Annotated in this window: 44 protein-coding genes and 1 other RNA gene (2 of these 45 running past the window's edge); 34 read left to right on the top strand and 11 right to left on the bottom strand. The window is 58.4% G+C overall.

Annotated elements, in window-relative coordinates:
• From AC1AWD_RS05205 to AC1AWD_RS05185, 5 genes are all read left to right on the top strand, one after another.
• Nucleotides 1-224 carry the end of an MFS transporter gene (locus AC1AWD_RS05205; RefSeq protein ID WP_476564266.1) on the top strand. Its footprint begins 1,147 nt before the window's first position, so 224 of the gene's 1,371 nt are visible here — the last part of the coding sequence; its start codon lies beyond the left edge, outside the window; it ends in the stop codon at nucleotides 222-224.
• Between the two features lie 175 nt (nucleotides 225-399).
• Entirely contained in the window at nucleotides 400-2,328 is a 1,929-nt protein-coding gene (typA, locus tag AC1AWD_RS05200; protein WP_476564264.1) for a translational GTPase TypA, read from the top strand.
• Between the two features lie 393 nt (nucleotides 2,329-2,721).
• Nucleotides 2,722-3,429, top strand: a complete 708-nt coding sequence (locus AC1AWD_RS05195; RefSeq protein ID WP_476564262.1) for a hypothetical protein — start codon at nucleotides 2,722-2,724, stop codon at nucleotides 3,427-3,429.
• Nucleotides 3,426-4,496 carry a prephenate dehydratase gene (locus tag AC1AWD_RS05190; protein WP_476564260.1) on the top strand — a complete coding sequence of 357 codons (1,071 nt, stop codon included), beginning with the start codon at nucleotides 3,426-3,428 and terminating at the stop codon, nucleotides 4,494-4,496. Before AC1AWD_RS05195 ends, AC1AWD_RS05190 begins: the two co-directional genes overlap by 4 nt.
• Complete coding sequence (locus AC1AWD_RS05185; RefSeq protein ID WP_476564258.1) at nucleotides 4,490-5,575, top strand: prephenate dehydrogenase; 1,086 nt, start codon at nucleotides 4,490-4,492, stop codon at nucleotides 5,573-5,575. The genes AC1AWD_RS05190 and AC1AWD_RS05185 overlap by 7 nt, the downstream gene beginning before the upstream one ends.
• Nucleotides 5,576-5,759: 184 nt before the next feature.
• Here AC1AWD_RS05185 and AC1AWD_RS05180 read toward each other — a convergent pair whose 3' ends face one another.
• The gene (locus AC1AWD_RS05180; RefSeq protein ID WP_476564256.1) at nucleotides 5,760-6,017 is read right to left on the bottom strand and encodes a DUF6725 family protein; all 258 of its coding nucleotides are present in this window, start codon (nucleotides 6,015-6,017) and stop codon (nucleotides 5,760-5,762) included.
• Between the two features lie 262 nt (nucleotides 6,018-6,279).
• Between AC1AWD_RS05180 and AC1AWD_RS05175 the strand changes: the two genes are divergently transcribed.
• The 13 genes from AC1AWD_RS05175 (at nucleotide 6,280) to AC1AWD_RS05115 (ending at nucleotide 25,923) form a co-directional block, all read left to right on the top strand.
• Entirely contained in the window at nucleotides 6,280-7,245 is a 966-nt protein-coding gene (locus tag AC1AWD_RS05175; protein WP_476564254.1) for a tyrosine recombinase XerC, read from the top strand.
• 212 nt (nucleotides 7,246-7,457) lie between these two features.
• Complete coding sequence (locus tag AC1AWD_RS05170; protein WP_476564252.1) at nucleotides 7,458-8,441, top strand: ABC transporter permease; 984 nt, start codon at nucleotides 7,458-7,460, stop codon at nucleotides 8,439-8,441.
• 19 nt (nucleotides 8,442-8,460) lie between these two features.
• A complete protein-coding gene (locus AC1AWD_RS05165) occupies nucleotides 8,461-9,417 on the top strand; it encodes an ABC transporter permease (protein ID WP_476564250.1) in 957 nt (318 codons plus the stop codon).
• 17 nt (nucleotides 9,418-9,434) lie between these two features.
• Nucleotides 9,435-11,645: a dipeptide ABC transporter ATP-binding protein gene (locus tag AC1AWD_RS05160; RefSeq protein WP_476564248.1), complete on the top strand. Its 2,211-nt coding sequence runs from the start codon at nucleotides 9,435-9,437 to the stop codon at nucleotides 11,643-11,645.
• A 296-nt stretch (nucleotides 11,646-11,941) separates the two neighbouring features.
• Nucleotides 11,942-13,723 carry an ABC transporter family substrate-binding protein gene (locus AC1AWD_RS05155; protein ID WP_476564246.1) on the top strand — a complete coding sequence of 594 codons (1,782 nt, stop codon included), beginning with the start codon at nucleotides 11,942-11,944 and terminating at the stop codon, nucleotides 13,721-13,723.
• Nucleotides 13,724-13,903: 180 nt separating this feature from the next.
• Nucleotides 13,904-14,764 carry an exodeoxyribonuclease III gene (locus tag AC1AWD_RS05150; protein ID WP_476564245.1) on the top strand — a complete coding sequence of 287 codons (861 nt, stop codon included), beginning with the start codon at nucleotides 13,904-13,906 and terminating at the stop codon, nucleotides 14,762-14,764.
• A 101-nt stretch (nucleotides 14,765-14,865) separates the two neighbouring features.
• Nucleotides 14,866-15,705: a DUF3710 domain-containing protein gene (locus AC1AWD_RS05145; protein WP_476564243.1), complete on the top strand. Its 840-nt coding sequence runs from the start codon at nucleotides 14,866-14,868 to the stop codon at nucleotides 15,703-15,705.
• Nucleotides 15,706-15,708: 3 nt separating this feature from the next.
• Nucleotides 15,709-16,431: a DUF3159 domain-containing protein gene (locus tag AC1AWD_RS05140; RefSeq protein WP_476564241.1), complete on the top strand. Its 723-nt coding sequence runs from the start codon at nucleotides 15,709-15,711 to the stop codon at nucleotides 16,429-16,431.
• Nucleotides 16,431-17,699 carry a class I SAM-dependent RNA methyltransferase gene (locus AC1AWD_RS05135; protein WP_476564239.1) on the top strand — a complete coding sequence of 423 codons (1,269 nt, stop codon included), beginning with the start codon at nucleotides 16,431-16,433 and terminating at the stop codon, nucleotides 17,697-17,699. The genes AC1AWD_RS05140 and AC1AWD_RS05135 overlap by 1 nt, the downstream gene beginning before the upstream one ends.
• Complete coding sequence (locus AC1AWD_RS05130) at nucleotides 17,696-18,265, top strand: sugar ABC transporter substrate-binding protein (RefSeq protein WP_476564238.1); 570 nt, start codon at nucleotides 17,696-17,698, stop codon at nucleotides 18,263-18,265. Before AC1AWD_RS05135 ends, AC1AWD_RS05130 begins: the two co-directional genes overlap by 4 nt.
• A 74-nt stretch (nucleotides 18,266-18,339) precedes the next feature.
• On the top strand, nucleotides 18,340-20,850 hold the full coding sequence (locus AC1AWD_RS05125) for an HAD-IC family P-type ATPase (RefSeq protein WP_476564614.1): 2,511 nt from the start codon (nucleotides 18,340-18,342) through the stop codon (nucleotides 20,848-20,850).
• Between the two features lie 120 nt (nucleotides 20,851-20,970).
• Nucleotides 20,971-23,673, top strand: a complete 2,703-nt coding sequence (gene acnA / locus AC1AWD_RS05120; RefSeq protein ID WP_476564236.1) for an aconitate hydratase AcnA — start codon at nucleotides 20,971-20,973, stop codon at nucleotides 23,671-23,673.
• Between the two features lie 141 nt (nucleotides 23,674-23,814).
• Nucleotides 23,815-25,923, top strand: coding sequence for a GmrSD restriction endonuclease domain-containing protein (locus tag AC1AWD_RS05115; RefSeq protein WP_476564234.1), 2,109 nt, complete (start codon nucleotides 23,815-23,817; stop codon nucleotides 25,921-25,923).
• Nucleotides 25,924-25,927: 4 nt separating this feature from the next.
• Here AC1AWD_RS05115 and AC1AWD_RS05110 read toward each other — a convergent pair whose 3' ends face one another.
• Nucleotides 25,928-26,611, bottom strand: coding sequence for a response regulator transcription factor (locus AC1AWD_RS05110; RefSeq protein WP_476564232.1), 684 nt, complete (start codon nucleotides 26,609-26,611; stop codon nucleotides 25,928-25,930).
• A gap of 10 nt (nucleotides 26,612-26,621) precedes the next feature.
• Nucleotides 26,622-28,040, bottom strand: coding sequence for a sensor histidine kinase (locus AC1AWD_RS05105; protein WP_476564612.1), 1,419 nt, complete (start codon nucleotides 28,038-28,040; stop codon nucleotides 26,622-26,624).
• 406 nt (nucleotides 28,041-28,446) lie between these two features.
• Here AC1AWD_RS05105 and AC1AWD_RS05100 point away from each other — a divergent pair, with 406 nt between their 5' ends.
• The gene (locus AC1AWD_RS05100) at nucleotides 28,447-29,244 is read left to right on the top strand and encodes a DUF5067 domain-containing protein (protein WP_476564611.1); all 798 of its coding nucleotides are present in this window, start codon (nucleotides 28,447-28,449) and stop codon (nucleotides 29,242-29,244) included.
• A 169-nt stretch (nucleotides 29,245-29,413) separates the two neighbouring features.
• Here the strand turns inward: AC1AWD_RS05100 and AC1AWD_RS05095 are convergent, their stop codons facing one another.
• Together AC1AWD_RS05095 and AC1AWD_RS05090 are read right to left on the bottom strand one after the other, a co-directional pair.
• Complete coding sequence (locus AC1AWD_RS05095) at nucleotides 29,414-30,253, bottom strand: Bax inhibitor-1 family protein (protein ID WP_476564230.1); 840 nt, start codon at nucleotides 30,251-30,253, stop codon at nucleotides 29,414-29,416.
• 135 nt (nucleotides 30,254-30,388) lie between these two features.
• Nucleotides 30,389-31,129, bottom strand: coding sequence for a GTP pyrophosphokinase (locus tag AC1AWD_RS05090; protein WP_476564609.1), 741 nt, complete (start codon nucleotides 31,127-31,129; stop codon nucleotides 30,389-30,391).
• A gap of 132 nt (nucleotides 31,130-31,261) precedes the next feature.
• Here AC1AWD_RS05090 and miaB point away from each other — a divergent pair, with 132 nt between their 5' ends.
• Nucleotides 31,262-32,716, top strand: coding sequence for a tRNA (N6-isopentenyl adenosine(37)-C2)-methylthiotransferase MiaB (gene miaB / locus AC1AWD_RS05085; protein ID WP_476564228.1), 1,455 nt, complete (start codon nucleotides 31,262-31,264; stop codon nucleotides 32,714-32,716).
• A gap of 1 nt (nucleotide 32,717) precedes the next feature.
• Nucleotides 32,718-33,740 carry a tRNA (adenosine(37)-N6)-dimethylallyltransferase MiaA gene (gene miaA, locus AC1AWD_RS05080; RefSeq protein ID WP_476564608.1) on the top strand — a complete coding sequence of 341 codons (1,023 nt, stop codon included), beginning with the start codon at nucleotides 32,718-32,720 and terminating at the stop codon, nucleotides 33,738-33,740.
• A gap of 59 nt (nucleotides 33,741-33,799) precedes the next feature.
• Here miaA and AC1AWD_RS05075 read toward each other — a convergent pair whose 3' ends face one another.
• Complete coding sequence (locus tag AC1AWD_RS05075; protein ID WP_476564227.1) at nucleotides 33,800-34,594, bottom strand: Fic/DOC family protein; 795 nt, start codon at nucleotides 34,592-34,594, stop codon at nucleotides 33,800-33,802.
• Between the two features lie 133 nt (nucleotides 34,595-34,727).
• Between AC1AWD_RS05075 and AC1AWD_RS05070 the strand changes: the two genes are divergently transcribed.
• The 7 genes from AC1AWD_RS05070 to AC1AWD_RS05040 all read left to right on the top strand — a co-directional run bounded on the left by AC1AWD_RS05070 (nucleotide 34,728) and on the right by AC1AWD_RS05040 (nucleotide 41,935).
• Complete coding sequence (locus AC1AWD_RS05070) at nucleotides 34,728-37,577, top strand: FtsK/SpoIIIE family DNA translocase (RefSeq protein ID WP_476564225.1); 2,850 nt, start codon at nucleotides 34,728-34,730, stop codon at nucleotides 37,575-37,577.
• Between the two features lie 116 nt (nucleotides 37,578-37,693).
• Nucleotides 37,694-38,383 (top strand): CDP-diacylglycerol--glycerol-3-phosphate 3-phosphatidyltransferase, encoded by a 690-nt coding sequence (pgsA, locus tag AC1AWD_RS05065; RefSeq protein ID WP_476564223.1) that lies wholly within the window; start codon nucleotides 37,694-37,696, stop codon nucleotides 38,381-38,383.
• Between the two features lie 49 nt (nucleotides 38,384-38,432).
• A complete protein-coding gene (locus AC1AWD_RS05060; protein ID WP_476564607.1) occupies nucleotides 38,433-38,948 on the top strand; it encodes a CinA family protein in 516 nt (171 codons plus the stop codon).
• 96 nt (nucleotides 38,949-39,044) lie between these two features.
• Nucleotides 39,045-39,560: a helix-turn-helix domain-containing protein gene (locus tag AC1AWD_RS05055; protein ID WP_476564221.1), complete on the top strand. Its 516-nt coding sequence runs from the start codon at nucleotides 39,045-39,047 to the stop codon at nucleotides 39,558-39,560.
• 33 nt (nucleotides 39,561-39,593) lie between these two features.
• Entirely contained in the window at nucleotides 39,594-39,827 is a 234-nt protein-coding gene (locus AC1AWD_RS05050; protein WP_476564219.1) for a DUF3046 domain-containing protein, read from the top strand.
• 252 nt (nucleotides 39,828-40,079) lie between these two features.
• The gene (gene recA / locus AC1AWD_RS05045; RefSeq protein ID WP_476564217.1) at nucleotides 40,080-41,249 is read left to right on the top strand and encodes a recombinase RecA; all 1,170 of its coding nucleotides are present in this window, start codon (nucleotides 40,080-40,082) and stop codon (nucleotides 41,247-41,249) included.
• 5 nt (nucleotides 41,250-41,254) lie between these two features.
• Nucleotides 41,255-41,935, top strand: a complete 681-nt coding sequence (locus AC1AWD_RS05040) for a regulatory protein RecX (RefSeq protein ID WP_476564215.1) — start codon at nucleotides 41,255-41,257, stop codon at nucleotides 41,933-41,935.
• On the opposite strand, the gene rnpB is transcribed toward AC1AWD_RS05040, so the two are convergent.
• An RNA gene (gene rnpB / locus AC1AWD_RS05035) (RNase P RNA component class A) lies at nucleotides 41,929-42,298 on the bottom strand. The two genes, AC1AWD_RS05040 and rnpB, sit on opposite strands and share 7 nt — an antisense overlap.
• Nucleotides 42,299-42,333: 35 nt before the next feature.
• Nucleotides 42,334-44,208, bottom strand: coding sequence for a DUF5696 domain-containing protein (locus AC1AWD_RS05030; RefSeq protein WP_476564213.1), 1,875 nt, complete (start codon nucleotides 44,206-44,208; stop codon nucleotides 42,334-42,336).
• A 184-nt stretch (nucleotides 44,209-44,392) separates the two neighbouring features.
• Between AC1AWD_RS05030 and hpf the strand changes: the two genes are divergently transcribed.
• Both hpf and secA read left to right on the top strand, forming a co-directional pair.
• A complete protein-coding gene (gene hpf / locus AC1AWD_RS05025) occupies nucleotides 44,393-45,058 on the top strand; it encodes a ribosome hibernation-promoting factor, HPF/YfiA family (protein WP_476564211.1) in 666 nt (221 codons plus the stop codon).
• Nucleotides 45,059-45,285: 227 nt separating this feature from the next.
• A complete protein-coding gene (gene secA, locus AC1AWD_RS05020; RefSeq protein WP_476564209.1) occupies nucleotides 45,286-48,198 on the top strand; it encodes a preprotein translocase subunit SecA in 2,913 nt (970 codons plus the stop codon).
• 158 nt (nucleotides 48,199-48,356) lie between these two features.
• On the opposite strand, the gene AC1AWD_RS05015 is transcribed toward secA, so the two are convergent.
• Nucleotides 48,357-48,923 (bottom strand): hypothetical protein, encoded by a 567-nt coding sequence (locus tag AC1AWD_RS05015; protein WP_476564207.1) that lies wholly within the window; start codon nucleotides 48,921-48,923, stop codon nucleotides 48,357-48,359.
• Between the two features lie 51 nt (nucleotides 48,924-48,974).
• On the opposite strand from AC1AWD_RS05015, the gene AC1AWD_RS05010 reads away from it, so the two are divergent.
• Nucleotides 48,975-49,676 carry a lysophospholipid acyltransferase family protein gene (locus tag AC1AWD_RS05010; RefSeq protein WP_476564206.1) on the top strand — a complete coding sequence of 234 codons (702 nt, stop codon included), beginning with the start codon at nucleotides 48,975-48,977 and terminating at the stop codon, nucleotides 49,674-49,676.
• Between the two features lie 213 nt (nucleotides 49,677-49,889).
• Here the strand turns inward: AC1AWD_RS05010 and AC1AWD_RS05005 are convergent, their stop codons facing one another.
• Nucleotides 49,890-52,124: a protein kinase domain-containing protein gene (locus AC1AWD_RS05005; protein ID WP_476564204.1), complete on the bottom strand. Its 2,235-nt coding sequence runs from the start codon at nucleotides 52,122-52,124 to the stop codon at nucleotides 49,890-49,892.
• 121 nt (nucleotides 52,125-52,245) lie between these two features.
• Nucleotides 52,246-53,322 (bottom strand): polyprenyl synthetase family protein, encoded by a 1,077-nt coding sequence (locus AC1AWD_RS05000; RefSeq protein WP_476564203.1) that lies wholly within the window; start codon nucleotides 53,320-53,322, stop codon nucleotides 52,246-52,248.
• Nucleotides 53,323-53,517: 195 nt separating this feature from the next.
• On the opposite strand from AC1AWD_RS05000, the gene AC1AWD_RS04995 reads away from it, so the two are divergent.
• From AC1AWD_RS04995 to AC1AWD_RS04985, 3 genes are all read left to right on the top strand, one after another.
• Nucleotides 53,518-54,207, top strand: a complete 690-nt coding sequence (locus AC1AWD_RS04995; RefSeq protein WP_476564201.1) for a DUF4192 family protein — start codon at nucleotides 53,518-53,520, stop codon at nucleotides 54,205-54,207.
• Between the two features lie 177 nt (nucleotides 54,208-54,384).
• Entirely contained in the window at nucleotides 54,385-55,719 is a 1,335-nt protein-coding gene (locus AC1AWD_RS04990) for an RNA polymerase sigma factor (RefSeq protein ID WP_476564605.1), read from the top strand.
• Between the two features lie 5 nt (nucleotides 55,720-55,724).
• Nucleotides 55,725-57,671, top strand: the 5' portion of a protein-coding gene (locus tag AC1AWD_RS04985) for a DNA gyrase/topoisomerase IV subunit B (RefSeq protein WP_476564199.1). The gene runs 339 nt beyond the window's last position; only the first 1,947 of its 2,286 coding nucleotides appear in the window; the start codon lies at nucleotides 55,725-55,727; its stop codon lies beyond the right edge, outside the window.

The following is a 57,671-nucleotide window of genomic DNA, read 5'->3' as shown; positions in this document are numbered from 1 at the left end:
CGCCGGAGATCTATCCGACGCGTCTGCGCGGCGCCGCCTCCGGCGCGGCCGCCGCCGTGGGCCGTGCCGCCGCCATCATCGCGCCGCTGATGATGCCATGGTTCCTGGGAATTTCCGGCGGCGACAAGACCATCGCGTTCGTCGTGTTCGCCGTGGCCTTCATCCTCGCCTGCGTGGCGGCACTGTGCCTGCCCGAGCGCAAGGGCCTGGAATTGGAAGACTGAGCGCTGCCGATACACATTGGCGTCTTGTGTGAATTGACATTGACGGGCGTAGCCGTTGATAGGCGGCGCCCGTCAACACATGTCGCTATGCTTATGTCGGTTTGTGTGTGAGTACAGGTTCAGCAAATCATTCCAGTACGGACAGTTACGCAATAATCGATTAAGAGAGGTTTCGATGGCGGTTCGCGGTGATATCCGAAATGTAGCTATTGTGGCACACGTCGATCACGGCAAGACCACGCTGGTGAACGCAATGCTCCAGCAGTCCCACGTGTTCAACGAGCGTGAAGAGGTCCCGGATCGTGTGATGGATTCCAACGATCTGGAACGCGAGAAGGGCATCACCATCCTCGCCAAGAACACGGCCGTGCAGTACAACGGCCCGCTGGCAGAAAAGTACGGCCACCCGGAAGGCATCACCCTCAACATCATCGATACCCCGGGCCACGCCGACTTCGGCGGTGAAGTCGAACGCGGCATCTCCATGGTCGACGGCGTCGTGCTGCTCGTCGATGCTTCCGAAGGCCCGCTGCCGCAGACCCGTTTCGTGCTGCGCAAGGCCCTCGAAGCCAAGCTGCCGGTCATCCTGTGCGTGAACAAGGTGGACCGTCCGGACGCCCGTATCGAAGAAGTCGTCGGCGAAGCCTCCGACCTGCTGCTGGGCTTGGCCCAGGACGTCATCGAAGAAGGCATCGACCTCGACCTCGACTCCCTGCTCGATCTGCCGGTGATCTACTGCGCCGCCAAGGCCGGTTACGCTTCCGTCAACCAGCCGGCCAACGGTGGGCTGCCGGACAACGACAATCTGGAACCGCTGTTCGACTCCATCATCTCCAATATTCCGGCTCCGGAATACGACGAGGACGCGCCGCTGCAGGCCCACGTCGCCAACATCGACTCCTCCGACTTCCTCGGCCGTCTGGGCCTGGTCCGCATCTACAACGGCACGCTGGAAAAAGGCAAGACCTACGGCCTGTCCCGTGTGGACGGCTCCATTGAAAACTTCCGCGTCTCCGAGCTGCTGCGCACGCAGGGCCTGGAACGCACTCCGGTCGAATCCGCAGGTCCGGGCGACATCGTCGCCGTCGCCGGCGTGAACGACATCATGATCGGCGAAACCATCGTCGATCCGGCCGACCCGCGTCCGCTGCCGCTGATCCACGTGGACGACCCGGCCATCTCCATGACCTTCGGCATCAACGATTCCCCGCTGGCCGGCACCGAAGGCAAGGATCATAAGCTCACCGCCCGCATGATCAAGGACCGTCTCGACCGCGAGCTCATCGGCAACGTGTCCATCAAGGTGCTGCCGACCGAGCGTCCGGACGCCTGGGAAGTGCAGGGCCGTGGAGAACTGGCGCTGGCCGTGCTCGCCGAGCAGATGCGCCGTGAAGGCTACGAGCTGACCGTCGGACGCCCGCAGGTCGTCACCAAGACCATCGACGGTGAAATCTGCGAGCCGATGGAAAACACCACCATCGATGTGCCGGACGAGTACATGGGCACTGTCACCCAGCTAATGGCCGACCGCAAGGGCCGTATGGATGGCATGTCCAACCACGGTTCCGGCTGGGTCCGCCTGCAGTTCACCGTGCCGAGCCGCGGCCTGATCGGCTTCCGCACCGCACTGCTGTCCGCGACCCGCGGCACCGGCATCGCATCCTCCATCTCCGCCGGCTACGCTCCGTGGGCCGGCCAGATCACGATCCGTCAGAACGGCTCCATGGTCTGCGATCGTAAGGGCGTCGCAACCCCGTACGCCATGCAGCGTCTGCAGGCCCGCGGCAACTTCTTCGTCGAACCGCAGTCCCCGGTGTACGAAGGCCAGGTCGTCGGCGTGAACAACAAGCCGGAAGAGCTGGACGTGAACATCACGCTGGCCAAGCACATGACCAACATGCGTTCCTCCACCGCCGACGTGCTGGAAACCCTGACCCCGCCGATCAAGATGAGTCTTGAAGAGTCGCTCGACTTCGCCAACGAAGACGAGTGCGTGGAAGTCACGCCGGAATCCATCCGCGTGCGCAAGATCATCCTCAACCGCGAAGAATGGTACAAGTGGCGCGCCAAGCAGCGTCGCCAGAACGCCCAGAACGGCAAGTGAATTTTACTGTCGCCGCTTCGGTTCAAATCTGGGTTCCAATCCGACTTCGCGCCCTAATCCGGAGCGTAAAGCCTGATGTGGCGTCCTAATCCGAAATAACAGTACGGGGAATTACATTCCCAGGGTCCAAAAGCCCTGCACAATGTAATCCCCGTACTGTTATTCCATTTTCCGGTCCTGCTTGAGGACCTGTTTCGTAAAAACCACGTGGTTTTGACAGTTTTGCCCCTATTAAGCCGGCTGTTTCGTTAAAACCACGTGGTTTTTACGTTTTAGGGCCTGTTTGGAGGGCTTGTTCGTAAGAACCACGTGGTTTTTACGAAATGGGAGGGCAGGATGCGTGGTTTGGACGAGGATGCGAACACAAGTGGGGTGCTGTGGCATACTGGGGCTATGACTTTGCCGCTTTCCGTTGACCAGAACACCAGCCAGAAGAATATCCAGAATTCCGGTACGAATGCCGATCAGGGGAGCGTCAACAAGAAGAGCGCCAGCCAAAATACCGACGCCCAGCATAACGGTGACGTCCGGCAGACCGACCTTTCGCTGTTGCCATGGTCGCATCGGCAGCGCGTCGGCGTCAAAATGCTGATTACGGTGTTAAGCGGCATCGCTGTCGGCATTATCGGCACGGCGGCGCACCGCATGGGCGCCGCGCAGAATATTCCGTATGGTCTTGTGCTGGCCTTCCTGATTGTCGGCCTTTCCGCATGGTGCGCGCGTTCACGCAGCGGTGTGATCGGCATCGGCTTGCATTTGATCGCTTCGTCAGGTGCAGTGTGGATGATGGCGATGCGTGGTCCGGGCGGCGACGCGATGCTGCCGGTCGGATTCACCATTCCACTGCCGTTTTTCAGCGAGTATGCCGCATACATATGGTTGTTTGGCGTCACCATTGTGCAGATGATTATGGTGACGTTGCCGTCCCGCTGGTTTGTGATGCCGCCGCGCGAAGCCGTTGCAATGCAGAAAACGGATACGCCGGATGATGCGGATGATGATGTGTCGCACAATAATGCTGGCGTAACGCAAGATGATGCCACTACAAGCGATGCCGCGCCATGTGGCATCGCCGCAGCAGATGAGGAGACCGTACGATGAGCGCACGCAAATTGTATTATTTGGGGCCTCGAGGCACGTTCACTCATCAGGCCGCCGTGAATGCGGCGGAAATGCTTGCGTCGTCGGTTGCTTCAGACGTTGATGCTGGCGATGCCTCAAGCAGTGACATCGAACCGATTGCTGCTTCTGACGTTCCTTCCATTATGCAAGCCGTTCAGCAGGGTGACGGCTGGGGTGTGGTCGCTTGGGAGAATAATGTCGAAGGCTATGTCGTTCCGAATCTGGACATGCTGATCGACGCGTCCGACGCCGTTGGCTTCGCGCGTGTCGCAGTGAACGTGGATTTCGACGCGTTCATCCTTCCCGGTCAGAAGCTGGAGGAGTGCACGCAGCTCACCGCGCACGCGCATGGTCTGGCGCAATGCCGCCGTTTCGCCGCCGAACATAATCTGCAGTCGGAGCCGGCTTCGTCGAATGCGGCCGCATGCCGCGATATACAGCCCGGCCAGGTGGCGCTCGGCCCTGCAATCTGCGGTGATTTGTACGGTTTGCATCGCGTCGGCTCCGCCGTGCAGGATTATTCCGGCGGCCACACGGAATTCCTGGTATTGGCACGACGCGACGAAGCCGCTGCGATACTGCATAGTATGCGCGGTGCGACACGGTCCGCATCGCAAGCGCAATCCGATGCACAGCCCTGTGCCGGCGATGCTTCCACCGTTAACGAATACGAGTCGGTGATCACGTTCATTCCGTTGGTCACAGGTCCGGGCGTCTTGGCGAATCTGCTGGACGTGTTGCGCGATCGCGGTCTCAATATGACCAGCTTCATTTCGCGTCCGATCAAAGGCCATGACGGCACGTACAGCTTCATCGCCACCGTCGATGCCGCGCCATGGGAATCCCGCTTCCGTGATGCGATCATCGAAATCGTCGAACACGGCGATTGGGTGAAAACATTGGCCGTATATCCGCGTCGCGAACGACCGAATCCGCCGGTTGACGCGTGGATGCTGCCCGAAGGCGGCGTGCGGATGAACGGTTTGCCGCGGAACGAAACATTCTGGGGGAACACGTCGGCAGCGAGAAGGGAATTGCTGTGGTAGAAGTCGCAAACAGCAACAATACAACCACCGTCGGTATTGTTGGCCTTGGCCTGATTGGCGGTTCACTGGCACGTCGTCTCACCGGTCGTGCCTGCCAGGTGTTGGCGTGGAACCATAATCCGCGCCCCTACGAATCCGCCGAGCGGGCTGGCATCACCTGTATGCCGACGCTGGAAGCATTGGCCCGGTCAAATCCCGATATCATCGTCCTGTGCAATCCGCTTAAGGCGATGCCCGATATACTGCAGCGTCTGTCGACGGTAATCAATCGCAATACAACAACGCTTACTGATGTCGGCAGCGTCAAGGGCATGGTGCGCGAGCAGGTCAAGGCGGCGGGATTGTCGGATTGCTATGTCGGCGCGCATCCGATGGCGGGCAATGAGCTTTCCGGCTGGGCTGCGGCCGACCCCGCACTGTATGACGATGCGCTTTGGGCGTTGACGGTCGATAGGCACACCGCGTATCAACGTTTCCTTGCCGTGGCGCGCATGGTCGTGGGTAAAGTCGGCAACCGCATCATCGTGCTCGACGACGGCACACACGACGAGGCCGCAGCATTGATTTCGCATATGCCGCACGCCGTTTCGACGGCGATGATCAACGAGCTCGTCGATGCGCCGCAGCGTAATGTCGCCGCAGCGCTTGCCGCAGGATCCTGGCGTGATATGACGCGCGTCGCACTGACCGACCCCGATCGCACGCGCGCGATGATCGAAGAGGATTCGGCGAATGTGGAAGCGCTATTGCGCAATATGGCCTCGCGCTTGACCGCCGCCGCCGACATGCTGCATGATATGCGCGAAACTGGCGGCGTACCGCCCGAATGGCTGGAATTCTTCTCCCACGGCGATCCCTTCCGCACGTACAAGCAAGCCGCGCACGCACCTGCCTCTCAGCAATCGCGGGCAGCGCGGCAACCGCAGGAATCGTCCAATCGGACGGAAGGCAATCACGTCTTGCATATTCCCGCCGACGATTGGCAACAGGCGTTATTGCAATCCGCCTTGCGAGGCGAACACGTTATGGCGATCCGCAGCGACCACGAATTCGAAGTGCGTGTCACATCCGCGCTGTAACAGTACATATGTGCACATGTGTGACGGCAATTACAGGCACACGTCACAAGAAATCAGGCGCAGGCAATCAGTCACCAGTACACAAAGCAACAAGCAAATGCATAAAGTAAAACGCAATACCGCGCGCGAAACGTCGAGGGCAACCGCATATGACGGTTGCCCTCGATTCGTATTACGCCGACCGTCATGCCGGCTGCGGGAAACGACGCTCCGGTACGGGTTTCAATGTGACGACGGAATCCGCGTTGATTTTGACCCGCTGTTCCGGACGCCTGCCGTCCGGCGTCGCGTCGCGCATCATATCGAGGGTTTCGCCGTCCCACGACAGCACATGCCCTACATAATCGCGGAATTTCATGCGATTATCGCTCGGATCGATGCCGTCGCATGTTCTGACGACGATGCGTGCACCTGTCGGAATTTCATTGGGCAGCCTTGTCATATTACCTCCTCCATCGTTTGGTCGTACGCCAGGGGCGGCCATGGCGTAAAGCCGTTCGACTCAATCGTTCGCCGGCGTCGCTGCCGACTCGACGGATGACGCGCCGTCTCAATTGCGATCTAGTGTATATGGTACGCCTGAGGCCGCGGAATTCGTGGGCTTTCATTTCCGCGCGTATAAGATGTCGCCGCATGCATCGTATGTGCGCGGCATAAGTCGTCGCCGCGTCAGCATGGCTGCCACAAAGAAGGGGAGTGCGTTCATGCAATCGCATGTGAATGATTACCTGCTGTATCTCAAAGCGAATCGCGGATTAAGCGACAACACGCGCAAAGCCTACGAATCGGATATCGTCGAATGTTTGCAGGCGCTGGCACGGATGGGTGCCGAATCGCTTGACGAAGTGACACTTGAAGATTTGCGCGCATGGATGGCGGCGGCCTCGCGTTCTCATGCGCGCAGCAGTATGGCGCGTAAAACGGTAGCCGTTCGCGGATTTTTCGCATGGTGCCATGAGCATGATGTGATCTCCTCGGATCCTGCCTGCATGTTGATGACGCCGAAGATTCCCGATGCGTTGCCGGCTGTGTTGAACGAGGAACAGGCGTCGCATTTGATGGATCGTGCCGAGGAGGACGCGCATGATGGTGTGCGCGCAGTGTCGGAGAAGTCGCAAAGTGATACGCATGATACGCAGTGTGATGATACGTATATAAAAGAGTCTGCGGTGCGGTTGCGCGATGCCGCGATGCTGGAATTGCTATATGCGACGGGGATTCGTGTGGGGGAGTTGGTTGGTCTTGACGTCGGCGACGTAAATTTTGATAATCGCACGGTGAAGGTGACGGGTAAGGGCAACAAGCAGCGTGTCGTTCCGTTTGGTGTACCTGCGGCTTCGGCCTTACGGCAATGGATTGACGCCGGCCGTTCTCGTTTGGCAAAAAAACCTGCTGGCGATGCGCTATTCGTCGGTGCGAGGGGAGCGAGAATCGACCAGCGTGTGGTGCGCGATATCGTGCATGCGCATGCCCGCTCGGCAGGCGTTCCCGATATAGGGCCGCATGCGTTGCGGCATAGCGCGGCCACACATATGTTGGATGGTGGTGCGGATTTGCGTGAAGTGCAGGAGATGTTGGGGCATTCGTCGCTGAAAACGACGCAGCGATATACGCATGTGTCGGTCGAACAGTTGAAGGCGCGGTATGGTTTGGCGTTTCCGCGCGCCTGAACGTTTCAAAATTTTAATATCCGAACAATTAATGTTCATTATGTGATAATTTTGCGATGTGTCTTGACTTGTGACGGTATACGGTTCGAATTTGGTGCCCCTTGCGGCTAACATATGAAAGTCTTTACAACGAGTCGGCTTGCAACGACCATATATCGGTAAGAGCAACCGCAACCATCACTGGTACAAGGAGGAAGGATGGCCAAGGCTCTATGCTGAAATTCATTGCCAAGCGCCTCGCGAACTATGTGGTCATGCTGTTTGTAGCGATTTCATTCACGTACTTCATGGCATCCGCGTTCATGAGCCCTCGCTCGAACTATGAGTCTCGCACTCCGCGTCCGCCGCAGGCGTCCATCGAGCGCACGCTTGATCTGGCGAACATCAACGACCATACGTCGATTTTCGTTCGCTATTGGAACTGGCTGACCGGTATCGTCACCAAGTGGGACTGGGGACTGTCTCCGTCCCTGGACTCCGTCAACGGCGCATTGGGCCCGCGAATCCTCGCCTCCATTCAACTGGTGACCATCTCCACCATTCTTTCCATCGTGCTTGGCGTGGCCTTGGGCATCTTCACCGCACAGCGTCAGTACAAGTGGCAGGACCGCTTCTTCAGCGCCACCGCCACGCTGTTCCTGGTCATCCCGTCCGCGGTTCTGGCCCTGATCATCGTACTCACCGCCATTTCCATCAACGATGCGCTCGGCTTCCGCCTGTTCTATGTCACCGGTCTGTCGAGTTACAAGGGCAGTAACATACTGATGGCCCTGGGGGACACGTTGCAGCATCTGATTCTGCCGACGCTGTCGTTGACATTGCTGGGCATGGTGAGCTACCATCTGACGCAGCGCACCTATCTGCTCGACGAAATGCACGCCGATTATGTGCGCACGGCACGTATGAAGGGTCTGACCCGCAAGCAGGCCGTGCGCCGTCACGCGTTGCGCGCTTCCCTGATCCCAACCGGCGTGAACGTGGCCTTCTCCATTTCCTCGGTGTTCACCGGCGCGGTCATCACCGAATCGATTTTCGCCATCAACGGTATGGGTAAGTACTTCATCACAGCCATCAACAACAATGACATTAACGCCTCGGTTGCCATCGCCGCGTTCGGCGGCACCTGCACGCTGATCGGCGCGCTGCTGGCCGACATCTTCTCCGCGTGGCTCGATCCGCGCATCAAGATGAGCTGAGTGAGAGGGGAATATCACATTGAGTGACGCAAATACCAATGCAGAGGCGCTTCAGATCGCTGATGAAATCCGTCAGGATGCGAACGACGGTGAATCCGGCGAAGTCAAGCATCTGAGCTACGGCACGCTGATCGCACGACGCTTCTTCCGTCAGAAGTCCGCAGTGGCCGGCGTAGTCCTGTTCGCCATCCTGCTGCTGTTCGCATTGTTCGGCGGCAATCTGACCAAGTGGTCCTACGATGATCCTGACTTTCTGTCGATTTCCGATCCGCCGAGCGCATCCCACTACTTCGGCACCGATCCAGGCGGCCTTGATCTGTTCGCTATGGTTTCCCATGGCTTGGGCAAATCCATGCTGATCGGTCTGCTCACCTCGTTGATTATCATGACGATCGCTGCCATTTATGGCACCGCCATCGCTTTCTTCGGCGGTTGGGTTGAACGCATCGGCATGTGGATCCTCGATACGTTGCTGGTCATCCCGAGCTTCCTGCTGGTGGCCATGATCGTACGTGCCGCTAAGTCCGCCTCCGGCTGGATTTGGCTGGTCATTGGCCTTGCCGCTTTCGGCTGGGTCGGTTATGCTCGAATCATCCGCACCATGACCTTGTCGTTGCGTGAACGCGATTACATCAAGGCTGCGCGCTTCATGGGCGTCGGTTCCTTCAAGGTCATCATCCGCCATCTCGTTCCGAACCTCGCTTCGATGATCATCGTCAACACCGTGCTTGGCATCGTGAACGCCATCGCTTCTGAAACCGCACTGTCGTACCTTGGCGTCGGCATCAAGCCGCCGGACGTTTCGCTCGGCTCCATCCTGCAGACCGGCGCTACCACCACGCAAACGGCTCCGTGGATCGTTATCTTCCCGTCCATCGTCCTGATTCTGCTGACTTTCAGTCTGCAGCTGATCGGCGACGGTCTGCGTGACGCACTCGACCCAAACTCCGCCGCAAGCGGACAGGTGTCCGCCTGATGTTCAGAAAGACGACTATGAGCAAGAAGAACAAGAATAAGGTCACCGAAAGCATCCTCGCGCATGCCAGCGGTGAAATCGTGCGTGACGATATTCTGGAATACGAACTGCTGGAAGGCCACGGCTCGAAAGGCGCCCCACAGGGCGATCCGATTATGCAGGTTCGTGACCTGCATGTCTCCTTCGCCACCGAAGCCGGTGTCTGCCGTGCCGTACGCGGCGTGAACTTCGACCTGTGGCGTGGCCGTACCCTCGGCATCGTCGGCGAATCCGGTTCCGGTAAGTCCGTTACCGCATTGAGCCTGATTGGCCTGCTTGATGACAACGCCAAGGTCGAAGGCTCCATCAAGATGAACGGTGTCGAGCTGGTCGGCCGCTCCGATGAAGAGATGAGCACCATCCGTGGTGAGAACATCGCTATGGTGTTTCAGGACCCGTTATCCGCCCTGACACCAATGTTCAGCATCGGCGATCAGATTGCCGAGTGTCTGACCACGCATCATCCGGATATGACCAAGCAGCAGATTCACGACCGTTGCGTCGAACTGTTGGAACTGGTCGGCATTCCGCAGCCTGAAGAGCGTCTGAATAGCTTCCCGCACCAGTTCTCCGGCGGCATGCGTCAGCGTGTGATGATCGCCATCGCCATCGCCAACGAGCCTGATGTGATTATCGCCGACGAACCGACCACCGCTTTGGATGTGACCATCCAAGCCCAGATTCTCGACGTGTTGGACAAAGCCCAGAAGGAAACCGGTGCTGCCGTCGTGCTGATCACCCACGACTTGGGTGTTGTGGCAGGTGCCGCCGATGATATTCTCGTCATGTATGCCGGCCGTCCGGTCGAACGCGCCAGCATCGACGATATTTTCGAAAAGCCGTCGATGCCGTACACGATGGGTCTGTTGGGTGCTGTTCCGAAGCCGCATATTGCGGCTAATCAGCGTCTGGTGCCGATTCAGGGCAATCCGCCGTCGTTGGTTGATATTCCGAAAGGCTGCCCGTTCTCTCCGCGTTGCCCGTTGGCGATCCCGGAATGCTCCATGGCTGAGCCGGAGCTGTCGTTGGTTGATGAGACGCAGGGCCATTTGGCTTCCTGCCGTCGTCTCGACGAAATCATCAGCAAAAACATGAAGTATACGGACGTGTTCCCCGTTCCGGACCTGCTGCCCGCCGAATGGGCCGATGTACCGCGCGACCAGCGCCCGGTGACGCTGGAGGTCGAGCATCTGCGCAAGACCTTCCCCCTGACAGGCAAGGGTCTGTTCCATCGTACCGTGGGCCGCGTCGTAGCCGTCGACGACGTCACGTTCAAGATTCGTCAGGGTGAAACCTTGGCCTTGGTGGGTGAATCCGGTTCCGGAAAGTCCACCACGCTGATGGAGATCATGAACCTGATGAAGCCGGAAGACGGCAGGATCGTCGTGCTTGGCCATGATCTGGGCGAGATGAAAGGCAAAGCCGAACGCAGGGCGCTGCGCAAGGACCTGCAGATCATCTTCCAGGATCCCATGAGCTCGCTCGACCCGCGTATGACCATCTATGACGTGCTCGCCGAGCCGTTGAAGGTCCACAAGTGGAGTAAGGAACAGATCAACAAGCGCATCGCCGAACTGATGAATCTGGTCGGCATCAACCCTGACTATGTCGATCGTTTCCCGTCGCAGTTCTCCGGCGGCCAGCGTCAGCGTATTTCCATCGCTCGTGCTTTGGCCACCGATCCGAAGGTATTGCTGCTCGATGAGCCGATCGCATCCCTCGATGTGTCGATTCAGGCCGGCGTGATCAACCTGTTGGAGGATCTGCAGGCCAAGCTCAAGATCTCCTACCTGTTCGTTGCGCACGATCTGGCGGTTATCCGTCACATTTCCGATCGTGTCGCGGTCATGTATCTGGGGCAGGTTGTCGAGCTCGGCGAAACCGAAGATGTCTTCAGCCATCCACGCCACCCGTACACCCAGGCGTTGCTGTCCGCCATCCCGGTGCCGGATCCGCGTATCGAACGTACGCGTAACCGCATCATTCTCAAGGGTGATCTGCCGAGTCCGGCCGAACATCATGAGGGATGTCGCTTCGCCTCTCGTTGTCCGGTCAAGCTCACGTTGGGCGCCGAACAGCAGAGGATGTGCGAGGGAAAGCGTCCTGTGCTGGTTTCGGATGCGCAGAACCCCACGGAGTTCGCCTGCCACTTCCCGCTCGACGTGACCGAGGACACTAGACCGTTCTAAGGGAAATGCGATAAGTGACAGTAAGGGGCTTGAATCGAAACGATTCAAGCCCCTGTTGTGTATCGTTCGGAATGCCGTCTGCTTTTGCAGGCGAATGTAACGCGAATGTAACGCGAATGTAACGCGACCCGTGGGGGGTGCTGCGAAATCCGTGAAAAAACGGCTGTTTCTCGATGTGGACAAAATCAGCGTGAACGTGAACGGTCGGTGTACACTCGCGCTCAGTTGCGTTAGGCAACCAGGAGAGGACCGGCACATACGACGTGTGCCGACTATATGAGAGGAATGCATTCCATATGCAGATGAATATGCGTAAGGCCATCGCGCTGATCGCCTCCGCCGCAGCGGTCGTTTCGCTTGCGGCCTGTGGCGGCGGCAGCGATACCGCCTCCAGCGACAACACCTACACCACCGAGCCTCAGGAAGGCACTCCCACCAGCTACACCGGCGCTCTGCCGATGCCGGAGAAGGACAAGGCCTACAACAATCCTCAGGATCGCGAGAACCTGAAGCAGGGTGGTACCCTGAACATGGCCATCTCCGAAATCGGTCCGGATTGGAACAGTTTCAGCGCCAACGGCAACACCACGTACATGTCCGGCCTGTGGAACCTGTACATGCCGTTCCTGTGGGACTATGCTGTCGACGGCAGCAGTGCCACCCCGAACCCGAACTATCTGACCTCCGTGGAACTGACCTCCGAGGATCCGGAAGTCATCACCTACACCATCAACCCGGACGCCACCTGGAATGACGGCACTCCGATCACGTGGAAGGACTTCTATTCCACGTGGAAGGTCAACAGCGGTGAATCCGACCTGCTTACCCCGGCCATCACCTTCGGCTACGAGTCCATCGCCAGCGTCGAACAGGGCGAGAACGAAAAGCAGGCCGTCGTGACCTTCTCCGAGCAGGTCTATCCGTATCAGGCCATCTTCCAGCGTCTGTACCCGTCCATGGCATATGACGAGAACGACATGCAGAAGACCGCCGATACCTTCACCCAGGGCTGGCAGAACGACCCGCACGCCGACGAATGGGGCGCGGGCCCGTACACCGTCAAGAGCGTGTCCGATTCCGAAGTTGTCTTCGTGCCGAACGACAACTGGTGGGGTGATAAGCCGCTGCTCGACCAGATCAGCCTCAAGCAGATGGAAGACTCCGCTATGATCAACGCCTTCAAGAACGGCGAGATCGACATCACCGTCGGCGGCTTGAACGCCGATAACCTGGCCACCGCCAAGACCGTCGACGGCGCTTATATCCGTCGTTCCTACGACACCGGCGTGTCCACCTACACCATCAACACCCAGTCCGAGAACGCCAAGGACCTTGCGTTGCGCAAGGCCTGGGTCCAGGCCGTTGACCGTTCCACCCTCGCCTCGATGAGCTTCGATGGGCTCGAATGGGAAGAGGACGTTCCGGGCTCCGTGATTCTGCCGCAGTTCCAGGACGGCTATGAGGACAACATGCCCGAGGATTCCGGCTACTCCACCGAGAACGCCAAGAAGACGCTCGAGGACGCCGGCTATACCATGGGCGATGACGGCTACTATCAGAAGGACGGCAAGACCGCCGAGCTGACGTACACCGCCTTCTCCGATTCCGCCCGCACCAAGGCAAGCGCCCAGGCCATGCAGAAGATGGCCAAGGACGCCGGCATCAAGGTCGACATCGACATCAAGGCTTCCAGCGAATTCTCCAATACCGTCACCTCCGGCAACTGGGACATCATCGGCCTCGGCTGGGGCGCCACCGATCCGTTCGGCTACTCCTCCAGTTCCTACCAGCTGTACGGCTCTGACTCCAGCTCCAACTTCGCCTACATCGGCTCCTCCGACATCGACGAGAAGCTGAAGACCGTCACCAAGACCGCCGACACCACCGAAGCCATCAAGCTGTTCAATGAAGCCGAGAAGGAATACATGGAGTTCTACGCCCAGATTCCGATCAGCAACGGCGTGCTGACCTATGCAGCCAAGGAAGGCTTGGCCAACATCGGCCCGGCAGGCTATTCCGGTGAGTCCAGCCGTACCGGCATCCCGGTCCACTCCGAGAACATCGGCTGGGAGAAGTGAGTTCGTTCGTTACCTGGTAACGGCTGAATAATCTTCCTTCAAGACCCGTCGCCTACAAGGCGGCGGGTCTTTTCTTGTTCCGTCTGCGCATGCCGCACATTCCTGCTTCCTATATGCGCCGCAATCATCGCGCGAAATGCGCACGTATACGGTATCGGGCCGCTGGTAGTCTCATACGACATGAGCATCACCATCACCACATCGAACGTCAACGGCATCCGAGCCGCAAAACGCAAGGGAATATCAGCATGGGTCGGCGTCAGGACGCCGGACGTGTGGTGCATGCAGGAAGTGCGTGCGCCGCAGAACGAGATCGATCCCATCATCGGTGAGCTGGCCTTCGAATACGTCACCGCTGGCAAAATCGCGGCTCCCGATGAATTGGATTCCTTGAACGAGGTCTGCCGTGTCAAAGGCCGCGCGGGCGTGGCTTTGCTGTCCGACCTGGCCATTGAAGAACGCCGCTACGGCCTTCCGGGGTTGGAGGAGGACGTCGACTCCGGCCGTTGGATCGAAGCGGACGTGCGCACGCCGCAAGGCTATCTCGTTACCATCGCCTGCGTGTACGTCCATGCCGGCAACGTCGACGATCCGGTAAAAATGGAACAAAAATACCGTTTCCTCGACACCATGTTCGTGCGTATGGGGCAGCTTCGCGACGAAGCGGCCAATGGTGGGCGCCAAGCGCTGCTCTGCGGCGACTTCAACATCGCACATACGCCGCTCGACATCAAGAACGCGAAATCCAATGAAAAAAGCGCCGGCTTCCTGCCCGAGGAACGCGCCTATATCGACCGTTGGCTGGGCGAATACGAATTCGTGGATGTCATGCGCAATCTCGCCGGTGACATCCAGGGTCCGTATACGTGGTGGAGCCAGCGCGGACGTGCCTTCGACAACAACACGGGCTGGCGCATCGACTACCAGTTCGCTACACCGGAATTGGCGGAAAGCGCGCGCGGATTCATCATCGACAAGGCGCCCTCATATGATGCAAGATGGTCGGACCATGCGCCGCTGACCATCGAATACGATGTGTGAGCGATACCAATTCGGTGACGTTCCGTGACGTGCCTTCCAGCTGTTATTAAGCGAAGGTGTTAGGCTAGTCAACGATTGCAACCGCGCAGAAACGAGGAAACATGGGATTGTTCGGATTCGGGAAAAAGAAGAAGCATAGCGGCGACGCCGTCGTTGAAGAGTCCAAACAGGTTGACGAAGCCATTGCAGCCGCCGACGGTCAGGAAGCGGCGCAGGAAACGCAACTGCCGCAGACTGGCGCTGTGTATGAAGACCGCGGCGACGAACGTGGTCCGTGGGATGTAAACGACGAGAAGGTTCCGGATTACGACGAGTATCTCGACATGGGCGCCTATTATCTTCCGTTCCTGCAGGGTATCGGCTTGCATGTCAAAGCGAACCGCGCCACCCGTCAAGTGTTGGGTACCACCATCACCTATGGCGCTTCCAGCCTTGAAATTGAAGCATTCGCAGCTCCGAAGACGATGAGCCTGTGGGATGATGTTCGCACCGACCTGAGCGATGCCAGCGACAAAGCCGAAGAGCGTGAAGGCGTATTCGGCACCGAGCTGATGCTGCCGGTCACCGTCAAAGGCGGTCGCACCGTCATGACACGTATCGTGGGGGTGGACGGCCCTCGATGGATGCTCCGTGGCATTTTCTCCGGCAAGGCCGCCTTGATGCCGGACGATCCGGAAACCGAAGCGTTGAACAAGTTCTTCGCGGACATCGTGGTGGAGCGTGGTGAGGAGCCGCTGGCTCCGCGTGACCTGATTCCGATGCATCCGCCGGTTGCCCCCGCACAGCGCAAGGCCATGGCCGAAGCTGCCGCACAGCAGGAGGCCAGTGGCGATGGCACCATGGAGATTCCGGACAAGCCGAAGGGGCCATTCGATTCCGACCAGCAGACCGAGGTCAGGACCACGCTGTCGCGTGGCCCGATGTTCTCCGAGATACGCTAATCGATGGCACCGTCAACGCAATCGACATCGCCGACGAAACGCACCGGATTGGGCGCATTGACCAGCGCCGGGTCGGAGGACGATTTTTCCATCATCGAAGCGATAGGAGGCCCGCGCGGCATCATTGAATCGATGCTGCCGGGCGTACTGTTCGTGGTGATGTTCGTCATCACCTCCAACGTAAAGCTGACCGTTATCGTATCGGCTGTGCTGGCTTTCGTGCAGGTAATCATACGTCTGCTGCAACGTCAATCGCTGATGGGCGCGTTAAGCGGCCTGATCGCCGTCGGCATATGTCTGGTGTGGGCATGGCAGAGCCATGAGGCTCGCAATTACTACATGTTCGGTTTTCTGACCAATGCCTCCTACATTGTGCTGCTGTCGCTATCATTGCCAGTGCGCGTGCCGGGCTTGGGATTCGTGGTCGAATTCCTGCGCACGATGCCTACGGAACATTTCCGGGCATGGCTGAACGGTTGGCGGTCCGACCATGCGTTGTATCGCGCCTATCAGATTGTCACCGGTCTGTGGATCGGCGTTTTTTCGCTACGACTGCTGATACAAGTGCCGCTGTATCTGACCGATCAGGTCGGCTGGCTGGGAACCGCACGACTGCTGATGGGCATTCCATTTTGGGCTTTGGCCATTTGGACGTCCTATCTGATCATCGCCACACCGTTGCATAGGCATAAGCAGCAGGAGGCCCGCGTGGAGGAGAGCGAATAATGGAAGCGACCATTCGGATTGAACGCTACGCCGACCAAGGCCGATGCGTCGGCCATATCGACGGGCGTGTGGTATTCGTGCGTTTCGCGTTGCCGGGTGAATTGGTACGCATTGTTCTGGATGAACCGCATGATCGTGAAGACCGTTTCTGGACCGGCGAAGTGGTCGAAGTCATCGAGGCCAGCGAAGACCGTGTGACACCGGCATGGCCGTTGGCCGGTCCCCTGGCTGCCGGCGGCGGAGTCGGCGGTGCCGACTTGGTGCATGTCAGCCTTGAAGGCCAGCTCAAGTGGAAGTCGATCATTGTTTACGAGCAGTTGCAGCGTTTGGGACATGTCGATGTAGATGTGCCCATTGAACGCATGCCTGGCGATATTGAGACCAATGGCCTGCATTGGCGTACTCGTATCGAAATGATCGTCGACGATGAAGGCCGCCCGTCCATGCGCCGCCGTGGCTCCCACATGCGCGTGCCGATTGATACGATGCCGCTGGCCAGCGAGGCGTTGCTGAGCGTTGCCGAACGTGAACATGTGTGGGATGGCGGGTTCACTCCCGGTTCCCAGATTCGTTTGTCCGTTCCGGAACCGCGTGACGAGGCCCACGAAGTGGGTGGCAATTATGCGATGCTGGTCGACGGCGAACTGTGCGCAGGCAGTGATTTGCTGGTCGAACGCGTTACCGTGGGGGAACGCGAATACGAATACAACGTCGACCCCGCGGGCTTCTGGCAGATGCATCGTCAGGCGCCGCTCGTATTGCCGAATCACGTGCTTTCCCTGGTGCAAGGCGAATTGGATGGTCTGAACAACGCTTGTGTGTGGGATTTATATTCCGGTTCCGGCCTGTTTACCTTGCCGTTGGCCACGCAAGCGGCTGAGCGCGTGCGTATGCTCAGCGTGGAAGGTGGACGCATCGCCGTGGCGAATGCGGTGAAGAACCTGCGTCGCTTGAACTTGGACAATGTCGATGCGCGCGTCGGCGACGTGTCGAAGGTACTGATGAACGTGCGCAACGATCTGGCGCATCCGGATGTCGTCGTATTGGACCCGCCTCGTGCGGGCGCCCGTGCCAAAGCGTGCCGTCAAATCGCTGAAGCCGGCGCATATTCGATTGTGTATGTCGCCTGCGATCCGGCCAGCCTCGCACGTGATACCGGCACGTTGTGCTCGCTTGGATACGAAGTCAAGGACGTGCGAGCCTTCGACATCTACCCGATGACACATCATGTGGAGACGGTCGCCCTGTTCAGAAAGACGCAGCGATGAACATACGTCGTGCGTCGGCGGTGCTGCTGACGACGGGAATGCTGATCGCGGCCTCATCCTGCATGCCTGTCGGCAAAGCCGTAGGGGATACGCAGGATGAGGCCGACGCGATCGTTCACGACGGTCTTGATTATGGCGATGCAATCGTCGGGCTGATCGGCTCCGAACAGACCGATATGGATCGCAGCATCCTTGCGGCATGCGAAAAAGCCGGATTGAAACCGCTCTATGTGCCTGTGATTGACGTCAATGATGCTGACGCCGCCGCGCAGCAAGGCGTCAAGGATTTGGCGCATCGCCAATCCGACGTCATTGTCATCACCGCCATTGACGCATCGCAGGATATGCAAGGATGGGATGGTGCGCTGCAGGCCGCGCGTGAAGCCGGTGTCCCCGTCATACTGCTTGATCCCGTATCTTCACCGGACAACGAACTGCTGTATGCGGCGACGCTGACCATTGACAATCAGTCATCGGAAGCGACACCGATCGTCGAGGCGATGATGACTGTCGCCGACGACGACCCGCATGACCGAAACATCACGGTATCCACTATGCGCGAATAATCGCAGATATCGTTCGATAACGCGGATAATGACGGTAGGCTGTGCATATGGGAACAAGCGAAACGGCGACATCAATGCCGAAGATGGCACAATACGGGTTGCGCGACAATGAAGTGAGCGCCCGCGTCGAAGCAGGTCAGACCAATCATATGAAGGATTCCTCGTCGCGTTCGCTGGCGGATATCGTCCGTGAAAACGTATTCACGTTATTCAACGGCATCATTCTCGGCGCGATGCTGCTTGTTCTTCTGACCGGATCATGGAGGGATTCGGTATTCGGTTTCGTCGTCATCATCAACACAGGCATCGGCATCGTCACCGAACTGAAAGCGAAACGAACGCTTGACAAGCTGTCGATTCTGGTGGCCTCCTCATTCCTGGTCCGACGCGAAGGCCGCGATATCGAAATTCCTGGCAGCGATATTGTAATTGACGACTTGATGTGGATCCGCGCCGGGGAACAGGTCCCCGTGGATGCGCAGATCATTGCAACCTGGGGATTGGAATTGGATGAGTCGATGCTCACCGGCGAATCCCGCACGGTACGCCATAAAGAAGGCGAAACCATATATTCCGGATCCACCGCGGTATCCGGCATGGCGTTCGTCCGCGTCACCGCAGTCGGCGAGCATAGTTATGCGGCCACCCTGACCGCACAGGCGAAGGTGTATAAGAAAACCGTTTCCGACCTGAACAAGGGCATCAATACGATTCTTAAATTCATGACGATGCTGGTCGTGCCGCTGTGCGTTCTGCTGATCCTGTCGCAAATGCATACGGTTGGCGGTTGGACGTACGCCATCGAAACCGGCCAATGGCGGCAGGCCGTCGTTTCCGCCGTGTCCGGCGTGGTCGGCATGATTCCGGAAGGCCTGGTGCTGCTTACTTCGTTGAATTTCGCGCTGGCGGCGATCCGGCTCGCGCGCAAGAACACGCTGGTGCAGGAATTGGAATCCGTTGAAACTCTGGCCCGCGTCGATTGTTTGAATCTTGATAAAACCGGTACCATCACCGACGGCGGCATCGCATTGACCGATGTCGTCATCCTCACCGATACTGCTGACACTCCCAGCGACGACGCCGTCGAAACGGAACGCGCCGCCAAACAGGCGCTGTATGATCTGGCCAACGAGGCACGGCCGAATACGACAGGGGCGGCGATACTGGAAGGTCTGCGCGACCACGGCTTCGGCCCCGGCAAGGTGCAGGCACGTATCCCGTTTTCTTCGGCCCGTAAATGGAGCGCCATCATCGCCGACGACGCGGTCTGGTATATGGGGGCGCCCGAAGTGATGCTGGCGGCATTGCAAGGCGAGCACGCCGTACTGCTCAATCATGTCAACGAATATGCCGAAACCGGCAACCGCGTGCTGCTGGTCGTGCACTGCACGCTTGAACAGGCGGGCATAATACAATCCGGAGACGTTACACGTTTCGGCGACGATCCCATTCTGCCGGGTGAAGCTACGCCGATCGCGCTGGTGCTGTGCGCCGAACGAATCCGCGCTGATGCCAAGGACACGCTGGCATGGTTCCGCGAACAAGGCGTGCGCTGCCGCGTGATTTCCGGCGACAATCCCGTCACCGTTGGCGCAATCGCGCGCAAAGTCGCATTAACCGGCGAACGCGAGCCGCGCATCATGGATGCGCGCGAGCTTCCGGAAGGCGTCGTCGAATTGGCGGAAACCTTGGAACACGTCGACGTGCTGGGTCGCGTGTTGCCCGAACAGAAAAAGGCGATCGTCGACGCACTGCATCTGGGCAGCCATGTCGTCGCCATGACCGGCGACGGCGTCAACGATTCGCTGGCCATCAAAGAAGCCGATCTGGGCATCGCCATGGGCAACGCCGCACCGGCCACCAAAGCCGTATCCCAAGTGGTGCTGGTCGATTCGAAATTCTCCCACCTGCCGGACGTGATGGCTCGTGGGCGCCAGGTCATGGCGAATATGGAACGCGTCGCCAGCCTGTTCCTGACCAAAACCGTATATTCTGCGCTGATTTCGCTCGGCGTGGTATTGGCGCAGATCCCATACCCATATCTGCCTCGGCATATCACTTATGTCGGCGCTTTGACCATCGGCGTGCCGGCGTTCGTGCTGGCTCTTGCACCGAATACACGCCGCTATATTCCGGGATTCCTGAAACGCGTCGTCCGTTTTGCGCTGCCCGGCGGCATTGCGGTCGCAGTGTCGACGTTGCTTACGGCATGGCTGTTGCCCGTGGTGATGGATTGGAATGTGTTCGATTCGGATGCCGATCTGCTTGACCTGCGCTCCACCGTGGCCATTGTGCTGTTTGTGCTTGGCGTATTCGTGCTGGCACGCGTCGCCACGCCGTTGCACTCCTGGCGTGGCGCATTGGTGGCGGTGTTTGCGGCCGCCGGCATCATCGGCATGTTCATTCCGTTCGTCGCGAACTTCTTCGCGCTGCAGGTTCCGAGCGGGCGTGTGCTCCAGGCCACGGCGGCGGCGCTGGTGATTTCCGCGATCGTGTTCGCGGCCTGCGTCATCGCATTGCCGAAGGCGGTTCATGCCGTCACCGACCGCGTCGAGGAATGGATGAATCGTCGGGCAGGCCGCTAAAGGCGCGGGGCAGTATCTCACATGACAAACAGACACGCCAGAGGCCTCTTTGCAAACGGGTAACGTTGGCGACGGATAATGTCACGGTATTGTCCGTCTTTAAGCTTGGAAGGGAGCAGCATGTCCATGCGCGACGACCGACTGGCGGTGTTGAACGCTGCCGGCAAGGACTATCGTTACTATGCAATCGCAGGCCTGCCCGGCATTGAACACCTGCCGTATTCGTTGAAGGTGCTGGTTGAAAATCTGATTCGCAATATTGATGGCGCCAACATCACCGATGATCATGTGCGCGCACTGCTTGACTGGGATCCCGCGGCGCAGCCGAGCCATGAGATTCAGTTCACCCCATCTCGCGTCGTCATGCAGGATTTCACCGGTGTGCCATGCGTGGTCGACCTGGCCACCATGCGCGACGCCGTCAAAGCGTTGGGCGGCGACCCGAAGGTCATCAATCCGCAAGTCCAATCCGACATGATCATCGACCATTCCGTGCAGATCGACCGTTACGGCATCGCCGACGCGCTTGAGAAGAACATGGACATCGAATACCAGCGCAACGGCGAACGCTACCAGTTCCTGCGTTGGGGCCAGCAGGCCTTCGACAACTTCCGCGTCGTGCCGCCGGGAACGGGCATCATCCACCAGGTCAACATCGAATACCTGGCCAAAGTCGTGATGACGAAGGATGAGGCGGGCGAAACCACGCCGCTGGCATATCTTGATTCCTGCGTCGGCACCGACTCGCACACCACCACCGTCAACGGTCTGGGCGTACTCGGCTGGGGCGTGGGCGGCATCGAAGCCGAGGCCGCCATGTTGGGACAGCCGATCTCCATGCTCGTGCCACGCGTCGTCGGCTTCAAACTCACCGGTTCCATTCCCGAAGGCGTCACCGCAACCGACGTGGTGCTGACCATCACCGACATGCTACGCAAGCATGGCGTCGTCGGCAAGTTCGTGGAATTCTACGGCGAAGGCATTGCCTCCGTGCCGCTGGCCAACCGTGCCACCATCGGCAACATGAGCCCGGAATTCGGCTCCACCTGCGGTATTTTCCCGATCGACAACGTCACATTGGATTATCTGCGCCTGACCGGTCGCTCCGACGAACAGATAGCGCTGGTCGAAGCGTACGCGAAGGCCAACGGCCTGTGGGGCGACGCCTCCGACTCGGATTACGTCGAACCGAGCTATTCCGAATACCTGGAGCTCGATCTGGGCACGGTCAAGCCGTCCATCGCCGGCCCGAAGCGTCCGCAGGACCGCATCGAACTGAGCCGGGCCAAGCAGATGTTCGAGGAAACCCTGCCGGCTTACACCACGGAATCCACCACAACCGAACCGGTCGTCGTCTCCACCGGCTTCCGCGGCGACTTCGACCTGAAGAACGGCGACGTGGCCATCGCCAGCATCACCAGCTGCACGAACACGTCGAACCCATCCGTCATGATCGCCGCCGGTCTGATCGCCCGCAACGCCGTAGCCAAAGGCCTGAAGCCTAAGCCGTGGGTCAAAACCTCGCTCGCTCCGGGCTCCCAGGTCGTCGCCGACTATCTGAAGGCCGCCGGCCTGCAGGATGATCTTGACGCGCTCGGCTACCAGCTGGTCGGCTTCGGCTGCGCCACCTGCATCGGCAACTCCGGCCCGCTGCTGCCGGAAATCTCCGAAGCGATCAACGCCAATGACATGACCGTCACCGCGGTTCTGTCCGGCAACCGCAACTTCGAAGGCCGCATCAGCCCGGACGTCAAGATGAACTATCTGGCCTCGCCGCCGTTGGTCATCGCCTACGCGCTCGCCGGCACCATGGATTTCGATTTCGAAACCCAGCCGCTCGGCAAGGATGCGGACGGCAACGACGTGTTCCTGAAGGACATCTGGCCCACCAATGATGAGGTCGAAGCCGTGGTGAACGGCACCGTCAACCGCGACATGTTTTTGAAGGATTACGCTTCCGTATTCGACGGCGACCATCGTTGGCGTGGCCTTGACGTGCCGACCGGCGAACTGTTCGCATGGGATGAGGCGTCCACGTATGTGCGCCGTCAGACCTTCTTCGACGGCATGAGCGCCGAACCGGCCCCGGTGCAGGACATCGCCGGCGCCCGCGTGCTCGCATTGCTGGGCGACTCGGTCACCACCGACCATATTTCCCCGGCCGGCGCATTCAAGGCGTCCAGCCCGGCGGGCAAATATCTGACCGAGCGCGGCGTCGAACAGAAGAACTTCAACTCCTACGGTTCGCGTCGTGGCAACCATGAAATCATGGTGCGTGGCACCTTCGGCAACATCCGCCTGCGCAACCAGCTGCTTGCCTCCGTCGGTGAGGAGATTACGCCCGGCGGCTTCACCTACGATTTCCTCGCCGAACAGCCGACGACGATCTACGACGCCTCCCGCGACTACATCGAGCATGATGTGCCGCTGGTCGTACTGGCCGGCAAGGAATACGGCACCGGTTCGTCTCGCGACTGGGCCGCGAAGGGCACGGCGATGCTGGGCGTCAAGGCCGTCATCACCGAAAGCTTCGAACGCATCCACCGTTCGAACCTGATCGGCATGGGCGTGCTGCCATTGCAGTTCCCGGCGGGCGAATCCTACACGTCGCTGGGCCTCGACGGCACGGAAACCTACGACATCGCAGGCATCGAAACGCTTAATGCCGGCGAGACGCCGAAAACCGTGCACGTCACCGCCGCCCGCGGGGATGGCAGTACGGTGGAATTCGACGCCGTCGTGCGCATCGACACCCCCGGCGAAGCGGACTACTACCGCAACGGCGGCATCCTGCAATACGTCCTGCGCAATCTCATGAAGTGACGTCGCCACGATAATATTGGCGGAATAATTCCAAGCCGGGCTGCCTTTCATGACCTACACTGAGAAGGGCGGTCCGGCTTTCGCATGTTCGAGTGTGCTCGGGCTTGCGCAAACATCTGAAATCCGACGAAGGGACAGGGCATGGCAATCAGCGCATCGGAAAAGCCATTGGGGAAGGTGCTGACGTCGGATTATCGTTTTATGATTCCCTCATTTCAACGTGCCTACACTTGGCAGTCCGAAAACATTCTGCAGCTTGTCGCTGATATTCAGGACGCTTGTGTGACGCCTGAAGTCCCATATTTTCTGGGGTCTCTGATTCTTGTACACGATGGCGACACACGCTATCAGGTCATCGACGGCCAGCAGCGTCTGATTTCGCTGTCGATCGTCATCGCCGTATTGCGCGAGTTGGAAGACGATCCGGAATTGGTGCGTCTGCTGAACGAACTGATCTTGGAGCCCGGAGACAAGCTGCGCGGCATCACCGCCGAACCTCGTCTGCGCTTGCGTGACCGGGACGTGGAATTCTTCCGCGAATATGTGCAGGAAGGTGATTTGGAAGGCCTGTTCGATCTTCGCGATTCCGATATCGAAACCAATGCGCAGCGTAACATCGCCGTCAACACACGACAGACATATGATGAAATCGCCCGCATGAGCGAAGACGAACGTCGCAATTTTGCATCATATCTGGTCAATAATGTGATGCTGGTCATCGTCGTCACCGACGATTTAGCCGGCGCACATCGCATTTTCGATGTGATGAATATGCGAGGTGTGCCATTGACGGCGTCCGACGTGTTCAAAGCGAAATCGATGGCCGCCTTGTCGCCGGCAGCCCGCACCGCATATGCTTCGCGGTGGGACGATATCATGGATCCGCTCGGCGACGATCCTCAGCGTATGGAAACATTCTTCGCCAGCCTGCATCTGATCGTGTCTCATCGCATCGCCTGTTCGCAGCTGCTGGTCGAATTCGAAAAAGACGTGTTGAAGCCGTATTTCGCCAAGCAGAACGTCATTGCTTTCATCGACGAAGTACTGGCGCCGTATGCGAATGCGTGGCGCATTCTTGAACGTCCCTCCGACACGGGGCTGCCTGATGAGACCATTGGCCGACTCGTCGCATTGAACGATTATCAGAGCGAGGATTGGAAGCCGGTGGCCATGTGGGCGCTGGTCCATTCAATTCGTAATCTGGGCGATCCCGATGTCATGGTGTTTTCCAAGCCCGGCGCCCAATCGCGCAATGCGAAACATCGCGGCGAATCCGGCTATCCGATGGATCTGCATGATGTGGATCGTCTGAACGATATTCTTACCGCTCTGGAACGCGTCACAGGCATCGACACGTTGAACAGGCAGGGCTCGTTGCAGCGTCGCACACGTGTGGCCAGCGCCATTCGAGATTTCGACAAAGGCCTGACCTTGGCGCAGGTGAATGGTTTGCATATCGGTGACGATGACCGCCGGGGAGCTCTCGCGCATCTGCGCGGTGAATTGCAGGCCACGCCAGGCTTGAAGCGTCTGCTGCTGATTCGTGCGAACGAACAGCAGGCCGGACATCGTATTACGCGTCCGCGCAGTCTGAATGCTCTGCCGATTCTTCCGCAGAAGGTGAAGGCTGATTCCGCGTTCGCCGCATGGCCGGAGAATGTACGCGATTACTGGTCTGACCGCATCGGCAATCTTGTATTGAGTCAGGCCAATGAGAATCAGTTGGATAAGTTGTCGGCTTATACGCAACGTCGGGAACGGATGCTGCTTTCCAGTAGTTCACGCAGTTTCCCCTTGACCGCGCAATTGGCTGATATCGCCGAGATGACGCCGGAAACATTGCAGTGGCGTCAGGATGAAACGGTGCGTTTGATCGCGGAATATTGGAATATTCGCTATGACGCCGAACATGTTGATTTGTCGACGTTGAGCGAAGAGCATTTGACGCAGCGTGTCAAGTCGAAGTCGCCGAATTCCAAGCGCGTGACGATTGCGCAGGTGTTGAAGGCCGGATTGCTGATTCCAGGGGAGACGCTGGTGTGGGAGCGTCCGCGCAAAGGCGAGCGATGGCACGTGACGGTAACGGCGGAGGGACGTCTTCGTCTGGATGACGGTAGCGAATATGCGTCTCCGACTGCTGCGGCACGTGCGATCGGCGGCTCCAACGCCGGTCTGAACGTGTGGAAGCGTACGTCCAACGGCCAGAAGCTCAGCGACGTCTGGAAAGCCTACCGACTGAAAAACGCCTGACTGGTTATAGTCGTGGCGGCAGGTCGGCACGTTCGACCAGGCGGGCCATTTGCACGCGGCCCATGGAAAGCTTGTCCGCGGCGCTGGAAAGATGCGCTTTCGCGGTGCGTTCGGAAATGAACATGCGCTGCGCTATCTCCGCGTTCGTATAGCCTTCGGCGGCAAGCAGCACCGCTTCGCGTTCGCGTTCGGGCAGCGCGTCCAGCATGGCGCGTGCTTCATCGCGTCGCGATTGCGGCTGCTGCGCGTTGAGATCGCCGATGAGCTGACGTTGGCTTGACGGATTGAACTGTGGTCGCCCCTCGCATACGCCGATGATGCGGTGGATGATGTCTTCCGGCGCATCCGTTTTCGATACGAACCCTTCAACGCCTGCTTCGACCGCGCGTTGCACGGTGTTGCCGGGGCTTAGCGAAGTCAGGATCATCACATGAGGCGGGTGGGGGAGCGCCCGTAGCAGTCTTGTCGCTTCAACGCCGTCCACTTCCGGCATGGCGATATCCATCAGCACCACATCCGGCCGTTCGTTCGCTGCCGCGGTCACGGCATCCTGCGCATTCGTGGATGTCGATGATACGGTGATGCGCCTTGAAGAATAATCGGTGAGAATCAGACGCATCGCCTGACAGATCATTGGATCGTCATCGACGATGCTGACGGTTATCGGTGTGGTTCTCTCTTGCGGCACTCGATTCATTCTAGCTGTTCGCCGTCGGTTTTGGCGTATCCGTTCCGTTGAAGGCGTTCAGCCATGGCAGTCTCACATCAAGATGGAATGTCTGCCGGTCATCGAAGCCGTATCGGCATATGCCTTGAAGACGCTGCACACGTTCGGCGACGCCTTTGAGGCCGCTGCCGCCGGTATGATGATTGCGCTGTTCGGCCGTATTTTCGGTGTGAGACGTATCATTACCGCGCGCAGCATTGCCGGTGTTCTCGGCTGCGGCATCGTCGTTTGACAGGGCCACGGGATGAATGCGCATTTCGTGCGATACGCAAGGATTGCTGATATGAATATGCACTCCATGTGCGGGCGTCGCATCGACCTGCAATGATACGGGCGCGTCCTGCGCATGGCGTCGCGCATTGGTCAGCCCTTCCTGAATGCTGCGATATGCGACTTTGCCGACATGTTCGTTGAGGGCGCTTAATTGCTGAATATCAATCCACGTGTCAATACGCATGCCGGCGGCGCGCGCGTCGCCGATCAACGCATCCAATGAATCCCGCGTCAGCGACGTCCCGTCGGACGGCGCCAATTGCACACGCGCCTGTTCCGGATGACGCAGCATATCGATGATGCTGTGCGCCTCATCCAATGCACCCGCCGCCTGCTGGCGAATATCGCGCGCAGTCGTCGCAATCGATTGCGCATTATCATGCAATGCCTGCGCATCGGCGGCGTCATCATCAGTGGAGGCAGCCAATTTCGATGCTTCCGCCTGCAAGGCGCTCGCATTCAACGCCAGCAATGACAGCGAATGGGCCAACGTATCATGCGCTTCTGCGGCAATCGCATCAGCCAACTGCTGATTATTCAGATCATCCTGCATTTTCGTCGCCTGATCGACGGCGGCGTCGGCTTTGGCATTGGCTGTGCGCAAAGTCGCGCGCGAACGAATATGCAAACCGAGCAGCACGGCGATCAGCGACATCGCCAATGATGTGATTATCGCGGTGATTACAATGGTCGGCTCTCCCGCCATCATCGTCAAAGACGGTTCGCCCTGTCCGCCTGTATTAGGGACGGCGAAAATCGCATGCCATAGCGATGCTCCGGCAGGCTGCAGCGCGTCGCGAATCTGGGAAAGCAGCGTGGTCGCGGTGCCGATGACGATGACTGCCGGCGTCATGTTCCTTCCTGTGCGCCTTGCCAGCAGCGAAGTCATCGCCATCAACACCAGCAACGAATCAAACGGGAACAGTATGGTGAGCGACACCGAAGCCAAAAACATCGCCAGCGGATACTCATTACGGCGAAGCAGCAGCAAACCCGACAGTATTGCCACGAATGTGCCGAACACCATCCATATGTACTGGTATGAGGTGTGATCCGTTATGGTCTGCGCGCGAAACGACAGCTGCGCCAGCGACATGAAACTGGCGCACGGCACCATAAGAAGCGTGCACCAACGTCGTGTCGTCACCGGCACTTCCACAACACCGGATGGCGGCGTCTCGCCGGACTTGGGCATACGGGATTCGTCAACATTCATACATCCCATTATTGTCGCCGCCGCTCTTGCCGCCATTGTTCGACGGGGCGGAATCATTGCGACGAGTCTGCCCGATTGGGCAAACAGGCATGGCCGTTCGTCCACTGTCGGCACGAGAACGTTTTTCATACAGTCGAAGCAGGGCGCTGCACCGGCCAAACCGCGCGCGCCAGGCATGTCCCGAACGATGCCCTGAACAGGTGCATGCAATTGACTATGGAGAAAGAAGAACATCATGACCATGCCAAACAATATGAATAACGGAGAGACACCGCAGCAGCCCCTGCAACCGGCGCAGAATCCGGCGATGATGCAGGCTCCAGCCCAGATTTCCGCGTCGAAGCCGACGCGCACCACGGTATGTGGCATTCTCGGCGTCGTATTCGGCGCGCTCGCATTACTGCTGAGCTTCATTCCGATCATCAACAATTTCGCCGCCATTCTGGGATTCATCGGTGTCATCCTCGCCGTTATCGCCATTATCGGCACCTTCCGCGGCAAAAAGCATGGCAAGGCGCTCGCCGTCGTGGCGGCGGTGCTGTCGGTGCTGTCCATTGTGATCACGCTGGCGATGCAGCAGGCCACGGTCGACGCCATCGACGAGGCAGTGAACGGCAATGCGGTCAGCCAGCAGGATGACGGCACCAGCACTGATACGCAGGATGGCGGTGCTTCTTCCGATGCCTCTTCCTCTGACGCTTCTACGGACGCCTCCACGGACGCCGCCGGTGTGCAGGATATGGAAGGCGATCTCGAAAACACGCATGTCGCCATCGTATCCGCGGCTCGCAGCGACAACGATTACGAAGGCAATCCCACCGTTCTGGTGACGTACACGTGGACGAACAATTCCGATCAGAACACGTCGTTCTTCGCCGTGCTCGACGAATCGGTGTTCCAGAACGGGCAGCAGTTGGATACGGCGGTCTATTCCAGCAATCCCGCCGGTTATGATGTGAATTCGTCGCTGGCTGAATTACAGCCAGGCGCCACGGGGACAGTGACCATCGGCTACGTGTTGAAGGATGATTCGCCGGTTGATGTGGAAGTGACGGCGTTGATTTCATTCGATGACGCGAAAGTGAGCCACACCTTCACCCTGTGACGAATAGTGTGACGTGCATCGTGATGTGTGATATGCGATAACGCGATCGCAGATGCAATCAGTTCAAGGCGGATAAGAAGGCGGCCTGACAGGTGATTGAAACACCTGCCAGGCCGCCTTCTTATTGCAGCTATCCTCGTGAATTATGCCGCCGTTCGATTCGCCTGCATTATTCGCGGTTGCCAAGCAGCTGCAGCAGATACAGGAACATGTTGACGAAGTCGAGATACAGGTTCAATGCGCAGATGATCGAAACCTTCTTGATCATGTCAGGGCCTGCGGAGGCATACTGCTGGAAGGTGGCGCGCGTGAACTGCGCGTCGTGAATCGTCATGCCGGCGAACAGGATCAGGCCAAGTGCGGAAATCATCATCAGCGACGTATCGCCGGGGAAGAAGATCATCAGAATGACCTGCGCGATGATCAGCACGATCAGACCGATCATAAGAATCGGGCCGGCCTTGAGCATGTCGATTTTCGTGGTCATGCCGAACATGGTCAGTGCGAAGAAGAAGCCTGCGCACAAGGCCAGCGCGATGCCGACCGTACCCAGATCGTAGGCAATGAAAATCGTGCTCAACGTCACACCCATCAACGCCGCATACACGTAGAACATCAGGCGTGCGGTGCCGACGCTGATCTTGTGAATGCGGGCGCTCAGCATGACGGCCAGCACGATCTGGATGATGGCCAGGCCCCACACGCCGAGGATGCCGGTGGTCTGCAGGAACGTGATGTATAGGCCGCTGACCTGCGTCGCGATCGCCACGACGGCGGTCAGCAGCAGGCCGAGCGTCATTTCGCCGTATGCTTTGGTGACTGATACACGTTGGGCCTTCTCATAGGCGTAGGCGGCCTGCGCGTCGATAACCGGTGCGGCCGTGGCGTAGCCGTACTGGCCGGCCTGCTGGAACTGGCCGTACGGCTGCTGCGCATTGTACTGGTATGGATTGTTGCTGAAGCCATTGCCGGGGCCGTTGTTGCCCTGGGGCTGTTGACCGAATGTCATGATTGCTCCTTATCGTCCGGCGGGCCGGTTCGTTATTCCATCGTATTCGATGGAAGCTGGTAAACGGTTGAAAGAACCTGGTTTCTATGCTGTAGGCGTCATATCGTCACGGCGTTGACGCCTTGCAGGGCACGGTCAGTTGTCGGCCTTCGGCGCTTCACCGACCTGTGGCGCCCCATTGATGTCGCGGTGGATGTTCTGCATCTGCGTTTCGATGTTCTGCAGGGAGCGCGCGCAGTCGAGCAGCGTCTGCGAATGTTCGGCGAGCTTGCTGTCGGGCAGATCCGTCTTATAGCGCAGCGCATGTTCCAAGCTCGCCCAATAATCCATGGCGATGGTGCGGAACTGCACTTCGACCGGCGTGTAATGCGCTCCGGAAGACAGGAACACCGGAACCGCATAGATCACATGCAGCGAACGGTAGCCGTTCTGCTTGGGATTCTTGATGTAGTCCTTGACGCGCAGCACTTGGATGTCGTTTTGCGCGGACAGGTAATTCGATACGGAATACACGTCATCGCGATAGTTGCAGATGACACGAATGCCGGCGACATCGAACAGATTGTCGCGTACGGAGCTGATTTCCATCGGCAGGCCCTTGCGTTCCAATTTGCCGAGAATCGATTTGATGGACTTCAGTCGACGCTCCATATGATGAATCGGATTATGAGAGAAGCGCACTTGGAATTCCGCGTCGAGAATTTCCAATTTGGTGCTGATTTCGTACATAGCACCTTCATATACCTGCATCAGATCGATGAATTCCGCGATCTGATCGGCAGGGAACCGGTGTCCGTCTTCGGTGAAGCCACTCAGTCGTGCCGAAAAGTCAGCGGCGTTGATGCGGCTTTGTCTCTCAAGTATCACGGTACACATCTTAGCCAAAGCTTTTCTGAAATGCTGTGAATATGCTGGAAAGCATGTGGCGTTCGTGTGGATGGCTCTTGGTGGGGATCGCGAACAATGACGTCGGGCGTCTGTACCGCCCCTGCCGTTAGCATGGAACGCATGAACGAAGACATGATGACCGAGGACGAACGCGCCTCGAAACTGGGTGAACACGTTGCGGGAGCCGCCCCGTCGCGCGGCAAAGGCGTGTACCATATCCATACGCTCGGCTGTCAGATGAACGTGCACGATTCCGAACGAATCGCGGGCGTATTGGAAGAGGACGGCTATGTTCCCGCCACCGAAGAGCAGGTGGAGAACAAGGACATCGATCTGATCGTCATGAACACGTGCGCGGTGCGCGAAAACGCCGCCGAACGCATGTACGGCACCATCGGCCTGTGGGCGGAGATGAAGCGCAGCAATCCGAATCTGCAGATCGCGGTCGGCGGTTGCATGGCGCAGCTGGATCGCGAGAAGATCGCGAAGAAAGCGCCGTGGGTCGACGCCGTGTTCGGCACGAAGAACATCGGCTCACTGCCGCATCTGCTTGATCAGGCCCGTTTGGAAGGCCATGCGCAGGTCGAAGTCAAGGAGGAGCTGGACTGTTTCCCGAGCCAGCTTCCCGCCGTGCGTGCCTCCAAAGTTTCTGCATGGGTGGCGATTTCCGTTGGCTGCAACAACACCTGCACCTTCTGCATCGTGCCGACCACGCGTGGCAAGGAACATGACCGCCGCCCGGGCGATATTTTGGCTGAAGTACAGCGCTGCGTGGACGAGGGGGCCAAGGAAATCACGCTGCTTGGCCAGAATGTGAACTCCTTCGGCTACGGCATCGGCGACCGCTTCGCCTTCTCCAAGCTGCTGCGCGCCTGCGGTGACATCGAAGGCCTGGAACGTGTGCGTTTCACCTCGCCGCATCCGGCTGCCTTCACCGACGACGTCATCGCCGCGATGGCCGAAACGTCGAACGTCATGCATCAGCTGCATTTCCCGCTGCAATCCGGCTCCGATCGTATCCTGCGCGCCATGCGACGCTCGTACCGTTCCGCGAAGTTCATGGATATCCTGCATAAGATCCGTGCAGCCATGCCGGACGCGCAGATCTCCACCGACATCATCGTCGGCTTCCCGGGAGAAACCGAAGAGGACTTCCAGGAAACCCTGCGCATTGTGGAGGAAGCCCGTTTCGCCTCCGCCTTCACTTTCATCTATTCGCCGCGCCCTGGCACCCCGGCCGCGACCATGGAACAGGTGCCGCACGAGGTGGCTCAGGACCGTCTGGAACGTCTGGTCGCCTTGCAGGAGCGCATCACCGAGGAAAACCTCAAGACCTTCGAAGGCCGCGACGTGGAAGTGATGATCACCGGTTCCCAAGGCCGCAAGGACGCCGCAACGCATCGTTACACCGGCCGTGAAAAGACCGGCACGCTTGTGCATGTCGGCGTGCCGGAAGACTATCCGGCACCGCGGATCGGCGATTTCGTCACGGCAACCGTCACCCATGCCGGCCGTCATAATCTGATCGCCGACCCTGATCCGAAGAACGGGCAGACCTATGCAATCCGCCAGTGACATGCAGCCTTCGGCATCGCGCACGCAGCCCGCGTCGCGCGTGCCACGTGTCGTCAGCATCGTCGGACCCACCGCATCGGGCAAAACCGGACTCGGCATTGCCGTCGCGCAAGCACTGGCAAAGCGAGGCGAACACGCCGAAATCATCAACGCCGACGCCTACCAGATGTACCGCGGCATGGATATCGGCACCGCGAAAGCCAGCGCCGAAGAACGGGCCGCCGTGCCGCATCATCTGATTGACGTCATCGACCCGGGCGAAACCATGTCGGTGGCCCGATTCCAGGAGATGGCGCGCGAATGCATCCACGACCTGCAATCGCGCGGCATCCGTCCGATTCTGGTCGGTGGATCAGGCCTGTACGCGCGTGCGGCCATCGACGATATATCCTTCCCCGGCACCGATCCTGAAGTGCGTTCGCGACTGGAAGAACGTGAACGCACGGAAGGCGCGGGCGCGCTGTTCGACGAGTTGAAGGCGAAGGATCCCGAAGCGGCCTCCCGCATGGATCCACGTAATCCGCGCCGCACCATTCGCGCGCTTGAAGTCATCGAAGTGACCGGACGGCCGTATTCGGCAAGCCTGCCGCGATACCGGTATGTGATTCCGTGCGTGCAGATCGGCCTTGACCTGCCACGCGAGGAATTGGACTGTCGTATCGATATTCGCACACGCCGCATGATGGATGAAGGATTCGTCGAGGAAGTCGAACGCATCCGCCCGCAGCTCGGCACCACGGCCGCACGCGCGCTGGGATATCAGCAGATCATCGACTATTTGGACGGCTTGCGCGACATGGATGAAACCTGCGCCGACATCGCGCAGAAAACGAAGCGTCTTGCCCGCAAGCAGATGGGATGGTTCGGTCGCGATCCGCGCATCCACTGGCTGCAGGCTCTTAATCCGAAGCTGCTCGACAATGCGATGGCCATCATCGAACACGCGGATGCCGGCGACTACGATGCCATCGATGCCCAAGCCGACGCATACGTGCAGCATCATCTGGGCGATATCGCTCAATAAAAAACGGGCGTGTACCATGTTGCCGGGCCAGCATCGAGACCGCCCGGCAACATTGCGAATCAGTGCGCTGGTCCCTGATTCCAACCGGCAATCAGAAACACGCGTGTAGGATTCGCCGGGCGCACGATAGAGGCGAACAGACGTTCAAAGCCGCCAGCGTCCCCGCGGTATGCCGCACGCTTCGCCTCTTTGTAGCCGTTACGCGTAACCTCACCCCAATCAAGATCCCAACCGGCATCATGCGCAAGGCGGGAGGCGAACATGCGCAGCGTCATCGCATTGCCGCCACGGAACGGATGCAAATAGCCAAGCTCGTCGTACACCGTGGCAAGCGAACGCACGAAATCATCGCGATCCATACAACGCAGATTACGCTTGTCGGCCAGCTCCATAGCGATATTATGGGCGCCCGTTTCAATCAGGGAAGCGGGGAAGAAGGCTTCCGGATTATGTGCGCGCTGCTTATCGTCTGTGGCCTGCCGTGTCGTATTCGACGTGCGCAGCCGCCCCGCGTCGGCGAACGCGCCATCGAACAGGCCCTTATGAATCGCGATCAACTCATCCAAATCGCCCGACACATGCCAACGGCGCTCCGCCAACAGTACGGTTCTGGCGAACACGCTCGACGCATACAACGTCGCATGGTCGTCCAGACTGCCATCGGCAAGCTTCGCGACGGAAGCGGTCAAGCGCGCGACCTCGCTGTCGGCCGTCTCAATCAAAGCGGATACATCAATATCGCCATGCTCGTACTGTGTCGCGGCAAGCATCGTCGCTTCGCCCGGCAGCATCGCTTCCAATGCGCAGTTTTTCAAAGCGAATGCGACTGCGCTCGCACGTTCGGCTGGAGTCATGGTCCTATCGTAGCCATTGTTCACGCCTTTGCATGGTATGACGTGTCCGTTCCTGCCTACGGATTGCCGGCGGAAGGTGAAAATAGCGCAACCCGATTGAAAATGACGTCGGTCGGGTAGAATTTAAGCCGTTATGGCACAAACAAGATCGTCACGAAACACGAAATCATCAAATACTGGTGGGACGGGCCGTTCAACGTCGTCTCGCGCGTCGAAAGCGGGCGCGGAAACGCCGGTACGACCGTATGAATCATGGGTGAAAAAGGTGCTGCTGGCTGTGCCGCGCGCATTGGGCAGCGCAGTACGCTCAACCACGGGATCAGGCCAGTATGATCCCGCATATCGTCGTGACGGCTTGTGTTTCATCATGCTGGTATGCGCGGTGTTCTTCTGCGCGTCGGAATGGTTTCGCGTCAACGGCGCCATCGGTGTGTTCCTGCACGGACTTGCTTCGGGTCTGCTGGGTGTGATGAGCGTCGTCCTTCCAGCGCTGTTGGGCATTGTCGCCATTCGGCTGATGCGCAACTCCGGCAAGGAATCCGGCAATCCGGGCGTGGTGTCCGGCTGGTTTCTTCTGCTGTGGTCGGTGTGTTCGATTATCGACATCGTCGTCGCATCGGATATGCAGGGCTTTGATATTGCCGTATTGCAGAAAGCGGGAGGACTACTGGGATTCGTTCTCGGTTCGCCGCTTGCATGGGGACTTTCCGAAGCGTTCGCGATTGTGATTTTCGTCGTCGTCGCGCTATTTGCCCTGTTGCTGATTACACGCACGCATGTGACCGAACTTCCTGACCGTTTGCGTGCGGTACAGGATCGTTTTGGTATTGTGCGCGCCGATTCGGACGATAATACGACGTCGGCCGATACGGATGACGAGACCGTGCAATTCCCGAATGAGGTGCGCGTGGGCGACGCCACATTGGCGTTCGCCGAGGGCGTGCCGTCGCATGACGGTTCCGAGCCTGCTCAGGAGCGAGCAAGCGAGCCGCGTAAGCCGGGTCTGTTGCGTCGCCTGTTTGCAAAACGTCTTCGTGGGCGCGAAGATGCACCGGATTCCTCTCTGGATAAGTATGCGGGAGATGACCCGTTCACAAATGCGGCACACCGGGACGGCGACGCTGCCGAAACATCACTGGTGGATGCTCCGACGCCGGGCGGGCGTGTTGTGTCGTCGGCTTCGTACGTCGCGCCGGGTGCGACGACTGGAGAAAGCACGGATTCCGGCACTGTGATGATGCCGGCCGGTGGACGGCCGGTTGCTGAAGCCCCAGTACCTTCCGAAGCGCTTGGCGACGATCCTTGGGGAGCTATCGCGGAAAACGGGATGATCGACGATGCCGCGGCGATGGTCGTCGATCCGGCCACAGGCGAGATTCTCGACGATATGCCCGGCGCGCCCACTGCCGTTGCATCCGCATCCTCTCCGACCGACGGCGCGCCCGCTTCTATTCCGCAGGTTGAAGCGCCATACCAGTTGCCTGATCTGAATATGCTGGCCAAGGGCGCGCCGCATGCGGCGCGCACACCAGCCAACGACAACGTCATCCGCGCATTGACCTCGACCTTCCAACAGTTCAACGTGGACGCGAAAGTCATCGGCTTCCTGCGCGGGCCTTCCGTCACGCAGTATGAGGTGGAATTGGGGCCGGGCGTCAAAGTCGAAAAGGTCACGAATCTCCAGAAGAACATCGCCTATGCGGTGGCCAGCTCCGACGTGCGTATTCTGAGCCCTATTCCAGGTAAATCGGCCATCGGCATTGAAATTCCGAACGTGGATCGCGAAATCGTGCATCTGGGCGATGTATTGCGTTCCGAAAAGGCGATGAACGATCCCAATCCGATGCTGGCTGGCATCGGCAAGGATGTAGAAGGAAAAATCGTCACCGCCGACCTGACGAAAATGCCGCATCTGCTGGTGGCGGGCGCCACCGGCTCGGGTAAGTCAAGCTTCGTCAACTCCATGCTGACCTCAATCATCATGCGCGCCACCCCGGAACAGGTGCGTATGATCATGGTTGATCCCAAGCGAGTGGAATTGTCGGCATACGCGGGCATCCCGCATCTGCTGACGCCTATTATCACCGATCCGAAAAAGGCCGCGCAGGCCCTTGAATGGGTCGTCAAGGAAATGGACGCTCGATACAGCGATCTTGAATTCTTCGGATTCCGTCATGTCAAGGATTTCAACGAAGCCGTACGCGCCGGCAAAGTGCATGCGCCCGCCGGGTCGAATCGTAAGATCGCGCCGTATCCGTATCTGTTGGTCGTCGTCGACGAAATGGCCGACCTGATGATGGTCGCCAAAAACGATGTCGAAAGTTCCATCCAACGCATCACCCAGCTGGCGCGTGCTGCAGGCGTACATTTGGTGTTGGCCACGCAGCGTCCATCCGTCGACGTGGTCACAGGCCTGATTAAGGCGAATATTCCATCCCGACTTGCTTTCGCGACATCATCGGCCACCGATTCGCGCGTCATCCTCGACACCACCGGCGCCGAAACGTTGATCGGCCAAGGCGACGCGCTGTTCCTTCCGATGGGGCAAGCCAAGCCGATTCGCGTGCAAGGCGCGTGGGTGAACGAATCCGAAATCCGCAAAGCCGTCGAATACGTGCGCACCCAACGCAAGCCGCATTACCGCGAAGATATCGAACAAATGGCCAAAGAGGCGGAAAAGCGGGCGATTGAGCCGGACGAAGACATCGGCGGTGATATGGATGTGCTGCTGCAGGCCGCCGAACTGGTGGTCACCACGCAATTCGGTTCCACGTCGATGCTGCAGCGCAAACTGCGCGTGGGCTTCGCCAAGGCGGGGCGTCTGATGGACCTGCTGGAATCGCGCGGTGTCGTAGGTCCGTCTGAAGGATCCAAGGCGCGTGAAGTGCTGGTTCAGCCGCAGGATTTGCCGCAGGTGCTGGCCTTCATCCGTGGTGAGACCAGCTCGCTGACATCGTCGGCAGAATCCGGCGAAGAGGGCTGAAACGCATGATCTGAAATGGTTCAAGACCGTCGTCGTCCATGTTCGTAACGGCGGTCTCATGCTTTTTGTAGGGATTTGACACTTCAAGGTAGGGTTATCGAGGTAACGTGAACGGTATGGAAAAGCAAACAGAACGTAAATCCTCCCTGCTCGATGGCTGGAATGCGCCGCCGAATCTCGTCACGTATTCTCGCATCGTGCTTGTCGTGATTTTCCTTGGCCTGTATATCGCGGCGGGTCCGTGGGGCGCAGGTTCGCCCGAAGACCCGGACTTCAGCAGGCTTCCGCTGCGTTGGGCCGCTGCCATCATCTTCATCATCGCCGCGGCCACCGATAAGGTCGACGGCTGGATGGCGCGTAAATACAATCAGGTCACCGAAATGGGCAAGCTGATGGATCCGATCGCTGACAAGCTGCTGATCTGCGGCACGCTTGTCGTGGCGGCCGCATTCAACGAATTCGGCAACGTTATCGTCGGCTGGGTCGTGACCGCGCTGTTCCTGATTCGTGAAATCGGTATCACCGTGATGCGTTTCTTCGTCATCGATACCGGCGGTAAGGTGATTGCCGCATCCCAGGCAGGCAAGTACAAGACCTTGACGCAGTGCATCGGTCTGGCTGGACTGCTGCTGCCGGTGTGGTCCTTCGATATTCGTCAGGCCACCCCGCTGTGGATGACCGGCTACTATGCGCTGGTCTACATTCTGATCTATGCGGCATTGGTGCTGTGCCTGTATTCCGGAGCGGAATATCTGATTGGCGTATTCGGCGGCCGTCATGGCGCAAAGGCCGGTCGTAAAGGCTGAAAGGCATACGGCATACATGGAATCCGAACGGATGATGACGGCCGAAGCCATGCGCGCGCGATGCGACGCGTTGGCTTCGGCCTTTCTTGACCTGTGTGTACGTCGCGATTGGAAGATCGCCTGCGCGGAATCCCTGACCGGAGGTCTGCTGGCGGATGCGTTCATTCGTATTCCCGGAGCCTCGCGCGTTATGCTCGGTTCCGCCGTCACCTATGACATCGCGGCTAAGGCTTCGGTGCTGGGCGTGGATGCGGATCTGCTGGCGCGTGAAGGCGCCGTGCATCCCGAAGTGGCTCGTCAGATGGCGGCCGGCGCCGCACGGCTGTATGCGCAGCCGGAATACGGCGGCAGAATAGTGGGATTGTCCACCACGGGCGTCGCCGGTCCTGGCCCTGACGGCGACAAGCCTGCAGGATTGGTCTATGTCGGTGTATGTTGGCCCGGCGATGAAACGGCTGGGCAAAAGCCTTGCGTGGAAGCACATGAGCTGCATCTTCACGGCGACCGAGAGCGTGTCCGCTTGGGGACGGTATTGCACGTTTTGCAAATCATAAGCGTATTGTGAGCTGTTTCACAGGAATAATTCCCCCGGACCGGTGTTGACCTAGGTAGGAAATGCAAGACAACAGTGCAGAGCACGGTTCGATGAGGAGATATCCGAATGGACATGATGACGCTTACCAAGGAACAGACCGAACTGCAGCAGAAGATGGCGGGCGCCTCGCGTCCTGCATCTGCACGTATGCGTGAGTTGACACCGGCTCAGAGGCGTGCGGTGATGTTCGCACAGCAGCAGGTGCTGCGCGCAAGGGCCGCCAAGAAGGCGAAGGACGAACGTCAGGCGACGCTTACCCGCTTGTGGCAGGAGGAGGATTCCGATGCGGCGCCGACCCGCGTTTCCGTGCCTCGTCGAGTCGAAACGGTGACGGAGCAGAAGGATATGTCGCTGCGTGAAGCGATTGGCCGCGTGTTGCGCGACCTGCGCACCCAGGACCACAAGACGCTGCGTGAAGTAAGCGAAAAAGCCGGCGTGTCGCTCGGATATCTGTCTGAAGTCGAACGCGGCCAGAAGGAAGCAAGCTCCGAGTTGCTGTCGTCGATTTCCAAGTCATTGGGATTGAGCACCGCGCAGATGCTGCGTAAGGTCGCCAATTACCTGGACGCGGTCGAAGCATAAGGAAACCTGGGTGCGTGTGTACACTACGGTGTCATGCGTGAACGTGAATTTTGGGAACTGTTGGAAGAGGTGTTCGGCCGTGTATACGGCCGAAGCCTCGCCAGTGATCAGCGATTGGACCGTCTTGAGGGGATGACGGTTGTCGAGGCGTTGGCTGCGGGGGAGGAGCCGCGCGTGATTTGGAATGTGCTGTGCGATCAGATGGATATCCCTGACAGTGAGCGTTGGGGCAGTGACCATGCTGCGCCGCCGATGCCGGTGCGATAACCGCAAAACACGCGAATTCGAACAAATGTTCGTATTGTGAGGTATGGTTGTCCACAACGGAACAACGCATGCCGGTGTGACGTGAATCTTGTGCTTGGGGCAAAAGCCCGTAATATCAAGGTTTTGGCGTCTTCGGCGTGTCGAAATGACGTGTCTTCGACCACAGGGGCCATGTGGGCTTGCCAACAAGACGGGCCGGGCTCTACGGTTGAAAGCAGTCATAGGCAGGCGTTCATCATAAAGGAGTGAAGCATGGCACAGCAAAGCGCTACGGCAAAGGAATCGGCGCAGAAAACCGGCGCACCGGCCATCGATCCTCGTCGACAGGCGGCGTTGGAAACCGCGCTGGCGCAGGTGGAGAAAAGCTTTGGCAAGGGCTCTGCCATGCGCTTGGGGGATAAGCCTGAACAGAATGTGGAGGTGATTCCGACTGGCTCCCTCGCCCTTGATATGGCGTTGGGCATCGGCGGCTTGCCGCGTGGACGCATCGTTGAGGTCTACGGCCCTGAATCCTCCGGTAAAACGACATTGGCATTGCATGTCGTCGCCAACGCGCAGAAGGCCGGCGGCGTGGCCGCATTCATCGATGCGGAACATGCTCTTGATCCGGTATATGCGCGCAAGCTTGGCGTCGATACGGATTCGCTGATCGTTTCCCAGCCCGATAACGGCGAGCAGGCGTTGGAAATCGCGGATATGTTGATTCGCTCCGGCGCTTTGGACGTCATCGTCATCGATTCGGTTGCGGCATTGGTACCGAAAGCGGAAATCGAAGGCGAGATGGGAGACAGCCATGTCGGCCTGCAAGCCCGCCTGATGAGCCAGGCATTGCGTAAGATGACCGGCGCGCTGGCACAGGCGAACACCACGGCCATCTTCATTAACCAACTGCGTGAGAAAATCGGCGTGTTCTTCGGCAACCCCGAGACCACAACCGGCGGCAAGGCGTTGAAGTTCTATGCATCCGTGCGCATGGATATCCGACGCATCCAGACGTTGAAGAATGGCGATGAGGCCGTCGGCAACCGTACCAAGGTGAAGGTCGTCAAGAACAAGATGGCGCCGCCGTTCAAATCCGCGGAATTCGATGTGCTGTACGGCGAAGGCATTTCCCGCGAAGGCTCGGTGCTCGATATGGCGTTGCAGGCCAATGTCGTCAAGAAATCCGGCTCCTGGTTCACCTATGACGGCGATCAACTCGGTCAGGGCCGAGAAAACGTCCGTCAGTTCCTCAAAGACAATCCGGCCATTACCGAAGAATTGGAAAACAAGGTTAAGGCGGCTTTCGGTCTGATTGAGATTCCCGATCAGCTTGCGGAAGGCGGTGAAGACGATCAGTCGACAGATGCACTGACTGCGGACGTGAAAGCTGCCGGCGCGGCTGAACCCACGAAAACCACTCGAGCTTCTGCGAAGGCCTGAACATCATGATTGACGCAGAGAAGTTCATCGAGCGTCATGCACCCGTAATCATGCCTGAAACGGATTGCCACGTGGAAGAAGCCACCTCGCAACAGCGGTTTCTTCCACGCGGCAGATATGCGTCAAGTAATGCTAGAGCGCCACATAATACGGCAGCGTTGTCTGATGATGTGTTGATTGACGGCAACGCATATGCCGGCGACGATGCGCCCAAAGGCTCCGATGATCTTGACGCTTGCCGTGAAGCGGCGTTGAGATTGCTGGACGCCGCAGCCAGACCATCCGGCGCGTTACGCGACCGATTATTGGGCAAAGGTTACGCGCAAGACACTGTCGACGAAGTCATTGAGCGGCTGATTCGAGTGCAGCTAATCGATGACGAAGCATATGCGCAATCTGCGGTTCGCTATTGCTGCGGGCGCTTGATGGGCCGCCGTGCCACAATGATGGAGCTGACGCTCAAGGGGGTGAGCAGAACACTTGCCGAGCGCGCCTGCTTGCAGGCGCAGGAATCGGGAGCTTTCGAAGATGCGGCATGGGAACTAGGCCGCAGAATCGCGCGCAAAACTGTGGGACTAGATCCTCAGGTACGCAGACGTCGCCTCTGGTCCGCTGGCGGGCGAAAAGGCCATGATTCAGACACCATGCGCAGAATCGCACAGTGCGTGCTTGAAGAAAATGAATGAGACCTCCGATACCCCGGGTTCTGTCGTACCGGCAAGCGGTACGGATGGCCATCCATCTCGACCTGGCGTTACCGTCAGGCTCTAGCAGCCTACCCGAAGGCATCGGGCGAGCAGCCCTCAAACGCCTTCTGCTTGGCCTTGCTCCCGATGAGGCTTGCCATGCGGCCTGCTGTTACCAGAGGCCCGGTGGTCTCTTACACCGCCGTTTCACCCTTACCGGCCCGAAGGCCGGCGGTCTGTTCTCTGCTGCGCTATCTCTCAGGTCACCCTGGGCGGACGTTATCCGCCATCGTGCTCTATGGAGCCCGGAAGTTCCTCAATTGCATTGCGAACAATGCGAATCGCGGCCATCTGGAGGTCTCAGAAGACACAGTATACACAAGGCTTGGTCATATGACTCAGTCAATCGTATATGTCTGCCGGATGAAATCAACCGTCACCCGTGTTCCATCGGCAAATGTGGAACGCTGTACCGCAACATTGCCATCAATGAATGCAAAATCCGTCATTTCCAATATGCCGACGCGCTTATGCAGATCACACACCACCCGGCAGCGTGCGATATCCTGCGGCAAATCATGGTGCGCCGCCTCGCCCTGATCGCCGTCAATGCCCGCATACGCGGCATCTCGAGTCACATATGGCGCGCCGCCATTGAGCAGCGCATACAGCATGTAGTCCTCGCCGTCTTCGATGCGATCCATCATCCACGGCTCAATCACGCAATCGTGATATACAAGATTCTGCAGCGGCACCGGTACGCCTTCGCGCGGCGCATGTGGATCGCGCATCTGAAAATCGTATGGCGCATAATGGCAGAACACCAATGACGGCATCGCCCAATCCGACGCTTCCTCCGACGACGTGAGAATGCCTTGCGAAAGCAGCCATTCAAAACAGCGGCCGCGCATTTCATAGCATTCCCTGCGTGTCATGCGATGTTCCGGGGCGAAGCATTCATCTCCCTCATTACAAGTGAACACGTCAAGATACGTGCAATCCAAATCAATATCATGCGCGGCGATTTCACGATAATTGCGCTTCACATAATCCGGCGCCAGCATCGCGCACAAATAGCTTTGTCGGCCGCCGGCCCACAGCGCATGCTGGGGGATGGAACCGTCGGCAAGACGCACGGCATTGCGTCCGTCAAAAGAGGCGGCGCGGAAATGATAGTCGCGATACTGATCGTGAAGGCCGAACATGAAGCCGCAATCATGCGCTGTGTCGGCCAGCGACTTCAAACCGTCCCATCCACCGGCCTCGTTGCAGGCGGGAAGATTGTCCGGATGCTCATTGTCGTAGCCGGGCTCGCCCCAGCCGTCAAGATGCATGAACACATTGTCGACGCCCATATCATGCAGATCGCGCAACTGTTGCGCGCGTTCGGCGAATGTCACGATATGGCGGTTGCGCTCAGGATGCTCGGCGTCATACATACGCGAATCCGGCTGTACGGCGGTTTTCGCGCCGACATGCATCCACATGCGACCGATTAGATTCTTGACGCTTGGATTGCGTGCGGCCTTTTCCTCCAATGTGCGCAGCAGTCCATGCTCAGCCGCCCAGCGACGGTACGTCTTCGCGGCGGAAACGATGTCGGCGTCATCAAGCAGTGTGAAGCGAATGACACGCCGATAATCCATTCTGCCCAACGACGGCTCGAGCCAGACGCCTGCATGCGTGTACGGGCCATGCTCAGGGTGGTCAATGTAATATCCGGCGTTCCACGGCGTTTCGCAGATCGCGACGTATCCGGCCGTGCCGCGCAGCTGCGCAAACCATGGCATATAGCCGCCTTCTGTCTCGAAACGCCCGTCGAAAGGAATATCGGATACGGACACAGGCCAATCATTGGGAATCATCGTGCCCTGGCAGTGTGTGATCAGCGTACGCCAGTCGCTGCGCGCCTCGTCGAAAGACATCGGGCCGGGCCAGCGAACGGCGGCGATGTCAAGGCCGGATTCCTCCAGCGGAATCCATTCGAATACGACATCGCCGGTTGACTTTTCGACGCTGATCGACGTCGCAAAAGCATACGACGCGCCGTTGAAACCGCGGAATGTGGAAATCAAGGAAACTCCGAGACCCGTTTCACGCAATTCATGAGTGACGCTGTCGGCGGCGAACCACGGGAGGCTGCATCCGTCGGCAAGTTCAAGGCAAGGCTTGAAATCGCTCATAGTGCGCCAAATCTCACCGTTTCGCTCCAGAACGACGGCGAATGTTTCCTCGTCGTATTGCACTGTTGTGCTGCCTGCTGTACAACGCATTCGAGTCTCCTTTTGACCGGCGAAAGCCGTCTTTATTCGGTTATGACGATGATGTTTCTGATTTTTTGCGATTTCTTTCGGCGAAAACAGAATATGTCTATTACAATAAAACGTACCCGGTCAGCGAAGAAGCTGGAAGGGACGTACATAGCGGTTTAGCCGCTTGAACATTAGGGAGGTCCACATGGAAATCGTTGTTACTGGACGTCATACGCAGATTAAGCAAAGGTTCCGTGACGTTGTCGAAAGCAAGATGAATCGTGTGACCGCTATCGCCCCGGATGCGCAGCGCGTGCAGATCGTTCTGTCGCATGAGGGCAACCCGCGCCAGGCGGATACCGCCAAGCGCGTGGAGATCACAGTAATCGCAGGCCGTACCGTTGTGCGCGCCGAAGCTTCCAGCACCGACGAGTTCAGCGCGCTGGATATGGCTCTCGACAAGCTGACGCTTCGTCTGCGTCGTACCCGCGATCGCCGTAAGGACCATCGTCGTGGCTACACCAATCCGGTTCCGGTCGACATGGGCGTTGTGGAGCCTGTTGAAGCACAGGAGGAGCCGGTCGTCGAGGAGGAGCCGAACAACAGCCCGCAGGCTGCGGTCGCTTCCGATCTTGGCCCCGGTGAATCGGTTGAAGTCCAGGTCGGTGACACTCCGATCGTCATCCGCCGCAAGCTGCACATCGCAGAGCCGATGAGCATCGATGAGGCGCTGTACGAGATGGAGCTCATCGGACATGATTTCTTCCTGTTCGTCAATAAGGAAACCAACCGTCCGTCCGTCGTCTATCACCGTCACGGCTGGAGCTATGGCGTTTTCGAAATCGATACCCCGGAAAACGTGAAGAAGTGATGGTGGCCAAGGCATAGCCTGGTGAATCCATCATCGTGAAGCGGAGAAGCGGCTTCGCGCCTGTCAGCGCGAAGCCGCTTTGTTTATGCGTATTCATGTGGATCGCATGGTGATCGTGTCCACGCTTTAAAAATTTACGTAATTTGGACGATATTTTTCCGATGTCGACGTGACTGTCCGGTAATCTCTGATATGGCAACACCCGAATCATATTCAAGGGAGTGAATGTGGTAGATATCGTTGACAAAGCCCTACGCATGGGCGAAGGTCACCAGATTAAGAAGCTGGAAAGCGTGGCCAAGGCCGTCAACGCCCTGGAGGACGAGATCTCCTCGATGAGCGATGACGAGCTCAAGGGCCAGACCGGCAAGTTCAAGCAGCGCATCGACAATGGCGAAAGCTTGGATTCTATCATGCCGGAAGCCTTCGCCACGGTTCGTGAAGTGTCCAAGCGCACGCTGGGCCAGCGGCACTTCGACGTGCAGCTTATGGGCGGCGCCGCCTTGCATTGGGGCAACATCGCCGAAATGAAGACCGGTGAAGGCAAGACCTTGGTCGCAACCCTGCCGAGCTATCTGAACGCTCTCGAAGGCAAAGGCGTTCATGTGGTCACCGTCAACGACTACCTGGCAAGCTACCAGAGCGAGCTGATGGGCCGTATCTACCGCTTCCTCGGACTGAACGTCGGATGCATCCTGACCGAGCAGAAGCCGGCCGAACGCCGCAAGCAGTATAACGCCGACATCACCTACGGCACCAACAACGAATTCGGCTTCGACTACCTGCGCGACAATATGGCGTGGGAGAAGTCTGATCTCGTGCAGCGCGGCCATCACTACGCCATCGTCGACGAAGTCGACTCCATCCTGATCGATGAAGCCCGTACCCCGTTGATCATCTCCGGACCCGCCGAAGGCGATGTCACCCGCTGGTACCGTACTTTCGCCAAGCTGGTGCTGAAGCTCACCCGCGAAGAGGACTACGAAGTCGATGAAAAGAAGAAGGTCATCGGCATCCTTGATTCGGGCATCGCCAAGATCGAAGACTTCCTCGGCATCGATAACCTGTACGAGCCGAGCAACACGGCCCTGATCGGCTACCTGAACAACGCCATCAAGGCCAAGGAACTGTTCCTGCGCGATCGCGACTATGTCGTCACCCACGGCGAAGTGCTGATCGTCGACGAACACACCGGCCGCATCCTGCCGGGCCGCCGTTACAACGAAGGCCTGCACCAGGCCATCGAAGCGAAGGAAAACGTCGAGGTCAAGGCCGAGAACCAGACCTTCGCAACCATCACCCTGCAGAACTACTTCCGTATGTACGACAAGCTCGCAGGCATGACCGGTACGGCAGAAACCGAAGCCGCCGAATTCATGGGCACGTACAAGCTCGGTGTGCTGCCGATTCCGACCAACCGTCCGATGGTTCGCGTCGATCAGGACGACCTGATCTTCCGCACCAAGCGCGAAAAGCTCGCCGCGATCGTCAAGGACGTCGCCAAGCGTCACGCCAAGGGCCAGCCGGTTCTGCTCGGTACCGCCTCCGTCGAATCCTCCGAAGTCGTCTCTTCATTGCTTGACGTGGCCAACATTCCTCATCAGGTGCTCAACGCCAAGCAGCACGAGAAGGAAGCCGCCGTCGTCGCCGTGGCTGGTCGTAAGGGCGCCGTCACCGTCGCCACCAACATGGCTGGTCGAGGAACCGATATCATGCTCGGCGGCAACGTCGAATTCCTTGCCGACGCCAAGCTCAAGTCCGAAGGCTATTCTCCGGAAGACACTCCGGAAGAGTACGAGAAGCGTTGGCCGGGCACCTTGGCCGAAATCAAGGAGCAGGTCAAGGACGAGCACGAAGAGGTCGTCAAGCTTGGCGGTCTGTACGTGCTGGGCACCGAACGTCACGAATCCCGCCGTATCGACAACCAGCTGCGCGGTCGTTCCGGCCGTCAGGGCGATCCGGGTGAATCCCGTTTCTACCTGAGCTTGGAAGACGACCTGATGCGTCTGTTCAACACCCAGCTGGTGGCCCGCATCATGGCCAAGGGCATGCCGGAAGGCGAACCGATTGAAGCCAAGAGCGTTTCCAAGGGTGTGCGAACCGCACAGAAATCCGTCGAATCCCGCAACTTCGAAATCCGTAAGAACGTGCTGAAGTACGACGACGTGATGAACAAGCAGCGTACCGTCATCTATGCCGAACGTCAGGCTGTGCTCAAGGGCGAAGACATCCACGAAGACATTCTGCGTTTCATCGACGATACGGTGAAGAGCTACATCCACGGCGCCAACAACAGCTCCGACAAGCCGAAGGATTGGGATTGGGACGGCCTGTTCAAGGCGTTGAAGTCCATCTACCCGATTTCCGTCGAACAGGAAGCAGCCAAGGATGCAGTCTCCTCCCTGAAGGGTGAGAAGGCCGTCGAGGCTCTGGCTGAGCTGATCATCACCGATGCCAAGGAACAGTACGGCGAAATCGAAACGAAGCTGGGCGAAGAAGGCCTGCGTCAGCTCGAACGTCGTGTCGTGCTGGCCGTGCTCGATCGCAAGTGGCGTGAACACCTGTATGAGATGGACTACCTCAAGGATGGCATCGGCCTGCGCGGTATGGGTCAGCGCGATCCGCTGGTTGAATACCAGCGCGAAGGCTACCAGATGTACAACTCCATGATTGAAGCCATCAAGGAAGAGACCATCCAGCTGCTGTTCCACATCGATATCGATCGTGTTGCGCAGACCGAGGATCTCGATACCGAATCCGACGAGGACCAGGCCGTTGAATCCGCTGAAGCTGAAATGGGTCTTGAAGGCCGCATTGAAGCCGATAAGTCTGAAGCAGAGGCCGAAGAGGTCTCTGAAGAGGAGAAGGAAGCCATCGCTGAAGCCGCCAAGGCCTCCGAAGCCGGCGAAGTCACCTCTTCCGTCGTCGGCCCGGCTCCGATCAGCCACGCCGAAGGTAAGGTGCCGACCTCCAAGCGTCCGAAGAGCGAAGAACTTCACTCTCCGTGGGCCGATGGCCGCACCTTCCCGGGTACCGGCAAGAACGCCCAGTGCCCGTGCGGTTCCGGTCGTAAGTACAAGATGTGCCACGGTCAGAACGAAGAAGGCCAGTCTGAGGAAGCCCAGACCGAAGAAGCCTGATAAAGAAGCCTGACAGCTTCGTTGCCGGGAGAAACATCGTCCGGCGCATACATGAAGGTGGCCCGCAGCGCGTATACCGCTGCGGGCCACCTTCGTCATATCATCATCGATGTTGGAAAAACATCAGCGCACTGTCACAGTGCATTATGCGAACGTCATCACACGCGTGCGCCATCATCAAACATATCGTTGCGCGTCTGCGTATGGCCTTTATGCTGTGCCAACAATCCGGCGCCGCCAATCAACAGACAAATACCGAAAATCGTTCCCAAAATGGCGGCGAGAGCGGGGAAAAACACCGAAGTGATAACGCCTGCGACACCGATGACCAGCAGGCCCCAAAACAGTGCCTTACTGGCCGGAATACGGCCGATTGTGGGATTTGGCGGCACGAAATCATCGCCGTAATGGTCCATCACATCATCGGTATCCAGCCAACTCGAACCCGTAAAATCGCGCGGTCCGCGGCGGCGGAAATCATCGGTGAATGTGCCGCGATCCAAATCGTCGACCGAAAGCAGAGCCTCCTTCTCCTTGCGCTGCGCATGCTTTTCAAAACGTTTCGCATTGCGTGACTGCGCGACATGACGCAAATCGTCGGCATGCTCCTGCTCGAATTGGGCCCAAGCCGCATCGAAATCGCTGGTTGGGGCGTTTTCGTTCCCGTAGTCCGGCCGGGAGCTTGGCTGTTCGTCCTTGGCATTGCTATTGTTGAGCTCAGTCATACACACCACTGTAGCCAGATGGCATGCCATCCGACGAGAGGACCGAAAAAGATGCTGTATTGGTTTTTCGTGAAGGGATTCGGCTTCATCGCCATTCGCCGTATGAAGCCCACTGCGAAGGGATTGGAAAACATTCCTCGCGAAGGGGGAGCAATTATCGCGGCCAACCATCTTGCGGTTATCGACGACGCTCTGCTGCCGCTGACCTGCCCTCGCATGATTCATTTCATGGGCAAGGCTGAATATTTCGAAGGCAAGGGTATCAAGGGCAAATTCAAGAAGTGGTGGTTCACCTCTGTGGGCGTTTTCCCGGTGGATCGTTCCGGCGGCTCCAAATCGCTGGGCGCGCTCGCCCATGCGCGTGAGATTCTGGAAGACGGTCACCTGTTCGGCATTCATATCGAAGGCACGCGAAGCCCCGATGGCCGCCTGTACAAGGGGCATACGGGAGCGGCACGTCTGGCGTTTGAAACCGGTTGCCCGATTGTGCCGACCGCGATTATCGGCTCTCGCGAACTGCAGAAGCCGGGCCAGATTATTCCGAGCAAGGGCCATACCACCGTTATCTACGGCAAGCCGATTCCGGTCGAGCGAAAATCAGCCGATGAAATCACACATGACGACCTGCGTGAACTGACCGACCGTGTGACCATGGAAATTCGTCGCATGTCCGGTCAGGAATATGTGAACGAGTATGCGCAGAAGGTCAAGGAACAGATGAAGGCTCAGGCCGCGGCACAGAATGAAGCGTAGCGGCGGCTGTATCAGAAGTAGGCCTGCACAGCATCAGTCCTGCAGATTGGCGAAAGCGCTGCGTAAAGCGCAGCATGCAGCGTGAGTTGCAAAAAACACATGAAATATGATTCGGCGCGTGGACCTCGATTGAGATCCACGCGCCGAATGCGTTCAAGGCTATGCTCAAGGCTGCGCTGAAGCCGTGCTATAGCTGCGTCGAGACCGCGGAAATCACACGATCGTCAGCGTCAGAACGGTCGCATTGCCGTTTTCGTCACGCAGCCGCACGGCGCCGCCGTCGGATACGGACGACCCGTTGTAGTCGATGTCGCGCACGGTGCCGAACAGGCCACCCAGAATCTTATTGGTTTCCACCTTGAATCCAAGCTCCTGCAGCTGCTTGGTGACTTCGCTTTCCTGCTTGCCGACCAAGCCGCTCGGAATCGTGGCCGTTTCCGGACCCTTCGAGACGACGACGTCGATGGTGTCGCCCCAATGCAATTGAGCGCCGCTGTTCTGCGACGAGGAAATCACTTGACCGGCCGGAATCGCGTCGTCGAATGCTTCGCTCCAGTTGGCCTTCAATTTGGCTTCGTCAAGCATGGAGGCGGCTTCGTCGCGCGTTACGCCGACGATCTGCGGCATCGCCACAGGCATGGGGCCTTTGGACAATGCGACGGTGATTTCCGTATTGTGATCCGTCGTTGTGCCCGGATCAAGGGAAATGCTGATCAACGCGCCCTGCGGCACGGTTTCGGAGTAGTCGTCGGTGGCCTCATCATGTTTGACATTGGTGAAGCCGGCCGCCTTCAACGCATTCAGCGGATCCTTGCCGTTATCTGATTGCGGGTCGGCGATATCATCCGGAATGGTGGCCTGCATAACGCCCTTGGAAATGGTGACGACGACAGAACCGCCGTTTTTGGCCACATGATCGCCGACATTCGCCGGATCGGTGGAAATGACGCGGCCTTCGGCGATGGCATCGCTGTAGTCTTCATGCACTTCGTATTGAATATTGGATACTTCGAGCGTGCTCTTGTAATCGGCCCAGTCGACGTCGCTGATTGCGCATGCCTTGTTGTCTTCACAGGTCAGATCCGTTGGCTGTGGCATCAGCGTGTAGCTGCCGGGACCGAGATGCTGCCACCATGAGAAGCCTGCGATGGCGGCGACGGTAAGTGCTGCCGCTGCCATCGCGATGACGATTTTTCCCTTGCGCCCGATGGCGGAATGCGACGTTGCCGTCGCTGTGTCTTCCGAGTGTACGGCGTCGTCCGATACGGTGTCCAGACTGATTGTTTCAGTCGGCTGATGCGGCGTTTGTTGCGCTGCCTGTTGAGCTGTTTGTGCGGACAGGATCTGCGTTTCCTGATTGCCGGCTGCCGATGCGTTTGGCGGCAGGGGGACGACATCCGGCAGCGTTGCGGTGGCATCGCCTGATGGAATGGCGGTTGTCGCCTGTTCAGCGGTATCACCGGATCCGTTGTCGGATGCGGTATCGGCATTGTCGGCCGGACCGATGGTGGCGTCAGGGAATGCGGTATCGTGCGTGCCGTCGGTTTGTGCAAGCGGCTGCGCCTCCGGTTCCTTGCGATACTGCCATGCCTGCATAGGGAGTTTCGCCATCACTTCCTGCAATTCGTCGCGGGCCGCAATGGCGTCAGCCGGCCGGGCCTCCAACGAGCGGGCGGTCAGATGCGCGATGAATGCGGCCACGGACGGGTCGATGCCGGGGCACATGGTGGCGATGGAAGGCATATCCTCATGAACATGCTTGAACACTAATGTCACAGGATTATCGGATACGAACGGAATGGTGCCGGCGAGCATCTCCCACGCCATAATGCCGACGGAATACAAATCACCCTGCGGCGCGGCCTGATTCTTCTCGATCATTTCCGGCGCCAGATAGGCGGCCGTTCCGAGCAGCATGCCGGTGGAGGAAAGCGTCGCCTGCGAAGCCGCTCGGGCAAGACCGAAATCGGTGATCTGCACGCGTCCGCGATCGTTGATCAGAATGTTCTCCGGCTTGATGTCGCGATGTACGACGCCCACACGATGCGCTGCCGCCAGTCCGTCGATGGTTTCGGCAATGACGCGCAGGGTCTCCCGTACGCTGAACGTGCCCCGCTCATTCATTTCATGACGCAGATTCACGCCATGCACATATTCCATAACAAGAAAGTCAAGACCTTCGAATTCGCCGGTGTCATACACCTGCACGATATGCGGATTGGCAATCGCTGCAGCGGATTTCGCCTCACGACGGAACCGTTCGACGAACTGGTCGCGATGCGGGCCCTGCGCCAGCTGCGTATGCATGATTTTGATGGCGACGATTCGCTCCAGGCGTTCGTCCATGGCCTGATACACCGTGGCCATGCCACCGTCCGCGATCTTTCGGATGATGCGGTACCGGTTTTCGATAGTCAGCCCTTCGGGGGCGTTTGCGGCTTCACTCATAGTTACGCGTACGATTCCTTAGCGGGTTCTCGCAAATCATTCTGTCTGTTCTGTACCAAGTCTACAAGTCATGCTGCCTAGCGGGCCGCAATACGATCGAGAAAGAGAAACGTATCCGGCATCATCCCAGTACCGTTTTCGGAATGAAATGTCTGCAGGCTTCGATCAGAGCGTCCTGCGCGGCGCCTTCGCTCATCGATGCGATGCGTTGCACCGTCGACCCCCATAAGGCTCCGATGCGCTCATATGAACGCGCGACGGCACCGGTTTCCTTGAACAATGCGATGGCACGACTTACTTGATCGTCGCTGCGTTCGTTTTGCTCCCACATATGAAGAAGCTCTGCACGCTGCGATTCATTGGCCGCTTGCAGCGCGTCGGCAAGCAGCACGGTACGCTTGCCTTCGCGAATATCACCTCCCACCGGCTTGCCGGTGGCATTGCTGGTGCCGACCACATCGAGCAGGTCGTCGGCCAGCTGGAAGGCGAGCCCGAGCGGTTTTCCGATCGCCACTGCTTCATCGCGCGCCTGCTGTGGCGCGGTTCCGGCGGCCAGCAATCCGAATTCGATTGGTGCGATGGTGGTGTAGCTGGCTGTTTTCCAACGGAAAACGTTCAACGAGGACTCCGCTAGTTCTTGAGGGTCGTCCATGGAAGACATTTCCACCGCCAAATCAAGCACCTGACCGATTTCGACTTCGCGATGCATCGTCAGAAACGCCTTGTTCAATGCGGCCGGTTGCGCCAATGCGGATGCCGCTTGCTGCGCGATTTCGACGCTGGCCGTGGCGAGCATGTCGCCGAGCATAATGCCCAAGCCGTTGCCGATCGCGGCGTTGTGCATTTTTCCCGACAATGCGCGGTGGGCGGAGGCGCGGCCTCGTCTGAGCGGGGAATCATCGATGATGTCATCGTGAACCAGCGCCGCCGTTTGAAATACCTCGATTCCGCAAACGAAATCCAGCATGGCGTCACGCTGCTCGCGTGCGCCTTCTCCGATGAATATATCGAATACGTCAAGGGCGAGTCGCGCGCGCAGTCGTTTGCCGCCTTCACCCGATGTGACCGCCTGGGACGCGACGTCGTCGGCGATGCGTGCGCATACGGCGTCGCTCGGACGTTCGTCAAGCGTCATGAAATCGGCGACGAGCTCACGAATTCGTGTTTCGATGCGTGCAAGATCGTTCGAACTGGTCATACAACACAGTTATCCACAGCCTTACGACAAGAGGAAACGTAATGGTTGCAATGCTTTTGGAGTAAGACACGCCCGAAAAATTCCAAAAGTGCGTCTCTTCGACCACAGGGGGGCGAAAGGCGGCGGCTGTTTGGCTCCGGTAGGGCATAGTGGAGGGAACGTGGGTGGGTCGGTAGAAATGTCAAGGAGGACATGATGAATAACGCAGGAACGACGCGACATCAATGGGATATGCCATTGGATGATGATGAATCCCGGTTCGTGCGGCTCGAGGAAGACGAAATGGACAAGTTGCTCGACTGTTTTCGCAAGATATGCCATGAAGAAGGGGCGAGACAAGTATGCGCTCAGTGGGTTGGGTCGCCGTTGACTGACTGGTTGGCCGGCTTGGATCTTGGCGCTGACGGGGGTGAATACACATTGGATTGTCTTGTCGTCGCCAGGTTGGCCGTCGGCATAAACGAAGTGTACGCCATTCGTGATGCGCTGATCATGTCTATGATCGTCAGGCCGGACCGTTGCCCGAAATCGTTGATTATGGATTTTGTGACGCGTCCGCATATGCCGAAGGTCGTCGGCCGTATGGATGAATTGTTGAATGAGGCGTTCGATGAAGGTGTTGACGACAAGGCCGAGCGCAGATGCAGGGCCGGGATTTCGATGCTTAAGGCGATGATTCGTGCGGTGCCGGAGCGTTTCCAAGTGCATCCGTTGGCGATGGTGGCATATGGCTTATGGTGGATGGGGGATGATCAGGCGGCGATATACGCGTTGCAGGCTTTGGCTCTTGATGAGGATTGTTCTTTGGCTGCCATTGTGCTGGGAGCCATTGACCGGGGCGTCAGCCCGTCGCGATGCGGTGAATCGAGAAGAGACAGCGGTTGACGTTTCTTGGGGCGATGTTGACGCCTGTGGCGGTATCTGGGAATAATCGTCCTTGGAGGATGGTTAACTCCTATAGTTAACGATTTGCCCTTGCCAGAAGTGTGCTTATATGCTATAAGCTTCCGGCAGGTTCATTCAGGAGGAGTAAGTTTGGCCACCAAGAAAACCACGGCAGCGATGGAACAGACTGATACCGAAAAGACGACCTCCGCCAAGAAGCCTTCCACTCGCAAAACCGCAGCAAAGAAGACGTCCAAGCCGGCGTCCCGTAAGGCCGTAGAAAATAAGGATATCGTCGATCAGGAGGATTCCCTCGACGACGCCGGCCTGCTTGACGATGATGACGAGCAGGTCGATGAAGCCGACCTTGATGATTTCGACGCTGATCTTGACGACGTCGACGGCGTGGGCGATTCCGATTTGGATGATGACGACACGGATGCCATGGATTCCGAGCCTGAGGAAGACGACGAGGAAGACAAGCCCAAGGAACCTGAAGCTCCGAAGGAAAAGGGCGCTTTCGTCGTGCGAGACGATGACGACGACGACAATCTGACCCCGTCGGGCAATCCGAAGCGTCGCGTTATCGCCGCCGGCGCCACCGCCGATCCGGTCAAGGACTACCTCAAGCAGATCGGCCGTGTCAGCCTGCTGAACGCCGAACAGGAAGTGGACCTGTCCGAGCGAATCGAAGCCGGCCTGTACGCGCAGCATTTGCTAGACACCGAAGGTGATCAGCTGGACTTCAAGCGTCGGCGTGAACTGAAGTGGGCTGCGTCCGATGGCAAGAAGGCCAAGGACCACCTGCTGGAAGCGAATCTTCGTCTTGTGGTGTCCCTTGCCAAGCGCTATACGGGCCGCGGCATGCTGTTCCTTGATCTGATTCAGGAAGGCAACCTTGGTCTGATTCGTGCGGTTGAAAAGTTCGACTGGAAGAAGGGCTTCAAGTTCTCCACGTATGCGACGTGGTGGATTCGTCAGGCCATCACCCGCGCCATGGCGGATCAGGCCCGCACCATTCGCGTGCCTGTGCACATGGTTGAAGTGATCAACAAGCTTTCCCGCGTGCAGCGTCAGATGCTGCAGGATCTGGGCCGTGAACCCACGCCGGACGAGCTGGCCCGCGAGCTGGACATGCCGGTTGAGAAGGTACAGGAAGTGCAGAAGTACGGCCGTGAGCCGATTTCCCTGCACACGCCGCTGGGTGAGGATGGCGATTCCGAGTTCGGCGATCTGATCGAAGACACCGATGCCATCGCTCCGTCTGACGCTGTTGCCTTCTCCTTGCTGCAGGAACAGTTCAGGCAGGTTCTTGAAACGCTGTCCCCACGTGAGGCCGGCGTTATCAAGATGCGTTACGGCCTTGAAGATGGTCAGCCCAAGACCTTGGACGATATTGGTCGTGTGTACGGCGTGACGCGTGAACGCATCCGTCAGATCGAATCGAAGACCATGTCGAAGCTACGCCACCCGTCTCGTTCGCAGACGTTGCGCGACTTCCTTGACCAGTGAGGATTATGGCAGGCAAAGAGAACTACGGCGCGGATAGTCTTACTGTTCTTGAGGGCTTGGACGCGGTTCGTAAACGTCCAGGCATGTATATCGGCACCACCGATAGCCAAGGTTTGATGCATTGCCTGTGGGAGATCATCGACAATTCCGTCGATGAGGCTCTCGCAGGCGTGTGCAACCATATCATCGTGACCTTGCACGATGACGGTTCGGTTGAAGTGGCTGATAACGGTCGAGGCATTCCGGTGGATATCGAGCCAAAGACCAAACTCACTGGTGTCGAAGTCGTACTGACCAAGTTGCATGCCGGAGCAAAGTTCGGCAATTCCTCATACAATGCGGCCGGCGGTCTGCATGGTGTGGGCTCATCCGTCGTGAATGCTTTGAGTGCACGACTGGATATCGAGGTCGATCGTGACGGCAAAACGCATCATATGGCGTTCCATCAGGGGCATCCGGGAGTGTATTCCGATGCCGACCCCGCGCATCCTTCACCGGATTCCCCGTTCAAACGCACACGTAAGAACCGTCCGACCGAACTTGAAATCATCGGCAAGGTTTCTCCGAAAACCACGGGTACGCGTATCCGGTATTGGGCCGATCCGGAAATTTTCAACGATACCGCGCGCTTCAGCTATGAACAGCTGATCGATCGTGTGCGTCAGACCAGCTTCCTGGTACCGGGCCTGCGCATTACCGTCATTGATGAAAACGTGCCGGAAACCGGCGACGAATCAATCGACGAAGTGTTGGAAACCGACGAACCGGCACAGGCCGCAAATGTTGAGGCGACCGCGGAATCTGTGGAAGCCACATCCGAGGAGACCCCCGCGGAAGAACCGCACGTGGTCGCCGAACCAATCGTCGAAGAAACCGATGTCGACGTCCGCGAACGATTCGACCATGCCCGCGTCGTGGAATTCCTGCATACCGGCGGCGTCAAGGATTTCGTCGACTTCCTGTCCAGGGGCGAAGCCGTATCCGACATCTGGCGTATCACCGGCGAAGACACCTACAACGAGGAGACGCAGGCCGTCGACGAAAACGGCGAACTGCATGCCGTGAACGTGACGCGCAACTGCAATGTCGACATCGCCATGCGATGGGTCAACGGCTACGACACCACCATCCGCAGCTTCGTCAACGTCGTGGAAACTCCCGGCGGCGGCATGCACGTGGACGGCTACCTGCTGAGCCTGACCAAGCAGGTGCGCAAAGCGGTCGAAGACAATGCGCGCAAACTGAAAGTCAATCTCAAAGACTCGAATATGCGCGTCGAACGCGACGACATCATGGCCGGCTTGGTGGCCGTCGTCACCGTGCGCATCGCGGAACCGCAATTCCAAGGCCAGACCAAGGACGTGCTCGGCACCGCACAGGTCAAGCCGATCGTCACCCGGATGACGGACCGCCAGTTCGGCGAGATGATCTCCGGATCGAAGCGAGGCTACAAGGAGCAGTCCGGCCGTGTGCTCGAGAAGATCGTCGGCGAAATGCACGCCCGCATCCAGGCGCGCAAAACCAAGGAGGTCACGCGTCGTAAGAACGCGTTGGAATCCGCGTCGATGCCGCCGAAGCTGTCCGACTGCCAGCCAGGCAATGACGATGTGGCCGAACTGTTCATCGTCGAAGGTGATTCGGCATTGGGCACCGCCAAAGCCGCACGCAATTCCGGTTTCCAAGCGTTACTGCCGATCCGAGGCAAGATCTTGAACGTGCAGAAGGCATCGCTGAGCCAGATGCTGTCCAATAAGGAATGTGCGGCCATCATTCAGGTGGTCGGAGCAGGGTCGGGCGCGAGCTTCGATATCGAGCAGGCCCGTTACAACAAGGTCATCATGATGACCGATGCCGACGTGGACGGCGCGCACATCCGCATTCTGCTGCTGACCCTGTTCTACCGATACATGCGTCCGCTGATCGAAGAAGGCCACGTGTATGCGGCTGTACCG

The organism is Bifidobacterium sp. LH_512 (genome assembly GCF_056356435.1).
This window is presented reverse-complemented; position numbering and strand designations above follow the sequence as displayed.

Coding starts and splice junctions, on each gene's coding strand:
- typA (WP_476564264.1), top strand. CDS start 400: ATGGCGGTTCGCGGTGATATCCGAAATGTAGCTATTGTGGCACACGTC.
- AC1AWD_RS05195 (WP_476564262.1), top strand. CDS start 2,722: ATGACTTTGCCGCTTTCCGTTGACCAGAACACCAGCCAGAAGAATATC.
- AC1AWD_RS05190 (WP_476564260.1), top strand. CDS start 3,426: ATGAGCGCACGCAAATTGTATTATTTGGGGCCTCGAGGCACGTTCACT.
- AC1AWD_RS05180 (WP_476564256.1), bottom strand. CDS start 6,017: ATGACAAGGCTGCCCAATGAAATTCCGACAGGTGCACGCATCGTCGTC.
- AC1AWD_RS05175 (WP_476564254.1), top strand. CDS start 6,280: ATGCAATCGCATGTGAATGATTACCTGCTGTATCTCAAAGCGAATCGC.
- AC1AWD_RS05170 (WP_476564252.1), top strand. CDS start 7,458: ATGCTGAAATTCATTGCCAAGCGCCTCGCGAACTATGTGGTCATGCTG.
- AC1AWD_RS05160 (WP_476564248.1), top strand. CDS start 9,435: ATGAGCAAGAAGAACAAGAATAAGGTCACCGAAAGCATCCTCGCGCAT.
- AC1AWD_RS05155 (WP_476564246.1), top strand. CDS start 11,942: ATGCAGATGAATATGCGTAAGGCCATCGCGCTGATCGCCTCCGCCGCA.
- AC1AWD_RS05150 (WP_476564245.1), top strand. CDS start 13,904: ATGAGCATCACCATCACCACATCGAACGTCAACGGCATCCGAGCCGCA.
- AC1AWD_RS05145 (WP_476564243.1), top strand. CDS start 14,866: ATGGGATTGTTCGGATTCGGGAAAAAGAAGAAGCATAGCGGCGACGCC.
- AC1AWD_RS05140 (WP_476564241.1), top strand. CDS start 15,709: ATGGCACCGTCAACGCAATCGACATCGCCGACGAAACGCACCGGATTG.
- AC1AWD_RS05135 (WP_476564239.1), top strand. CDS start 16,431: ATGGAAGCGACCATTCGGATTGAACGCTACGCCGACCAAGGCCGATGC.
- AC1AWD_RS05130 (WP_476564238.1), top strand. CDS start 17,696: ATGAACATACGTCGTGCGTCGGCGGTGCTGCTGACGACGGGAATGCTG.
- AC1AWD_RS05125 (WP_476564614.1), top strand. CDS start 18,340: ATGCCGAAGATGGCACAATACGGGTTGCGCGACAATGAAGTGAGCGCC.
- acnA (WP_476564236.1), top strand. CDS start 20,971: ATGTCCATGCGCGACGACCGACTGGCGGTGTTGAACGCTGCCGGCAAG.
- AC1AWD_RS05115 (WP_476564234.1), top strand. CDS start 23,815: ATGGCAATCAGCGCATCGGAAAAGCCATTGGGGAAGGTGCTGACGTCG.
- AC1AWD_RS05105 (WP_476564612.1), bottom strand. CDS start 28,040: ATGGTGCCGTGCGCCAGTTTCATGTCGCTGGCGCAGCTGTCGTTTCGC.
- AC1AWD_RS05100 (WP_476564611.1), top strand. CDS start 28,447: ATGATGCAGGCTCCAGCCCAGATTTCCGCGTCGAAGCCGACGCGCACC.
- AC1AWD_RS05095 (WP_476564230.1), bottom strand. CDS start 30,253: ATGACATTCGGTCAACAGCCCCAGGGCAACAACGGCCCCGGCAATGGC.
- AC1AWD_RS05090 (WP_476564609.1), bottom strand. CDS start 31,129: ATGTGTACCGTGATACTTGAGAGACAAAGCCGCATCAACGCCGCTGAC.
- miaB (WP_476564228.1), top strand. CDS start 31,262: ATGAACGAAGACATGATGACCGAGGACGAACGCGCCTCGAAACTGGGT.
- miaA (WP_476564608.1), top strand. CDS start 32,718: ATGCAGCCTTCGGCATCGCGCACGCAGCCCGCGTCGCGCGTGCCACGT.
- AC1AWD_RS05075 (WP_476564227.1), bottom strand. CDS start 34,594: ATGACTCCAGCCGAACGTGCGAGCGCAGTCGCATTCGCTTTGAAAAAC.
- AC1AWD_RS05070 (WP_476564225.1), top strand. CDS start 34,728: ATGGCACAAACAAGATCGTCACGAAACACGAAATCATCAAATACTGGT.
- pgsA (WP_476564223.1), top strand. CDS start 37,694: ATGGAAAAGCAAACAGAACGTAAATCCTCCCTGCTCGATGGCTGGAAT.
- AC1AWD_RS05060 (WP_476564607.1), top strand. CDS start 38,433: ATGCGCGCGCGATGCGACGCGTTGGCTTCGGCCTTTCTTGACCTGTGT.
- AC1AWD_RS05055 (WP_476564221.1), top strand. CDS start 39,045: ATGGACATGATGACGCTTACCAAGGAACAGACCGAACTGCAGCAGAAG.
- AC1AWD_RS05050 (WP_476564219.1), top strand. CDS start 39,594: ATGCGTGAACGTGAATTTTGGGAACTGTTGGAAGAGGTGTTCGGCCGT.
- recA (WP_476564217.1), top strand. CDS start 40,080: ATGGCACAGCAAAGCGCTACGGCAAAGGAATCGGCGCAGAAAACCGGC.
- AC1AWD_RS05040 (WP_476564215.1), top strand. CDS start 41,255: ATGATTGACGCAGAGAAGTTCATCGAGCGTCATGCACCCGTAATCATG.
- AC1AWD_RS05030 (WP_476564213.1), bottom strand. CDS start 44,208: ATGCGTTGTACAGCAGGCAGCACAACAGTGCAATACGACGAGGAAACA.
- hpf (WP_476564211.1), top strand. CDS start 44,393: ATGGAAATCGTTGTTACTGGACGTCATACGCAGATTAAGCAAAGGTTC.
- AC1AWD_RS05015 (WP_476564207.1), bottom strand. CDS start 48,923: ATGACTGAGCTCAACAATAGCAATGCCAAGGACGAACAGCCAAGCTCC.
- AC1AWD_RS05010 (WP_476564206.1), top strand. CDS start 48,975: ATGCTGTATTGGTTTTTCGTGAAGGGATTCGGCTTCATCGCCATTCGC.
- AC1AWD_RS05005 (WP_476564204.1), bottom strand. CDS start 52,124: ATGAGTGAAGCCGCAAACGCCCCCGAAGGGCTGACTATCGAAAACCGG.
- AC1AWD_RS05000 (WP_476564203.1), bottom strand. CDS start 53,322: ATGACCAGTTCGAACGATCTTGCACGCATCGAAACACGAATTCGTGAG.
- AC1AWD_RS04995 (WP_476564201.1), top strand. CDS start 53,518: ATGAATAACGCAGGAACGACGCGACATCAATGGGATATGCCATTGGAT.
- AC1AWD_RS04990 (WP_476564605.1), top strand. CDS start 54,385: ATGGAACAGACTGATACCGAAAAGACGACCTCCGCCAAGAAGCCTTCC.